Source organism: Actinomadura sp. NPDC000600, assembly GCF_040492135.1.
Classification (GTDB): Bacteria; Actinomycetota; Actinomycetes; order Streptosporangiales; family Streptosporangiaceae; genus Spirillospora.
Genome location: NZ_JBEUPD010000003.1, coordinates 1 through 53,812, shown reverse-complemented (window position 1 = coordinate 53,812; position 53,812 = coordinate 1). Strand labels below are relative to the sequence as shown.

The 53,812-nt window shown below is 70.9% G+C and carries 58 protein-coding genes (1 of these 58 cut by a window edge); 29 read left to right on the top strand and 29 right to left on the bottom strand.

All coding sequences use genetic code 11. From position 1 onward, the window contains the following. Window positions 1-235, top strand: partial view of a methyltransferase gene (locus ABWI07_RS05395; RefSeq protein ID WP_353817797.1) — the 3' end only. 887 nt of this gene lie to the left of the window's left edge; the window shows 235 of its 1,122 coding nt (coding positions 888-1,122); its start codon lies beyond the left edge, outside the window; the stop codon is at window positions 233-235. Between the two features lie 7 nt (window positions 236-242). Here the strand turns inward: ABWI07_RS05395 and ABWI07_RS05390 are convergent, their stop codons facing one another. Beyond that, window positions 243-1,097: a helix-turn-helix transcriptional regulator gene (locus tag ABWI07_RS05390; protein WP_149262841.1), complete on the bottom strand. Its 855-nt coding sequence runs from the start codon at window positions 1,095-1,097 to the stop codon at window positions 243-245. Window positions 1,098-1,245: 148 nt separating this feature from the next. Here ABWI07_RS05390 and ABWI07_RS05385 point away from each other — a divergent pair, with 148 nt between their 5' ends. Both ABWI07_RS05385 and ABWI07_RS05380 read left to right on the top strand, forming a co-directional pair. Continuing rightward, the gene (locus ABWI07_RS05385; protein ID WP_149262840.1) at window positions 1,246-2,022 is read left to right on the top strand and encodes an alpha/beta fold hydrolase; all 777 of its coding nucleotides are present in this window, start codon (window positions 1,246-1,248) and stop codon (window positions 2,020-2,022) included. Between the two features lie 94 nt (window positions 2,023-2,116). After that, entirely contained in the window at window positions 2,117-2,905 is a 789-nt protein-coding gene (locus ABWI07_RS05380) for an SDR family NAD(P)-dependent oxidoreductase (RefSeq protein WP_149262839.1), read from the top strand. Here the strand turns inward: ABWI07_RS05380 and ABWI07_RS05375 are convergent. Beyond that, window positions 2,892-4,016, bottom strand: a complete 1,125-nt coding sequence (locus ABWI07_RS05375; protein ID WP_353817796.1) for an epoxide hydrolase family protein — start codon at window positions 4,014-4,016, stop codon at window positions 2,892-2,894. The two genes, ABWI07_RS05380 and ABWI07_RS05375, sit on opposite strands and share 14 nt — an antisense overlap. Continuing rightward, window positions 4,009-4,392, bottom strand: coding sequence for a nuclear transport factor 2 family protein (locus ABWI07_RS05370; protein WP_149262837.1), 384 nt, complete (start codon window positions 4,390-4,392; stop codon window positions 4,009-4,011). Before ABWI07_RS05370 ends, ABWI07_RS05375 begins: the two co-directional genes overlap by 8 nt. 87 nt (window positions 4,393-4,479) lie before the next feature. Here ABWI07_RS05370 and ABWI07_RS05365 point away from each other — a divergent pair, with 87 nt between their 5' ends. Beyond that, window positions 4,480-4,944 carry a MarR family winged helix-turn-helix transcriptional regulator gene (locus ABWI07_RS05365; RefSeq protein ID WP_353817795.1) on the top strand — a complete coding sequence of 155 codons (465 nt, stop codon included), beginning with the start codon at window positions 4,480-4,482 and terminating at the stop codon, window positions 4,942-4,944. A gap of 62 nt (window positions 4,945-5,006) precedes the next feature. Continuing rightward, the gene (locus ABWI07_RS05360) at window positions 5,007-5,519 is read left to right on the top strand and encodes a GNAT family N-acetyltransferase (protein ID WP_200842243.1); all 513 of its coding nucleotides are present in this window, start codon (window positions 5,007-5,009) and stop codon (window positions 5,517-5,519) included. A 75-nt stretch (window positions 5,520-5,594) separates the two neighbouring features. Here the strand turns inward: ABWI07_RS05360 and ABWI07_RS05355 are convergent, their stop codons facing one another. The 3 genes from ABWI07_RS05355 to ABWI07_RS05345 form a co-directional block, all read right to left on the bottom strand. Next, window positions 5,595-5,843, bottom strand: coding sequence for a hypothetical protein (locus ABWI07_RS05355; protein ID WP_149262835.1), 249 nt, complete (start codon window positions 5,841-5,843; stop codon window positions 5,595-5,597). A gap of 20 nt (window positions 5,844-5,863) precedes the next feature. After that, window positions 5,864-6,220: a DUF6247 family protein gene (locus ABWI07_RS05350; RefSeq protein ID WP_149262834.1), complete on the bottom strand. Its 357-nt coding sequence runs from the start codon at window positions 6,218-6,220 to the stop codon at window positions 5,864-5,866. Between the two features lie 291 nt (window positions 6,221-6,511). Next, window positions 6,512-7,510: a hypothetical protein gene (locus tag ABWI07_RS05345; protein ID WP_353817794.1), complete on the bottom strand. Its 999-nt coding sequence runs from the start codon at window positions 7,508-7,510 to the stop codon at window positions 6,512-6,514. Between the two features lie 904 nt (window positions 7,511-8,414). Between ABWI07_RS05345 and ABWI07_RS05340 the strand changes: the two genes are divergently transcribed. The 5 genes from ABWI07_RS05340 to ABWI07_RS05320 are packed head-to-tail and all read left to right on the top strand — an operon-like array spanning window position 8,415 to window position 12,954. Then, complete coding sequence (locus ABWI07_RS05340; protein ID WP_149262831.1) at window positions 8,415-9,566, top strand: branched-chain amino acid ABC transporter substrate-binding protein; 1,152 nt, start codon at window positions 8,415-8,417, stop codon at window positions 9,564-9,566. Window positions 9,567-9,574: 8 nt separating this feature from the next. Further along, window positions 9,575-10,468: a branched-chain amino acid ABC transporter permease gene (locus tag ABWI07_RS05335; RefSeq protein WP_353817793.1), complete on the top strand. Its 894-nt coding sequence runs from the start codon at window positions 9,575-9,577 to the stop codon at window positions 10,466-10,468. Next, window positions 10,468-11,463: a branched-chain amino acid ABC transporter permease gene (locus ABWI07_RS05330; RefSeq protein ID WP_149262829.1), complete on the top strand. Its 996-nt coding sequence runs from the start codon at window positions 10,468-10,470 to the stop codon at window positions 11,461-11,463. Before ABWI07_RS05335 ends, ABWI07_RS05330 begins: the two co-directional genes overlap by 1 nt. After that, window positions 11,463-12,260 (top strand): ABC transporter ATP-binding protein, encoded by a 798-nt coding sequence (locus tag ABWI07_RS05325; protein WP_149262828.1) that lies wholly within the window; start codon window positions 11,463-11,465, stop codon window positions 12,258-12,260. The genes ABWI07_RS05330 and ABWI07_RS05325 overlap by 1 nt, the downstream gene beginning before the upstream one ends. Then, entirely contained in the window at window positions 12,244-12,954 is a 711-nt protein-coding gene (locus ABWI07_RS05320) for an ABC transporter ATP-binding protein (RefSeq protein ID WP_149262827.1), read from the top strand. The genes ABWI07_RS05325 and ABWI07_RS05320 overlap by 17 nt, the downstream gene beginning before the upstream one ends. A gap of 64 nt (window positions 12,955-13,018) precedes the next feature. On the opposite strand, the gene phoA is transcribed toward ABWI07_RS05320, so the two are convergent. The 4 genes from phoA to ABWI07_RS05300 all read right to left on the bottom strand — a co-directional run bounded on the left by phoA (window position 13,019) and on the right by ABWI07_RS05300 (window position 16,977). Beyond that, on the bottom strand, window positions 13,019-14,398 hold the full coding sequence (phoA, locus tag ABWI07_RS05315) for an alkaline phosphatase (RefSeq protein ID WP_149262826.1): 1,380 nt from the start codon (window positions 14,396-14,398) through the stop codon (window positions 13,019-13,021). Window positions 14,399-14,586: 188 nt separating this feature from the next. Then, window positions 14,587-15,432 carry a hypothetical protein gene (locus tag ABWI07_RS05310; RefSeq protein WP_353817792.1) on the bottom strand — a complete coding sequence of 282 codons (846 nt, stop codon included), beginning with the start codon at window positions 15,430-15,432 and terminating at the stop codon, window positions 14,587-14,589. Beyond that, the gene (locus tag ABWI07_RS05305; RefSeq protein ID WP_160161103.1) at window positions 15,429-15,932 is read right to left on the bottom strand and encodes a SigE family RNA polymerase sigma factor; all 504 of its coding nucleotides are present in this window, start codon (window positions 15,930-15,932) and stop codon (window positions 15,429-15,431) included. The genes ABWI07_RS05310 and ABWI07_RS05305 overlap by 4 nt, the downstream gene beginning before the upstream one ends. 103 nt (window positions 15,933-16,035) lie before the next feature. Continuing rightward, the gene (locus tag ABWI07_RS05300; protein ID WP_502912801.1) at window positions 16,036-16,977 is read right to left on the bottom strand and encodes a helix-turn-helix domain-containing protein; all 942 of its coding nucleotides are present in this window, start codon (window positions 16,975-16,977) and stop codon (window positions 16,036-16,038) included. An 82-nt stretch (window positions 16,978-17,059) separates the two neighbouring features. On the opposite strand from ABWI07_RS05300, the gene ABWI07_RS05295 reads away from it, so the two are divergent. Next, a complete protein-coding gene (locus ABWI07_RS05295; protein WP_353817790.1) occupies window positions 17,060-17,449 on the top strand; it encodes a cupin domain-containing protein in 390 nt (129 codons plus the stop codon). Between the two features lie 13 nt (window positions 17,450-17,462). On the opposite strand, the gene ABWI07_RS05290 is transcribed toward ABWI07_RS05295, so the two are convergent. After that, on the bottom strand, window positions 17,463-18,218 hold the full coding sequence (locus ABWI07_RS05290) for a hypothetical protein (RefSeq protein ID WP_353817789.1): 756 nt from the start codon (window positions 18,216-18,218) through the stop codon (window positions 17,463-17,465). A 118-nt stretch (window positions 18,219-18,336) separates the two neighbouring features. Here ABWI07_RS05290 and ABWI07_RS05285 point away from each other — a divergent pair, with 118 nt between their 5' ends. Further along, window positions 18,337-18,555, top strand: a complete 219-nt coding sequence (locus tag ABWI07_RS05285) for a hypothetical protein (RefSeq protein WP_353817788.1) — start codon at window positions 18,337-18,339, stop codon at window positions 18,553-18,555. A 224-nt stretch (window positions 18,556-18,779) separates the two neighbouring features. Here ABWI07_RS05285 and ABWI07_RS05280 read toward each other — a convergent pair whose 3' ends face one another. Continuing rightward, window positions 18,780-19,700, bottom strand: coding sequence for a LysR family transcriptional regulator (locus tag ABWI07_RS05280; RefSeq protein WP_149262820.1), 921 nt, complete (start codon window positions 19,698-19,700; stop codon window positions 18,780-18,782). A gap of 107 nt (window positions 19,701-19,807) precedes the next feature. Here ABWI07_RS05280 and ABWI07_RS05275 point away from each other — a divergent pair, with 107 nt between their 5' ends. After that, entirely contained in the window at window positions 19,808-20,167 is a 360-nt protein-coding gene (locus tag ABWI07_RS05275) for a putative antibiotic biosynthesis monooxygenase (RefSeq protein ID WP_353817787.1), read from the top strand. A 194-nt stretch (window positions 20,168-20,361) separates the two neighbouring features. Next, a complete protein-coding gene (locus tag ABWI07_RS05270) occupies window positions 20,362-20,796 on the top strand; it encodes a hypothetical protein (RefSeq protein WP_149262818.1) in 435 nt (144 codons plus the stop codon). On the opposite strand, the gene ABWI07_RS05265 is transcribed toward ABWI07_RS05270, so the two are convergent. The 4 genes from ABWI07_RS05265 to ABWI07_RS05250 form a co-directional block, all read right to left on the bottom strand. Next, window positions 20,793-21,221, bottom strand: a complete 429-nt coding sequence (locus ABWI07_RS05265) for an MmcQ/YjbR family DNA-binding protein (protein WP_149262817.1) — start codon at window positions 21,219-21,221, stop codon at window positions 20,793-20,795. The genes ABWI07_RS05270 and ABWI07_RS05265 overlap by 4 nt on opposite strands. Before the next feature lie 91 nt (window positions 21,222-21,312). Then, window positions 21,313-22,326: a CU044_5270 family protein gene (locus ABWI07_RS05260; RefSeq protein ID WP_353817786.1), complete on the bottom strand. Its 1,014-nt coding sequence runs from the start codon at window positions 22,324-22,326 to the stop codon at window positions 21,313-21,315. Then, entirely contained in the window at window positions 22,323-22,877 is a 555-nt protein-coding gene (locus ABWI07_RS05255) for an RNA polymerase sigma factor (protein ID WP_149262815.1), read from the bottom strand. Before ABWI07_RS05255 ends, ABWI07_RS05260 begins: the two co-directional genes overlap by 4 nt. Window positions 22,878-23,109: 232 nt before the next feature. Then, the gene (locus tag ABWI07_RS05250; RefSeq protein WP_149262814.1) at window positions 23,110-23,502 is read right to left on the bottom strand and encodes a nuclear transport factor 2 family protein; all 393 of its coding nucleotides are present in this window, start codon (window positions 23,500-23,502) and stop codon (window positions 23,110-23,112) included. Window positions 23,503-23,619: 117 nt separating this feature from the next. On the opposite strand from ABWI07_RS05250, the gene ABWI07_RS05245 reads away from it, so the two are divergent. From ABWI07_RS05245 to ABWI07_RS05235, 3 genes are all read left to right on the top strand, one after another. Next, window positions 23,620-24,186: a PadR family transcriptional regulator gene (locus ABWI07_RS05245; RefSeq protein WP_149262813.1), complete on the top strand. Its 567-nt coding sequence runs from the start codon at window positions 23,620-23,622 to the stop codon at window positions 24,184-24,186. A gap of 358 nt (window positions 24,187-24,544) precedes the next feature. Beyond that, on the top strand, window positions 24,545-24,880 hold the full coding sequence (locus ABWI07_RS05240; protein WP_149262812.1) for a hypothetical protein: 336 nt from the start codon (window positions 24,545-24,547) through the stop codon (window positions 24,878-24,880). Further along, entirely contained in the window at window positions 24,870-25,451 is a 582-nt protein-coding gene (locus tag ABWI07_RS05235) for a carboxymuconolactone decarboxylase family protein (protein WP_149262811.1), read from the top strand. The genes ABWI07_RS05240 and ABWI07_RS05235 overlap by 11 nt, the downstream gene beginning before the upstream one ends. Window positions 25,452-25,464: 13 nt before the next feature. Here the strand turns inward: ABWI07_RS05235 and ABWI07_RS05230 are convergent, their stop codons facing one another. Then, the gene (locus ABWI07_RS05230) at window positions 25,465-25,866 is read right to left on the bottom strand and encodes a MerR family transcriptional regulator (RefSeq protein WP_149262810.1); all 402 of its coding nucleotides are present in this window, start codon (window positions 25,864-25,866) and stop codon (window positions 25,465-25,467) included. Between the two features lie 49 nt (window positions 25,867-25,915). Between ABWI07_RS05230 and ABWI07_RS05225 the strand changes: the two genes are divergently transcribed. After that, window positions 25,916-26,785, top strand: coding sequence for an NAD(P)-dependent oxidoreductase (locus ABWI07_RS05225; RefSeq protein WP_353817785.1), 870 nt, complete (start codon window positions 25,916-25,918; stop codon window positions 26,783-26,785). Window positions 26,786-27,150: 365 nt separating this feature from the next. On the opposite strand, the gene dnaB is transcribed toward ABWI07_RS05225, so the two are convergent. Beyond that, window positions 27,151-29,772, bottom strand: a complete 2,622-nt coding sequence (gene dnaB, locus ABWI07_RS05220) for a replicative DNA helicase (RefSeq protein ID WP_353817784.1) — start codon at window positions 29,770-29,772, stop codon at window positions 27,151-27,153. 338 nt (window positions 29,773-30,110) lie between these two features. Here dnaB and ABWI07_RS05215 point away from each other — a divergent pair, with 338 nt between their 5' ends. The 3 genes from ABWI07_RS05215 to ABWI07_RS05205 all read left to right on the top strand — a co-directional run bounded on the left by ABWI07_RS05215 (window position 30,111) and on the right by ABWI07_RS05205 (window position 33,373). Further along, on the top strand, window positions 30,111-31,436 hold the full coding sequence (locus ABWI07_RS05215) for an MATE family efflux transporter (protein ID WP_149262807.1): 1,326 nt from the start codon (window positions 30,111-30,113) through the stop codon (window positions 31,434-31,436). A 102-nt stretch (window positions 31,437-31,538) separates the two neighbouring features. Continuing rightward, a complete protein-coding gene (locus tag ABWI07_RS05210) occupies window positions 31,539-33,131 on the top strand; it encodes a hypothetical protein (RefSeq protein ID WP_353817783.1) in 1,593 nt (530 codons plus the stop codon). A gap of 53 nt (window positions 33,132-33,184) precedes the next feature. After that, complete coding sequence (locus ABWI07_RS05205) at window positions 33,185-33,373, top strand: hypothetical protein (protein ID WP_117397984.1); 189 nt, start codon at window positions 33,185-33,187, stop codon at window positions 33,371-33,373. 172 nt (window positions 33,374-33,545) lie between these two features. Here ABWI07_RS05205 and ABWI07_RS05200 read toward each other — a convergent pair whose 3' ends face one another. The 7 genes from ABWI07_RS05200 to ABWI07_RS05170 all read right to left on the bottom strand — a co-directional run bounded on the left by ABWI07_RS05200 (window position 33,546) and on the right by ABWI07_RS05170 (window position 37,254). Then, on the bottom strand, window positions 33,546-34,418 hold the full coding sequence (locus ABWI07_RS05200; RefSeq protein WP_353817782.1) for a peptidoglycan recognition protein family protein: 873 nt from the start codon (window positions 34,416-34,418) through the stop codon (window positions 33,546-33,548). Window positions 34,419-34,596: 178 nt separating this feature from the next. Next, window positions 34,597-34,743, bottom strand: coding sequence for a hypothetical protein (locus ABWI07_RS05195; RefSeq protein WP_353817781.1), 147 nt, complete (start codon window positions 34,741-34,743; stop codon window positions 34,597-34,599). 148 nt (window positions 34,744-34,891) lie between these two features. Then, on the bottom strand, window positions 34,892-35,338 hold the full coding sequence (gene rplI / locus ABWI07_RS05190) for a 50S ribosomal protein L9 (RefSeq protein ID WP_149262805.1): 447 nt from the start codon (window positions 35,336-35,338) through the stop codon (window positions 34,892-34,894). An 18-nt stretch (window positions 35,339-35,356) separates the two neighbouring features. Next, window positions 35,357-35,593, bottom strand: a complete 237-nt coding sequence (rpsR, locus tag ABWI07_RS05185) for a 30S ribosomal protein S18 (RefSeq protein WP_019631633.1) — start codon at window positions 35,591-35,593, stop codon at window positions 35,357-35,359. Between the two features lie 77 nt (window positions 35,594-35,670). After that, window positions 35,671-36,249, bottom strand: coding sequence for a single-stranded DNA-binding protein (locus ABWI07_RS05180; RefSeq protein WP_353817780.1), 579 nt, complete (start codon window positions 36,247-36,249; stop codon window positions 35,671-35,673). A gap of 37 nt (window positions 36,250-36,286) precedes the next feature. After that, window positions 36,287-36,577, bottom strand: a complete 291-nt coding sequence (gene rpsF / locus ABWI07_RS05175; protein ID WP_131877633.1) for a 30S ribosomal protein S6 — start codon at window positions 36,575-36,577, stop codon at window positions 36,287-36,289. Window positions 36,578-37,077: 500 nt separating this feature from the next. After that, complete coding sequence (locus ABWI07_RS05170; protein ID WP_160161101.1) at window positions 37,078-37,254, bottom strand: hypothetical protein; 177 nt, start codon at window positions 37,252-37,254, stop codon at window positions 37,078-37,080. Between the two features lie 208 nt (window positions 37,255-37,462). Here ABWI07_RS05170 and ABWI07_RS05165 point away from each other — a divergent pair, with 208 nt between their 5' ends. The 3 genes from ABWI07_RS05165 (at window position 37,463) to ABWI07_RS05155 (ending at window position 39,172) form a co-directional block, all read left to right on the top strand. After that, a complete protein-coding gene (locus tag ABWI07_RS05165; RefSeq protein WP_149262803.1) occupies window positions 37,463-37,777 on the top strand; it encodes a hypothetical protein in 315 nt (104 codons plus the stop codon). A gap of 55 nt (window positions 37,778-37,832) precedes the next feature. Then, a complete protein-coding gene (locus ABWI07_RS05160; protein ID WP_149262802.1) occupies window positions 37,833-38,600 on the top strand; it encodes a deoxyribonuclease IV in 768 nt (255 codons plus the stop codon). Window positions 38,601-38,785: 185 nt separating this feature from the next. After that, a complete protein-coding gene (locus ABWI07_RS05155; protein ID WP_149262801.1) occupies window positions 38,786-39,172 on the top strand; it encodes a DUF4190 domain-containing protein in 387 nt (128 codons plus the stop codon). Between the two features lie 4 nt (window positions 39,173-39,176). Here ABWI07_RS05155 and ABWI07_RS05150 read toward each other — a convergent pair whose 3' ends face one another. Further along, entirely contained in the window at window positions 39,177-39,644 is a 468-nt protein-coding gene (locus ABWI07_RS05150) for a barstar family protein (protein ID WP_353817779.1), read from the bottom strand. Window positions 39,645-39,994: 350 nt separating this feature from the next. On the opposite strand from ABWI07_RS05150, the gene ABWI07_RS05145 reads away from it, so the two are divergent. Beyond that, complete coding sequence (locus tag ABWI07_RS05145) at window positions 39,995-40,462, top strand: hypothetical protein (RefSeq protein WP_149262799.1); 468 nt, start codon at window positions 39,995-39,997, stop codon at window positions 40,460-40,462. A 152-nt stretch (window positions 40,463-40,614) separates the two neighbouring features. Then, window positions 40,615-41,559, top strand: coding sequence for a MerR family transcriptional regulator (locus ABWI07_RS05140; protein ID WP_353817778.1), 945 nt, complete (start codon window positions 40,615-40,617; stop codon window positions 41,557-41,559). A 34-nt stretch (window positions 41,560-41,593) separates the two neighbouring features. On the opposite strand, the gene ABWI07_RS05135 is transcribed toward ABWI07_RS05140, so the two are convergent. The 3 genes from ABWI07_RS05135 to ABWI07_RS05125 form a co-directional block, all read right to left on the bottom strand. Beyond that, window positions 41,594-43,003 carry a glycosyltransferase family 87 protein gene (locus ABWI07_RS05135; protein ID WP_353817777.1) on the bottom strand — a complete coding sequence of 470 codons (1,410 nt, stop codon included), beginning with the start codon at window positions 43,001-43,003 and terminating at the stop codon, window positions 41,594-41,596. A 124-nt stretch (window positions 43,004-43,127) separates the two neighbouring features. After that, a complete protein-coding gene (locus tag ABWI07_RS05130) occupies window positions 43,128-45,575 on the bottom strand; it encodes a transglycosylase domain-containing protein (RefSeq protein WP_353817776.1) in 2,448 nt (815 codons plus the stop codon). A gap of 436 nt (window positions 45,576-46,011) precedes the next feature. Further along, on the bottom strand, window positions 46,012-48,564 hold the full coding sequence (locus ABWI07_RS05125; protein ID WP_353817775.1) for a transglycosylase domain-containing protein: 2,553 nt from the start codon (window positions 48,562-48,564) through the stop codon (window positions 46,012-46,014). 1,315 nt (window positions 48,565-49,879) lie between these two features. Between ABWI07_RS05125 and ABWI07_RS05120 the strand changes: the two genes are divergently transcribed. The 3 genes from ABWI07_RS05120 to ABWI07_RS05110 all read left to right on the top strand — a co-directional run bounded on the left by ABWI07_RS05120 (window position 49,880) and on the right by ABWI07_RS05110 (window position 53,693). Then, the gene (locus ABWI07_RS05120) at window positions 49,880-50,512 is read left to right on the top strand and encodes a PadR family transcriptional regulator (protein WP_149262795.1); all 633 of its coding nucleotides are present in this window, start codon (window positions 49,880-49,882) and stop codon (window positions 50,510-50,512) included. Between the two features lie 68 nt (window positions 50,513-50,580). Further along, the gene (locus ABWI07_RS05115; RefSeq protein WP_149262794.1) at window positions 50,581-51,660 is read left to right on the top strand and encodes an inositol-3-phosphate synthase; all 1,080 of its coding nucleotides are present in this window, start codon (window positions 50,581-50,583) and stop codon (window positions 51,658-51,660) included. A gap of 260 nt (window positions 51,661-51,920) precedes the next feature. Further along, complete coding sequence (locus tag ABWI07_RS05110) at window positions 51,921-53,693, top strand: ABC transporter substrate-binding protein (protein ID WP_235037200.1); 1,773 nt, start codon at window positions 51,921-51,923, stop codon at window positions 53,691-53,693. Window positions 53,694-53,812: the final 119 nt, after the last annotated feature.

The window sequence follows — 53,812 nt, the reverse complement described above, 5'->3', positions numbered from 1 at the left end:
CGCCGACCATCTGGAACCGGGCGGGGAAGGCTGGCTGATCCTGTCCGATCTGGCCGAGCACCTGGGGCTCCGCACGCGCGACGACCTCCTGGAGATGATCGCCTCGTCCGGCCTGCGGGTCGCGGGCAGGCTCGACACCGCGCCGCGCCATCCGCGCGCCGCCGACCCGGGCGACCCGCTCCACGCGGCCCGCGCCGCCGAGACCACGTCGCTGTGGCGGCTCACCGCGGGGTGAACGCGGGTCAGACGTGGCTGCGGTGCGCGGTCTCGGGGCCGATGACGCGCAGCAGGTCGAGGGCCTCGATGCTGTCGGTGCCGGGCGGCGGCGTGAAGACGAAGAGCCGCTGGTCCTCGGCGGGGGTCAGCAGCGCCTCGGTGTCGAACTCGATGGGGCCGATCTCCGGGTGCACGACCTTCATCCGGCTGGTGCGCGGAACGGCGACCTCGTGCCGCTCCCAGAGCCGGGTGAACTCGGCGCTGGCCGCGTGCAGCCGTCCGACCAGCGCTGACGCGGCGGCGTCGTTGCCCCGGCGCGCGACGGCAGCGCGCAGGTTGGCGACGTGCCGGCGGCCGTGCTGCTCGTGCTCCTCCTCCGGGTACGCCTCCCGGACGAACGGGTCGGTGAACCACCGCAACACGATGTTCCGATCGGGCTCCTCCACCGTGCAGACGCACCCGAAGAGGGCCTCGGACAGGGCGTTCTGCGCCAGCAGGTCGCCGAGGTCGCCGATGATCTGCGCCGGCGTCTCGTGCAGCCGGTCCAGCAGGTAGAGCATGCTCGGCCGGACGTACTCGCCCGCGAACGGCCCGGCGGGCGGGCGGTGCCCGGCGAGGACGTGGAGATGGTCGCGCTCGTCGATCGTCAGCCGCAGCGCGCGGGCCAGCGCGCCGAGCAGCTGGGTGGACGGCTGCGGGCTGCGGGCCTGCTCGAGGCGCATGTAGTAGTCCGCCGACATCCCGGCGAGCTGGGAGACCTCCTCCCGGCGCAGCCCCGGCGTGCGTCGCCTGGGGCCCGCCGTCAGGCCGACCTCCTGCGGGCGGAGCCGCTCGCGGGAGCGGCGGAGGAAGTCGGCGAGCTCCTTGCGGTCCATCTCCATGCACCCATGATTCCGCGCCGTCCCGGATGTCCGTAGAGCTGAGACTGGGACCGGTTGTCCTAGCCAGAGTGGTCCGCTCCTCATCGCGGCCGGGCGCTGGCAGCGTCGATGACGTCCGGAAACGACAGCGACCGAAGGACGGCCGACCATGCCGAAGCTCACCGTTGGAAACACCACCGTCCCCTACCGCGTCGAGGGCTCGGGACCCGCCCTCGTCCTCGTGCACGGCGTCGGGCCCGGCTCCTCCATGTGGGACCTCATGCTCGACCGGTTCACCGATCATCGCACCGTCCTGCTGCCCGACCTCGGCGGCAGCGACCCCGCCGAGGACGACGGCTCCCCGCTGACCATGGAGGCGCTCGCCGGGCAGGTCAACGCCGTGATCGAGGACGCTGGGGCGGGCCCCGCCGACGTGGTCGGGTTCTCGCTCGGCGCGCCGACCGCAGCGGCGGCCGCGGCGCTGCGCCCGGACCTCGTCCGGCGCCTGGTGACCGTTGCGGGGCTTTCCCACTCGGGGGACGAGTACATCCAGCAGCACATGTCCCTCTGGCTCGGGCTGGCCCGCGACCCGGAAAGTTTCGGACGTTTCGCGACCCTCACCGCGCTCAGCGGCACGTTCCTCAACCAGATCGGCCACGACGCGGTGGAGCAGCAGCACGCGTTCATGGGCCGGCCGGACGACCGGCTGCGGCAGATCGAACTCGTCAAGCGGCTCGACATCCGGCCGCTGCTGCCCCGGATCACGGCGCCCACGCTGGTGATCGGGGCGACCCGCGACCAGACCGTCCCCGTAGGGAACCACCGGGAGCTGTTCGCGAGCATCCCCGGCAGCGAGTACACCGAGCTCGACACCGGCCACGTCGTCATGGCGGAGCGGCCCGACGAGTTCGTCAAGCTCGTCCGGGACTTCCTCGACCGCGCCTGACCCCCGCGCGCCGGGGCCGCTCAGCCGGGTGCCCCGGATACCGGGCTGGGCGGTCCCTGGTTACCGTGCGCGCGCCCCGAGCAGTATGGAGAGCATGCGTCCCATCGACCAGCAGACCATCCTCATCACGGGCGCGACCGACGGGCTCGGCCGCGCGCTCGCCGCCGAACTGGCCGCCGAAGGCGCCACGGTCCTCGTCCACGGGCGGGACGACCGCCGCGGCGAGGCGACCCTCAAGGAGATCGGCGGCAGCGCCTCCTGGTATCGCGCCGACCTGTCGTCGCTCGCCGAGACCCGCGCGCTCGCAGCGGCCGTCCGCGCCGACCACCCGCGGCTGGACGTGCTCGTCAACAACGCGGGCATCGGCACCGACGGCCCGCGGGAGGAGAGCGCGGACGGCCACGAGCTGACGTTCCAGGTGAACTACCTGTCCGGCTACCTGCTGACCCGGCTGCTGCTGCCCACCCTGGCCGCCTCGGCGCCGGCGCGGATCGTCAACGTCAGCAGCCTCGGCCAGCAGGCCATCGACTTCGACGACGTGATGATCACCCGCGGGTACAGCGGGACGCGGGCGTACTGCCAGAGCAAGCTCGCCCAGATCCTGTTCACGATCGACCTCGCCGCCGAGCTGGCCGGGACGGGCGTCACCGCGAACGCCCTGCACCCGGCCACCTACATGCCGACCAAGATGGTGTCCTCGCCGATCAGCACCCTCGAGGAAGGCGTCCGGGCGACCCACCGCCTCGTCACCGATCCCGCCCTGGACGACGTGTCCGGCCGCTTCTTCAACGGGCTCCGGGAAGCGCGCGCGGACGCCCAGGCCTACGACCCCGACGCCCGCGCCCGCCTGAAGGCGATCTCCGACGAGCTCACCTCCCCCTGAACCGGCGAAAGAACTCCCGGACATCGGCAGTGAGCAGCTCCGGCGCCTCGACGGCCGGGAAATGCCCGCCGCGCTCGAACTCCGTCCAGTGGACGACGTCGTAGACGCCCTCCAGGCGCCGCCTCACCGGCCGGACGAGATCGTGCGGGAACACCGCGATCCCGATCGGAACGGGGCACGGAACCGGCGGGCCGCCCCGCTGGGCGTTCGCCCTGTGCAGCCTGGCGGAGGACCCGGCCGTGCCGGTGATCCAGTAGAGCATCACCGTCGTCAGCAGGCGGTCGTCGTCGATGCCGCTCGCGGGGTCCGTCCACTCGGTCACCTTGTCGGCGATCCAGGCGAGCTGGCCGACGGGGGAGTCGGTCAACCCGTACGCGACGGTCTGGGGACGGGTCACCTGCATCTGCCAGTAGCCGGCTGGGTTCGCCAGATACTCCCTCTGGCTCGCCAACCGCTCCTTGTCGTCCGGCGACAGATCGTCGTCGTCGCCTGGGGGCGACCCCATGTAGTTGAAGTGGACGCCCACGACCCGGTCAGGCGCCACCGCTCCGAGCGCGTTCGAGATGGGCCAGCCCCAGTCGCCGCCCTGCGCGCCGTAACGCTCGTAGCCGAGCCGTTCCATCAGCGTGGCCCACGCTCGCGCGATGCGGTGCACGTCCCATCCGGCCTCGCGGGTCGGCCCGGAGAGGGTGAACCCCGGAAGGGACGGGATCACGAGGTGGAACGCGTCGGCGGGATCGCCGCCGTGCGCGCGCGGGTCGGTGAGCGGCCCGATCACGTCCAGGAAGTCCGCGACCGTGCTGGGCCAGCCGTGCGTGATGATCAGCGGCAGCGCGTCCGGCTCCGGCGACCGGACGTGCAGGAAGTGGATGTTCGTCCCGTCGATCTCGGTCGTGAACTGCGGGAACGCGTTGAGCCTCGCCTCCTGCGCCCGCCAGTCGAAGGCCGTCCGCCAGCGCTCGGCCAGCTCCTTCACGCGGCCGAGCGGGATGCCGTGGTCCCATCCGATGCCGGGCAGCTCGTCCGGCCACCGCGTCCGGTCCAGCCGCGCGGCGAGGTCGTCGAGGTCGGCCTGCGGAACCGCCACGCGGAACGGCGTGATCTCAGACATTCGCGGCCTCCCAGATCGGACGGGCCTCGACCCGCGTGAGGCGCCAGCCGTCCGCCGTCCGGGCGGCGCGCAGTTCGTAGCGCTCACCGAGCATGCGCAGGCCCTCCTCGCGGGCGAAGACGACCAGGAGGTTCGCGCTGATCGCGGCCTGGTCGCCGTCCACGTCGACGAGCGGGCCGGTGATGAAGTGCTGGGTCGGCACGGTGTGGTTCTTGCGCGCCTGCGCGACGAGGGCGTCGACCCCCTTCGCGACGCCGCCCAGGGTGTGCGCCTCGGCGTCCTCGGCGAAGATGCCCCGCCCGTCGTCGGGGCACTTGTCGTCCAGCCACCGGCCCAGACGGCTGGCGAGCGCGGACAGTTCTGCACGGTCGTCCATGACTCCTCTTTCGTTGGTTGCGCCAACGTTGGCGCAACCAACAGTAGACGATTGTTGGCCCCACCAACAACCCTTAGACTGATCCGCATGACGACGTCCGACGCCCGGACGCCCGCGCGGCTCCGGCGCACCCCGAGCTGGCTGATCAATCTCGTCTCGGCGCACAGCCACCGCCTGGTCGCCGACGGGTTCGCCGCGGCCGGCGCCCGCGGCTACCACTTCCGGCTGCTCACCGCCCTGCACGAGTACGGCCCGTCCAGCCAGGCCGACCTCGGCCGCCGCTCGGGCATCGACCGCAGCGACGTGGTCGCCGCCGTGAACGAGCTGGCCGCGAAGGGCATGGTGGACCGCTCCCCCGACCCGTCCGACCGGCGCCGCAACGTCATCACGCTCACCCCGGAGGGCTCCCGCCACCTGGCGGAACTGGACGAGGTCGTGACCCGCATCCAGGACGACCTGCTCGCCCCGCTCTCGCCGGACGAACGCACCCGGCTCACGGAACTGCTGGCCCGCGTCGCCGACCACCACGCGGACAACCGCCGCTCCGGATAATCGTTGGCGGTCGTTGGGCGAACCAACATAGAGTGGCCGTCCCCCAACCGAGGAGCCGCCCCATGCCGCCCGCGATCCGCCTTGCCGAACTGCCGCCCGCCGCGATGAAGGCCCTACTGGAAGACGACCTGGAGGGCGCCGGCGCGGTGGCCGGGGTGCCGCTCACCGACTACTTCACCACCGACGAGGCGAAGTACCTGTGGCGCTTCCGCCTCGCCCAGCTCGACCGCGACCCGTCCCACGCGCCCTGGACCGCCCGGGCCGCCGTCGCCGAACCGGAGGGCGTGGTCGTCGGCCACGCGGGCTTCCACGGCGCCCCTGACGAGAACGGAACCGTCGAGATCGGCTACTCCGTCGACCCGGCGCACCGCCGCAAGGGCTACGCCCGCGCGATGCTCGCCGCCCTCCTGGACCGCGCCGACGCCGACCCGTCCGTCAAGACCGTCCGCGCCACGATCAGCCCCGACAACAAGGCCTCCCTGGCGACCATCGCAGGCCAGGGCTTCACCCACGTAGGCGAACAATGGGACGAAGAAGACGGCCGCGAACTCATCTACGACCGCCCCGCCCACTGACTCAGCAACGCGTCCGCACGGGAGGAATACGGCGCCATACTCCGCACAGACCAACGCGGGCAAGGTAGAGCTGGGTCAGCCACCCCAGACGAGGTCGACCGCGACCACAACGAGCAGCTCGTCCCAGATCAAGTAATCAACGAGCCCCACACCACCGAAGACGGCCTGCCTGATTCGCGGGTTCGGTGTCGGTTCGCTGGTGGTCGGGTCGTAAGGGTCGACGACGATGACACCAAGGGCCTCAGCAAGCGCGAACTGTACCTGCTCTGGCATGCCGGCGAGCTGCCGTAACACTTGGGGGGAGAGCTCGGCCCGGTAGGTCATGGGCCGTAGTCTGCCGCCCTTCAGCGCCCTTCGGCGGCTTGTTCGACTTTCTGTTGCCACCAGGCGGCGGCCTCAGCGCGGGACATGCCGAGGTGTTGGACAAGCACGTCTTCGATCGGGATCGTGGGGGCGCCGTCGCGGATCTCCTGGATGCGGGCTTCGAGCTCCTCGCTTGAAGGACGTCGCGTCCGTGCGCGGATACTCCACACGTTCAAGAACCGCTGGAGGGCCTTGTAGCCGGTGAGATCGTCGGCTGCGGCGTGGGCGCGCTCCCTGTACTGGGCAAGGAAGAAATCCCGCTCCTGTTCGGGGAGCCGCTCCATGATGACCTGCGGGTCCTGCGGGTCCGGCTCCTGGTGGAGCGGCTGGACGCTCATCGGGCCCACCCCCTAGTCAGGTACTTAGCTACACGTTGACAGTACCCACATCACTTGAGGTTTGTAGACGGATCGTAGGCAGCGGTGTGCAGCACACGGCCTCCCCCTATAGCTGTGCGTCCGCGCCAGGACGGTCACCTGCTCTCCTTCAGCAAGGCCGCGGCTTGGCGTGCCGCCTTCGGGTCAGGCTGTCGACGGCGGGCATGTACGCCGGGTCGCGGACATAGACGTCCACGTGGAGCCAGTGCAGCGGGCGTCACTTCTCGGCGGCAGGTCTGGGTTCGCGGGGTTTTACCGGTGCGCACGGATGGCCGCGTGCACGACCTCCGCGACGTTGTAGCCGAGGAGGCTCGCCACGTCGGTCAGCCCTGGAGTGCTGAGGACCGCGTTGGCCTCGCCGGCCTCGAGGCTATGCCGCCAGCGGGCGTCCTCCCGGGGCTTCTCGTCGTTCCAGTACGCCCGCGCGTGCTTCACGAAGTCCTCCGCCTCCGCACGCCCGGGACCGTCGAGGCGCTGGATGTAGTCCTCCAGCTGCTGCCTCCCCACGTACGGGACGAAGGAGCTCCAGTTGCCGCCGGTGTCGTGGATCCTCGTGTTGTCGGGCTCCGCGTCCAGCGAAAGGTGCAGGAAGTCGGCCAGCCGCTCCAGCGACCGTTCCGGACGCGCCATGTAGTCCTCGTAGCGGACGACCATGTGCGGCAGACCGTACGTGTTGACGGTGCGCAGGGCGTCGACGTAGGTGTCCCGCCAGAGGCCCGCGCCCCGCCACAGCGGCTCCCCCGTCCGGTTCCGGTAGCTGATCGCGAAGGCGATCGGGTTCCGCGCCGTGACGATCACGTTCACCGGTGCCCGGTTCGCCGGGTCGGCGAGCTGCTGCTCGACGGCCTGCCGGAGCCAGGCGACGTACTTGCTCCCGTCGACGATCACCGAGACGCCCAGCGAGCGGGCGAATTGCCGGTGCATGCCGAGGATGTCGTCGTACGACACCCACTCCCGGAGCGCCTCAGTGAAGTGCCGGCACTCCTTGCCGAGCAGCGAGCAGGGCCCGCAGGCCTGGCCTGCGTCCTTGTGGCTGTACTCGGGCATCTGCGTGAAGTTGTTCAGCTCGCCGACGTAGTGGGCGCCCCGGATACGGGCGGTCATGTCGCGCCCGAGCAGGGTCGAGCCCGAGAACAGCGTGCCGACGACGAAGACCGAGGTCGGCGGGCGGTCCTGCCCCTCGCGGAACCTGGACCGGAGGTTCGCGAGCCGGCCAGGCTGAACGGGGGCCCCTTGCTTCTCAGCGTCCATGTGCATGCCCACGGGAAAGTCGAGTACCAGCCGGTCGGAACGAGATGACCGTGCAGAGCATTGTGCCCGGTACCGCCGCCCACTTCGAACGGCCGGCCACCACCGCCCCGAACACCTGGCCGCCCCCGCTGCGGCCAGTCGCGCAGGCGAAGGTTCAGTTCGCAGGCGACGGGCCCCGCAGCAACCCGACGGTTCCGGCCCCTCGGGGTCGGGGGAATGGACCCGACCTGAGCACGAAATGCGGGGCGGAAAGCAGTTAAGGCAGCAGCAGTGGGCTTGTGTCGGGTGACTGATCTGTCGTCAATAGGTCTTTGTGGCAGGGTCGCCCGAGGCTCGTCCAGGTCGGGTGGGTCGCGGCGATCGCGCAGCCGTGCTCGCCATGCGAGTGCGCTTGTCACTGCCATCACTGCGCTCAGGACGAGGACAAAGAACCACCGTCACCAGGTGCTCGATCCCGCCAAGGGATGGACCGCAGCCAATGAGCCGGTGTCGATGGCGGTCGCCGTGGCGCCCTTCGACAGGCCGTCTTTGCCGACGTCCATCAGATAGACCTCAGTGATCCTGAGACGTCGGCGGTGTCGCCGCGGTTTACCCGCGCCGTTCGGACCTGGATGCCGGAGTTATCGATATAGATAAGGCGCGCAATGCCGGGTCCTCCCGTGCGGGTGTGCTCGGCGGCGGATGGAGCGCGCTGGTGAAGCCCTCGCAAGTTGGGGTGCTTCCCGTCCTGAGGTGTGCGCTGAACGCATGACCCGGTGACCGGGTCCCGACCGGCAGGGCTGTGACCTGGGCGTTATGTCTGGCCTGCCTCTTGACGTGGAACGTTCTGGACAGTGCAATGTCACACGTCATGTGTACAAGGTCACATCGGGGCGGCGTTCGCCGCGTCGGGAGGGGAGACCCGATGAGAAGAATCGCGCTGGGCTGCGTGCTCGGAGCGGCGGCCCTGGCGGTGTCCGCCTGCGGTCAGGGGCTGCTCGGTTCGGACGACGCCGAGGACTCCGGTCCGATCACGATCGGCATGGCCATCCCGCTCTCGGGGTCCAGCGCCGACATCGGGCCCTACATGAAGAACGGCGCCCAGATGGCGGTGGACGAGATCAACGCCAGGGGCGGCGTCGGCAAGCGCAAGCTGCGCCTCCGGGTGGAGGACGACGCCTGCGACCCGAAGACCGCGGTGGCGGCGGCCAGCAAGCTGGTGGCCGCGAAGATCGCCGTCTCGGTGGGCGGCTACTGCTCGGGGGCGACGCTGCCGACCCTGCCGGTGTTCGACCGCGCGAAGATCCCGATGATCATTCCGGCGGCCAACTCCACCGAACTGGTCGCGCAGCGGCTCAGGCACGTCTTCCTGATCAACGGGACGGGGGACCAGCAGGCCGTGGCGGCGATGAACTGGATGACCAAGAGCGGGCCGAAGAAGGTCGCGGTCCTGCACGACAACACCTCGTACTCCAAGGACATCGCGACGCGGACGGCGACGGCGCTCGACAAGCCGGGCGGCCCCGACAAGGCGACCCTGGACGCCGTCAACCCAGGCGAGAGCGACTACTCCGCCAACATCGCGAACGTCCTCAAGACCCACCCCGACTTCATCTACTGGACCGGCTACTACCAGGAGGGCGGCCTCCTGCTGCGGCAGTTCCGGCAGGCCGGGTACACGGGCGGGTTCATGGTGGGGGACGGCTCGGTGGACGCCAAGCTCATCAAGATCGCCGGAGACAGGGCGGCGGACGGCGTCTTCGCCACCATGACGCAGACCCCGGACACGATCGAGGGCGCGAGCGGCTGGATCAGCACCTACAAGAAGAAGTTCGGCAGCGATCCCGGTCCGTACTCCACCCAGTCCTATGACGCCGTCCGGGTGGCGGCCGAGGGCATCGCGAAGGCCGGCGGCACCGACGGCGACAAGATCGCGAAGGAGCTGGAGGCGGTCGACGGCTTCCCGATCTTCACCGGGCCGCTGAAGTTCACCCCGCAGCACACGCTCAGCAACGGCGGCTTCGTGATCCTCGTGGTCAAGGGCGGCGCCTTCACGCTGCGCGACGCCCTGAAGTAGGCGCGGCCATGGCACAGCTGATCTGGAACGGGCTGTTCGTCGGCTCGTTCTACACCCTGGTCGCCCTCGGCTACAGCATGGTCTACGGGATCATCAAGCTGCTCAACTTCGCGCACGGCGACCTGTACATGCTCGGGGCCTTCACCGGGTTCGCGATGCTCGGCGCGATGGGCGGGCTGGTGCACTCCTCCTCGCTGGCGGCGCTGCTGATCGTCCTGGTCCTCACCATGGTCACCACGGGGACGGCCGGCCTGGCGGTCGAGCGGGTGGCCTACCGTCCGCTGCGCGGCATGCCCCGGCTGTCCCTGCTGATCACCGCGGTCGGCGCGTCCTTCGCGCTGGAGTACGGCACCCGGATCGCGGCCGGTCCGAACCCGCGGGTCTACCCGGTGCGCCTGGACGGGGCGTCCTTCACTGTCCTCGGTGCGCGCGTGACGATGCAGCAACTGCTGCTGATGGCCGTCTCCGTGGTGCTGATGGCGGGCCTCACGGTGCTCATCGGACGGACCCGGCAGGGCCGGGCGATGCGGGCCATCGCGCTCGACCCGAAGGCGTGCCTGCTCATGGGCGTCAACGTGGACGCCGTCATCGCCCGCACCTTCTTCATCGGCTCCGCGATGGCCGGCGCCGCGGGCGTGATGGCCGGGGGCTACTACGGAAAGATCGACTTTCTGATGGGTTTCATCATCGGGCTCAAGGCGTTCACCGCGGCCGTCATCGGCGGGATCGGGAACGTTCCCGGCACGATGCTCGGGGCGCTCGTGCTGGGACTGCTCGAATCCTTCGGCACCCACTGGGTGGGCGGCGAGTGGCGGGACGTGTTCGCGTTCGGCTTCCTCATCCTCTTCCTCACCGTGCGGCCGACCGGGCTGCTCGGCGAGCGCGTCACGGAGCGGGTGTGATGGCGGCCGTTCCCGAACGCGCGGCGAAACGCCGCGCGGCGACGCTCTCGCGTCTGCTGGAGAGCCGCCACCTCGGCTGGGCCGGCCTCGCCGTGGGGCTGGCCGCCCCGTTCGCGATCGCGACGCCGTACGCGATGAACATCATGACCAGCGCGGTGATCTTCGTGATGCTCGCGGTCGGCCTGAACATCGTGGTCGGCTACTGCGGGCTGCTCGACCTCGGATTCGCCGCGTTCTTCGCGGTCGGCGCCTACACCAGCGGCCTGCTGGCCACCCGGCTGGACTGGCCGCTGGTGGCGACCGTCCCCTTCGTCATCGCCGCCACCGTGATCGCCGGCATCGTCATCGGCGGTCCCACGCTCCGGCTGCGCAGCGACTACCTCGCGATCGTGACGCTCGGCTTCGGGGAGATCGTCCGGATCGTCGCCAACAACCTGGACGTCACCGGCGGCCCCTCCGGCATCTACGGCATCCCCGGCCTCTTCGGCGACCATGTCGCGAACCCGGTGGTGTTCTACTACGCCGCGCTGCTGATCGTCGCGGTGGCGGTGCTGCTCGCCGCCCGGCTGGGACGGTCCCGGCTCGGGCGTGCGTGGCGGTTCGTCCGGGAGGACGAGGACGCCGCCGAGGCCATGGGCGTCCACACGTACCGGGTCAAGCTGGCCGCCTACATCGCCGGCGCGGTCTGGGGCGGGCTCGCGGGCGTGCTGTTCGCCGCGCAGCTGTCGGCGATCTCCCCGGCCAGCTTCACCTTCCTCCAGTCGGCCCTGGTGCTGATGGCGGTCGTGCTCGGCGGCATGGGCTCCACCCCCGGCGTCGTCCTCGGCGCCGTCGTGATCAGCCTGCTGCCCGAGATGCTCCGCGGGCTGGCCGACTACCGGTTCTTCGTGTTCGGCGTCCTGCTGATCGCGATGATGATCGGCCGTCCGCAGGGGCTCTGGCCGCACCGGTCGCGCGAGACCGCCCGCATGGCGGCCCGGTCGGGAGGTGCCTGATGCTGGACGTGCGAGATCTCCGGCTGGCGTTCGGCGGCGTCCAGGCGGTCGGCGGGCTCAGCTTCCGCGTCGACGCGGGCGAGATCGTCTCGATCATCGGTCCGAACGGGGCGGGCAAGACCTCCGCCTTCAACTGCGTCACCGGCTTCTACAAGCCGACCGGTGGCCGGATCGTCCTGGACGGCACCGACATCACCGGGCGGCGCCCGTCCGCGATCGCCGCGCGCGGCCTGTCGCGGACCTTCCAGAACCTCCGCGTCTTCGGCGAGCTGTCGGTGCTGGACAACGTGCGGGCCGGGACCCACCTGTGGCTGCGGCAGCGGATGTTCGACGTGCTGCTGCACACGCCCCGCTACCGGCGCAGCGAGCAGGAGGCCACCGACGAGGCGCACAAGTGGCTCGACTTCGCCGGGCTCCGCGGCGACCGGACGGGCCTCGTGCGGCACCTTCCGTACGGGGAGCAGCGCCGGGTGGAGATCGCGCGGGCCCTGGCCCGCCGTCCCGCCCTCCTGCTGCTGGACGAGCCCGCCGCCGGGCTCAACCACGGGGAGAAGGCGGAGCTGCTCGACCTGATCCGGAGGATCAGGGAACTCGGCATCGCGGTCGCGCTCATCGAGCACGACATGGGCCTGGTCATGGAGATCTCCGACCGCGTGGTGGTGCTCGACCACGGCAAGGAGATCGCCGACGGCACGCCCGCCGAGGTCCGCGCCGACCCGGCGGTGATCGAGGCGTATCTCGGGCGCGACGCCGCCCCGGAGGAGACCGAGGAGGTGCGCGGTGCTCGAAGTGACTGACCTGACGGTGAAGTACGGCGGCGTGACCGCGCTGGACGGCCTGTCGCTCACAGTCGGGGAAGGCGAGACGGTCGCGCTCCTGGGCAGCAACGGGGCCGGTAAGACGACGACGCTGTCGGCGATCTCCGGCCTGGTCCGCCCGTCCGGCGGCGACATCAGGTACGAGGGCGCGTCGGTGGCGGGGGCGGCGCCGTCCGCGATCGTGGCGCGCGGCGTGGTGCACGTGCCCGAGGGGCGGCGGATCTTCAGCACCCTGACGGTCCACGAGAACCTGCTGCTCGGCGGGTACCTGGTGCGGGACGGCCGCGAGCTGGCCAGGCGCATCGACCGGGTCTACGGGCTGCTCCCCCTCCTGGCCGAACGGCGCGGGCAGGAGGGCGGGACGCTGTCGGGCGGCGAGCAGCAGATGCTGGCCATCGGCCGCGCCCTGGTCGCCGGACCCCGGCTGCTGATGCTGGACGAGCCGTCGATGGGCCTCGCCCCGCTCGTCGTGGCGGCCGTCATGGAGGTCATCCGCGACGTCGCCGCGGACGGGACGGCGGTCCTGCTGGTCGAGCAGAACGCGAGGGCGGCGCTCGGGATCGCCCGGCGCGGCTACGTGATCGAGAACGGCCGCTGCGCCCTGGAGAGGCCGGCGGCCGAACTCGCCGTCGACCCGCGCGTGGTCGAGGCCTACCTGGGCGGCGCGGCCTGAAGACGGCATCAAGGCCGGTCACACGAGTGTGACCGGCCTTGAACGCGGCGCGCCCGGGGATGGGTTACCGGATGGCGAGGGCGCGGGTGAGGGTGCGGAACAGGTCGGTCTGGTCGGTCACGCCGAGGACGCTCGCGGCCTGCGGGCCCTTGGCGGCGATCCGGACCTGGGTGCCGGTGTGCTCCTGGGACTGGCCCGGCGTGTTGGTCGCGTAGTTGAGCTTCATGGGGGCGCCGTCGGCGGTGATCAGAGTGGCGGTCTGGCCCGGGCTCTGCGCCTCCAGCGGGATGATCTGGCTGGTGTGGCCGTGGTCGGCGGTCACGACCACCAGGGTGTCGGGGTGCCGGCGGGCGTAGTCGAGCGAGGCCCGCACCGCCTTGTCGAACTCGGCCGTCTCACCGATCTGGCCGCAGGGGTCGGCGGCGTGGTCGCGCTTGTCGATCGAGGCGCCCTCGATCTGCAGGAAGAAGCCCTTGCGGCTGTGCTTGGTCTGCGCGTCCAGCAGGCCGATGGCCTTGGACGCCATGGTCGACAGGTGCGGGCCGCCGAAGGAGCCGTTCGGCGTGCACCTGGACGGGTCGGTGCCGCCGACCTTGGCCGCCGGACCGGTCCACTCCTGCGGCATGTTGCCGTCGGCGAACAGACCCAGCAGCTTGCCGCCGGGCTTGGCCGCGTTCAGCCCGCCCTCGTCGGTGACGACGGTGTATCCGGCGGCCTTGGCCTGGTCGATCACGGTCTTGCCGGCGAAGGGCCCCGCCTTCACCGTCTGCGCGAAGCGGGCCTTCCCGCCGCCCAGGTAGAGGTCGGCGCCCGTCTGCACCTGCTGCTCGGCGATCGAGCCGGGCCCCCCGTTGACCTTGTCCTGCGCGGGGCACTTGGCCATGTCGGCCGGGCCCTGGCAGCCGCGGTCCGCGACGTGCGCGGCCAGCACCGCCGGGGTGGCGTCGCCCAGTTCGGCCGTGGACACGTCGCCGGTGCGCAGCCCGGCCCGCTTGGCCAGTTCCAGGACGGTCGGTACCGGCTTGCCGTCCGGCGTGACCGAGATGGCCCCGTTGTAGGTCTTGTGACCCGTCGCCCAGCCCGTACCGCTGGCCGCCGAGTCGGTCACGTAGTCGATCTGGCGCGGGTCGGCCTTGTTGACCGAGTACGTGGTGTACGCACCGGTCAGCGGCAGCGTGTCCATGGCGAGCCGCCCGGCGGCGCCCTTGACGTAGTTGCGGGCGGCGGTGATCTCCGAGTCGCCCATGCCGTCACCGATCAACAAGATGACGTTGCGCGCCTTGCCGCCCTGCACGGCCTGCCGGACCTCCTGGGTCCGGTCCCCGCCGGACGCATCCGCGAGCCCCGAGCCGAGCGCGGCGGCCACCGCCCCCGTGGTGAGGACGACCGCGGCCGTCCGCCGTATCTTCGCAGCCGGAATCATAAGGCTGGCCTCCTGGCTCATGAGTGACGAACAGGCACAGATCACCAGGTCAAGATGAGGCCGACGCCCGTCGATCACGACGAACACGTGAACGGTCGGCGAACGGTGGCGCGACGCGGTCGACAGCACCTCTCGCCGGGTGGACGCCCGAAGGCGGACCCGGGCCTTCGCGCCGGGGCCGCCTTCGTCCGGAGACGCCCGCTTCGCCGCTACAGGGGCGGACGCGTCACGTGCACCGGCGTCCCGTAGTCGGAGAACTCGGTGACCGAGGTGAATCGGACGGGGTCCCGGTCGGCGATCTCGGGGTGCGGGCTGGTGATGACGGTCGTCTGCACGATCTTCTGGATCTTGCGGGTGGCGAGCCCGACCGTGACCGTCCCGGTGACCCGCCGCCCGGCGGGCGACCCCTCGGAGGGACGGGCCACGTGGGCGAAGGCGTAGGTCTGCACCTCCGCCGCCCCGCTGCCCGTCCGGCCCTGGGACACCACCTTTCCGAACGTGGCCAGCATCCGCAGCGTCCGGCCGACGTCGGCGGTCAGCTCCTGCGGGCCGGTGGTGCCGCGCGTCAGCCCGTTCAGCCCGTGGTCGAGCTTGCGCCATGTCCTGCCGCGCTGCACGTAGGTGTCGTCGCCGATGAAGCGCTGCTCCATCGGCACCGATCCGGGGCCGCGCAGGTAGCCGCGCCGGTTGGGGGCGTCGAAGGCGCCCCGGTAGGTCTCCACGGTCTCGCGCCGGCCGCGCGAGCTGAGCGTCCAGGTCAGTTTCACGTGGAACGTCGTGCCCGCCGTGGCTTCGGTCGCCGCGGCGAGGGTGACGTCGCCGCCGGGTTCGGTGGTGATCGTACGGCCGGCGTCGTCGCCGGGGACGAGGTTCCCGCCGACGGTGGCGGCGGCCACGACCAGCGCGACCGCGCCGGTGCCGAGCGCTCCGGCGGCCGTGCGGCGCCTGCGCCTGGCGCGTCGGCCGCGGTGCATCACGGTCTCGATCGGCGCCTCGGGGATCGGGTGCCCGTCGGTCGCCGACCGCAGCATCTGGGTCAGCCGGTCCTCGCTCATCGTGTGATCTCCTCGGTCTGTGAGAGGGCGAGCGTCGAACGGAGCCGTTTCATCGCCCGGGAGTGCTGGCTCTTGACGGTGCCGACGGAGCATCCGAGAAGGTCGGCCGTCGCCGCCTCCGTCAGGTCGGCGTAGTGCCGCAGCACGACGATCGCGCGCTGCTGGCGGGGCAGGACGAGCAGCGCCCGGCGCAGCTCGTCGTCCGGCTCCCGCTGGGAACTGGAACGCGCGTCGAGCCGTTCGGGGGCGTCGGTCAGCAGCTCCCGCCGCCTGCGCCGCCACCAGCTGACGTTGCCGTTGACCAGCATCCGCTTCAGGTAGGCGTCCGGGTCGCCGTCGGCGACCCGGCGCCAGCGCACGTACAGCTTCACCAGGCAGTCCTGGAGGAGCTCCTCGGCGCGGTGGGCGTCGCCGGTCAGCAGCGTGGCCAGGCCGTAATGGCGTTTCCACGCGGCGGCCGCGAACGTGGCGTACGCGGTTTCCTGCGTCGGTTCACTCACGAGCATTGAACGCCGCAGAGCGCGCGGATGGTTGGCAGGATCGTCCGGCGAATCCGCTGGCATGATCTCGTTCCCGGCATCGGGGACGGCGGGGCGCCGCGGCTCAACGCTCGGCGTTCGACGCGGCGAAGCGGGCCCGGTAGGCCGACGGGCTGAGGCCGGTCTGGCGGCGCACCTGGACGCGCAGGTTGGCGGGGGTGCCCAGGCCGCTGGCGCGCGCGACGGCCTCCAGCCGGAGCTCGCCGTTCTCGATGAGCCTGCACGCCAGCGCGGCCCGCTCGGCGTTCAACCAGGCCAGCGGGGTCGTGCCGAGCTCGGCCTGGAAGCGGCGGTGCAGCGTGGCGGCGCTGGTAGCGGCGCGGGCGGCCAGGTCGGCGACGGTCAGGGGCAGATCGAGCCGTTCCCGCGCCCAGGCCAGAACGGGCGCGAGCGAGGTGTCCGGGATCGCGGGGACGGGGCGTTCGACGAACTGCCGCTGGCCGCCGTCGCGGTGCCCGGCGAAGACCAGGCGGCGGCCGACCGCGTTGGCGATCTCCGCGCCGTGGTCGCGGCGCACGAGGTGCAGGCCCAGGTCGAGCGCCGCGGCGCTGCCCGCTGCGGTCAGCACGTCGCCGTCGTCCACGAACAGCACGTCGGGTTCGAGCCGCACCGCCGGGAAGCGGGACCGGAAGAGATCGGCCCAGCGCCAGTGGGTGGTCGCCGGGCGGCCGTCGAGCACCCCGGCGGCCGCCAGCGTGAACGCGCCGGTGCAGAAGCTCACAAGCCGGGCGCCACGGCCGGAGGCCCCGCGGATCGAGGCGAGGACCCTCTCGTCGGGAGTGTTCTCGGGGTCTGGGCGATTGGGGACGATCACGGTGTCCGCGGTCTCGACCGCCTCCAGCCCCGAGATCCCCGACATCGTGAACATGCCCGCATGCATCACCACCGGGCCGGGCGCGCAGAGCGTGAAGTCGTACCACGGGACGCCCAACTCGGGCCGGCGCAGGCCGAACAACTCGGTCGCGACGCCCATCTCGAACGGGTTCGAACCCCGGTCGACCATCATGACCACGCGATGCGAGGATCCTTGCGGCATATGCGATTCCTAGCACTCACGCCGGACCGCGGCCAGCCGTGACAGTGGACGGATGAACGAACCGATCGATCTGCACTCCGCGCTGGCCTCCTTCTCCGATCTCTGGAGCCCGCGCATCGTCTCGCAGGTGAACGACTACGACGTCCGCGTCGCAAAGGTCGCCGGGGACCACGTCTGGCACGCCCACGACGACACAGACGAGTTCTTCCTGGTACTCGACGGCGAATTCGCCATCGCGCTCCGCGACGAGAGCGGCGAACGCGCCGTGACCCTTCCCAAGGGCTCGGTGTTCGTCGTGCCTCGCGGCGTGGAGCACAAGCCGTCCGCCCCGGGCGGCGCGTCGATCCTCATGTTCGAACCGGCCGGGACGCTGAGCGTCGGCGACCGGCACGACGACGTCCCGGACCACGTCGACGCGACCATCGGGCGGGCCCTCGGCTAGCACCCGGACCGGGTCACGGACCGGTTTGTGGGCTCCAGCGCGGTCCCGCGTGTCGGACCAGGGCGGCGATGAAGGCGTCGTGCTGATGCTCGTACATGGGGCCCAGGACGCAGACGGGTCTGCGCTTACCCTGGCCCTTCTCCAGGTCGGGGATCGACACGTCGAGGCCGATCCACCCGGCGGGGCGGAGCCGGGTGTGCGGGCTCCCCCTGCGAAACCGGACGCGGAGGGTGTCGCAGCGGTGGTACCGCCCGGCCGCCGTGCGTTCGAGCGAGACCGTCTCGATCTCGTTCCAGAGGAATGTGCGCCGCCCGGCGGGGCCCGTGGACGGGGTGGCACACCGAGAATCCGTGGTGGTGATGCCGCGCGAGTCGATGCGGAGGGACCATGGGCGGCGGTGCGCCAGTCCGCGGGAATGCCGGTACCAGGCCGGAGTACGGAAGGCGAGATAGATCCCGTACAGCACGGCGCCGACCCCGCAGAAGAATGCCGGGTATGCGGCAATGAAGGCCGCGAACCCCCACGGATCGCTCGTCGAATCGTCTCCCCACTTCACTGCCAGCCAAATGATCAGCAGCGCGAGGACGACGAGCGTCCCGACAAGGATCCAGCGGGGGCCCGGAGCCTTTTTGAGTGCTTCCGTATAGGAGGAAGGGGGCTCCTCTCCGGTCCAGCCGATCTCGAACCCATCTCCGGCCTCCGGTGGAGCCTCGCGCGGTGACCTTTGCAGACGGCTCACCGGCGAGGAGCGCGAACAGGACGCCGCCAAGGGCGTAGAGGTCGGAGCGTTCGTCGCCGCGCTGGTCGAGGAACTGCTCCGGCGCGCCGTAAGAGGCGGTGCCCGCCGGCGCGATCATGGTGGTCGGGGCGACGGTGAAGGTGTGCGCGTGGGAGTCCCGCTCGAAGCGGTGCGGCAGGTCGGGAGAGGTGTCGGCGTCGTCGGGGAGGAACTTGACGGCCACGTCCCGGTGCAGGTCGCGGTCGCGTCCCGCCCACACCTCGCCCATTCCGCCGCGACCGAGCCGCTCGACCAGCTCGTACCTGCCCGCGATCAGCGTGCCGCGATCCACCCGCCGCCCCTCACGTGCGCACCCCTGCCGTCGTGATCATTGTCACGCACCCTTCCGCTTCATGCAGACGGTTCTGTTCCTTTGTCCGTCGAGCGCACGCCTCCAGGGTCTGCCGTGGGCGGCCGCTCCATCGGCCGGAGCTGGACGCTCGCCTCGGCCTCGCCGCCGCCGGAAGGCCTGCCGCCTCTGTTGTGAGACCGCCACCAGGTCGGGGCGCTCAGCATCACGTGATCTCGATCAGGGCACGTACCCGCGTTCCCTCAGGTCGCCGGGCCGTTGTTCGCGTCGGGCTGGCCGGGCAGGAGGCGGCGGTGGGCCATGGCGAGGAAGGCGCGGCCTGCCGGACTGGCGTGGTGGGGACGGGCGGCGAGGATGATCCGGCGTTCCAGCGAGGGGCGGGCGAGCGGCACCTGGGCCAGTGCGGGCGGTCCTTGGAGCGCGGACTGCGGGAGGACGGCCAGGCCGATCCGCTGGAGGACGAGCTGCCGGACGAGGGTGAGGTCGCGGGTCTCGGCGACCACGTTCGGGACGAACCCGAGGCGCTGGCAGGCGGCCTCGATGTTGGTCCGGAGCTTGCCGCTGCGGGGCGCGGTCACGAGAGGCTCGTCCCGCAGGTCGTGGAGGGTGAGCGAGTCCCGGGCGGCGAAGGGGTGCTCGGGGTGCAGGGCGACCACGACGTCCTCCCGGGCGATCACGTGCGGGGCCATCTCGGCGGCGAGCGGGGTGTCGGCGGGGCCCTGGCCGACGACCGCCACGTCGAGCTCACCGGTGGACAGGGCCGCGACCAGGCCGTCCGTCTCGTCCTCGCGGAGGGTGAGGCGGATCCGCGGATGACGCCGGTGGAAGGCGCCCAGCAGCGCGAGCACGCGCTGGTCGGGCAGCGGTTGCACCAGACCGACCGCGAGACTGCCGGTGAGCAGGCCCGACAACGCGGCGATCGACTCCTTCGCGTTGGCGGCCTCGGCGAGCATGGCGCGGGCGTGCGGCAGCAGCGCCTCCCCAGCGGCGGTGAGGGCGACGGAGCGGCGGTCGCGCCGGAACAGGGGCTCGCCCACCTCGGCCTCCAGCCGGCGGATCTGCTGGCTGATCGCGGGCTGCGCCACCTGGACGCGCTCGGCCGCGCGGGTGAAGTGGCGTTCCTCGGCGACGGCGACGAAGTACCCGAGCTGCCGAAGTTCCATAAACAAACGCTATTACAGCAAGCGCAAGCCTGTCTTGGACTTATCACTGCCGGTCGCCTTAGCGTCGGTGTCATCGGACGAACCGACCGGAAGCGAGGTGCATGATCATGGGCAAGCTGGTGATGTCGGAGATCCAGGGCCCCCAAGGGCCTGGCCGCGTACGCCGTCCGGCAGGGCGGGCAGCGGTGAGTCCCCCGGTCCGGGTCCGGCTCGCGATGACCCTCGCCGCGTGGCTGGTGGCGTTCGCCGTGGTCATGCTGCTGCTCGCGCTGTTCGGGGACCTGCTCGCCGCGCTGCCGATGGCCGGCCGCGCCGCGGTCATCAGCGGGGTTCTCGTCACCGTCATGGTCAACCTGGTCATGCCGAGGCTGGCCGGCCTGGTCAACCGGTGGGCCGCCTCCGGACCGGTGACGGCCCCGGCGGGCAGCGCGACCGAACCCTCCGACCGCGAGCCCGTCCACACGTGACAGGCCGGAGGACCTGGAGGTCGACCGGCCCGGGGCGGCGGTGGCCCCGGCCCACGGGCCGGGGCCACCGCCGCCCCGACACGTCCACCGCTTCCTCGATCATCCGGAGGCGGGAAGAATGTGAGCGAAGCCGGAGGCAACCGGTTCGAGTCCGGTTCGCGCTCCGGGAGTTCGCGAGAACCGGAGGAGACGCGATGGCGACGATGCCGCCGAACCCGGCGTTGGAAGCGCTGGACGTGCTGGTCGGCGAGTGGACGGCCGAGGTTCCGCAGTTCGGTGACGCGCAGGGCAGGGTGACCATCGACCGGTCGGAAGGCGGCGCCTTCCTGCGGATCCGGTCGGAGCCGCCGGCTCCCGCACCGACCGCCGTCCAGCTGGTCGGTCCCGACGACTCGTCTGACCTCTACACCGTCCTGTACTACGACGCGCGCGGCGTGTCCCGCGTCTACCGGATGACCTTCGACGGCGGCGTCTGGAAGATGTGGCGGGACGCCCCAGGGTTCGATCAGCGCTTCACCGGGACGGTCGGCGCCGACGGCCGCACGATCCAGGCGGCCTGGGAGAAGTCCTTCGACAACCAGACCTGGGAGCACGACTTCGACATCACCTACACGAAGGTCGCCGACTAGGGCTCCAGGCCGGGACGGTCGCGCAGCCAGGCCTCCGCGCGCCTGCGCGACGCCTGCGACAGCCACGCGTCCTGGACGACCTCCGCGAGCTCCCGCCGCGTCAGCTCACCGAGGCGGCTCGCCCGGACGAGCACCGAGCGGTGGCCGTTGAAATGCGGGGTCGTGAAGAACGGCGACGCCTCGTCCTGCACGAGCGCCTCCTTGTCGGACTCGGAGGGCACCCAGAAGACGATCACGTCCGGGTAGCGCTCGCCCGTGACGGGGTCGACCGCGTCGGGGCGAGGGGTGCGGAAGAACACGAACGACTTGCGTCCCACCTGGTAGACGGGATTCCCGCTCTTGCCGTGCTCGACCGTGACATGAGGCATCGCCTGTGCCAGCTCGTGCACGTCCTCCACCCGGGCAGGACGATCGTCTGCCTGCATGCCGGGCAGCGTACTCCGGTTCACTGCCCCAGCCCTGGATTGCCCAAGCCCCGCCGCGGCGCATGCCGGTCGGCGGGGCCCACGTTGGCGGTCAGGGCTTCTGGCCGGGCTTGTCGACGATTCCGATGGCGACGCGGACCATGATGCGCTGCACGGTCCCCGCCCTCAGCGTCCTCCTGGGCTCGCCCTCGGACTCGAACGTCCGGTCCTTGATCGTCACTGCCCGTTCCCCAAGGTAGGCGTAGGTGCTCGGGTCGAGCAGCACCTCCTGGTGCAGCCAGCCGTCCACCAGCAGGCCCAGCGCGATCGCCGGACGGCCGTCGGCGTCAACCTCGCCCTCGACCAGCGTCACGCCCGGGATCCGCTTGATGGCCCGGAAGATCGCCGCCTCCTGCGCAGGGGAATGGACGCTTTCACGCAGGATGGTGGCCAGGATCTCGTAGGTCAGCTCATCGCCGCCGCCGCCCGCGCTGATCTTCCGCAGGAGCGCATCGGGATCGCTGGGCAGCGGGTCGTACCTGGCCGCGGCGGCCGAGTCCACCGTTTCGTGCCCGAGCCGCACCCTGCCGTCCTTGAGCGCCGCGTTCTGCCTGCCGTCGACCCGCCGCCAGGAATCCCAGGTATCCGTCTTGTACGGACCGCCCCAGGCGGCCCCGCCCGCATTGGCCGACGTCGTCAGCCGCATCCTCGTGTAGATCCACTGGTGGGGGCGGGGTGTGCGGAAGTGCCCCTTCTCGGCGGCCGCGGCGGCCCGGTCGAGCACGTGCGCCGCCTCGGCGACCGAGCTCAGCGAGACGGCAGGGGATGGCGGACCGGGAGGTTCCTCCTCGCCGCCTCCGAGGACGCCCGCACCGGCGACGGCGGCCACCGCCAGTGCGCCTACGGCGGCGAGCCGGACACCCGGCCCCGGCAGTGAGAACCGGCGGCGCTGCCGCTCCGGGTCCCTCCGGGCCGACGGCCCGGCGTCCACGACATCGGACGGGTCCAGTGCCGTGACGGCCTCCGCCAGGCGGCGCGCGCCCGGTCGGTCGGCGAACCCGGCCAGCGTCTCGTCGTGCACGCGGGCCATCGACCGCACGAGGCCATCGGTGGAGTGGTGCTTCATGCCAGGGACCTCCGTTCGCCGGTGGGACGCTTGGTGACCGCGGGCGCCACCTCGGCCTGGGCCGAGCGCAGCGCGCGGGAGAAGCGCTTGCGCGCCCGGTGCAACCGGACGCGCGCGGCCCCGACCGAGCAGCCGAGGACCGCGGCGACGGCGGAGTGGTCGAGTCCCTCCCAGGCGACCAGGCCGAGCACCTCGCGGTCGTCGTCCGACAGGTGGCCGAACGCCTCGGCGATGGCCGACGCCTCGGCCGGATCCGAACCGACCGCGGCGATCTCGTCGCGGAGGTCGTGGCGCAGGCTCGTGGTGCGCCGCCGGCGCTGCGCCTCCCCGCGCCAGTGGTTGGCCAGCACCCGGCGCGCGACGCCGTACATCCACAGGCGCGCCCGGCCGCCGGGCGGGATGTCGTCCAGCCGCCTCCACGCGATCGTGAAGGTCTCCGCGACGACGTCGGCGGCGTCGTCCGGGGACGGGCACCGGCGCAGCACGTACCCCAGGATCGGTTCGTACGTGGCGGCGTAGACGGCCTCGAACCTGGCCTTGCGGTCATCCATCGAAGCCCCGGTGGCGTGGTCTCTCCAGTCGCACGTGGCCCTCCTTGACTGCGGGAACACCCCGTACGTGTCGAGAAGGACGCCGGTGTTACCGCCCAGGGGGCCGCGGCTCAGGCACCGGCCCTGCCGCCGGTTCGCGCGGGCCCGCGGACGTCTTCGACCGAGCAGGACGAGCTTCTGCCCGGATGCCCGCAGCGTAACGCCGGGATCATCGGCCGCGCCCGCGAGACGTTCAGGAGCTGAGGGCCTCGCGCTCGATCCGCTCGAACTGCGCGGCCATCGCCTCGGCCAGCGCGGTGGCCCCCGACAGCGGGCGCACCATCACGGTCAGGTCGTCGATCAGCCCGTCCTCGTCCATGTGGAGGAAGTCGCACCCGTGCACCTGGCGCCCGTTCACGGTCGCCTCGAACATGAGCGCGTGGTCGCGGCCATCGGCGCTGGCGATCTCCCGCACGTAGCGGAGGTCCTGGAACACCCGCGCCGCGCCCCGCACGATCGCCGCCGTGATCGCCTTCCCGTGGTACGGCTTGAACGCGACCGGGCTGGTGAACACGGCGTCGTCGGCCAGCAGCCCCTCGATCGCCGCCGTGTCCCCGGCCTCCACCGCTCGCCGGAACGGATGCATCCGACACCCCCGAATATCCAACTTGTTGATTAGGTGCAAATTACACTAGCCATGTCGTGGGAGGTCGTCCACCAGTCGGGGACGTGGCGGCGATCACGGGCCGATACGCTCGGGACCATGTCGTTGCGGAACGCGGTGCTGGCCACGCTTCTGGAAGGCGAAGCGTCCGGGTACGACCTGTCCAAGAGCTTCGACGCCGGCGTGGCCAACTTCTGGATGGCCACCCCGCAGCAGCTCTACCGGGAGCTCGACAAGATGGCCGCCGAGGGCCTGATCCAGGCGCGGGTCGTCCAGCAGGAACGCCGTCCCAACAAGCGCCTGTTCTCCCTCACCGACGCCGGCCGCCGCGCCCTGCACGACTTCACCGCGAGGCCCCCGCGTCCCGGCGCGATGCGCGAGGAGCTGATGGTCCAGGTCCAGGCGGTGGACGCCGGGGACGTCGAGGCCGTCATGTCCGCCCTCCGCGAGCGCCGCACCTGGGCCGAATCCAAGATCGCCCGCTTCGAGCGGCTCCAGGCGCGCTTCCTGAACGGCCGCTCCGAAGAGGAGTACCTGGCCACCGCCGACCGGATCGGCCCCTACCTCACCCTGATGCGCGGCCTGGCCTTCGAGCGCGAGAACCTCCGCTGGTGCGAGGAGACCCTGACCGTCCTCGACCGCCGCACCAGCTCCCTCAAGCCCTGATCTCAGCACCCCGGAGACCGCACCCAGCGCCGGCGGCCGCCTTGCGGCACGCGGAGCGGAATGCCTCGGGCCGGGCCGGCAGTCATCAGGCTGGTCGGCAGTGGAGCAGGACGTACGGGGAAAGTGGTGAAGGAATCCTTGCGGGCGTGGACGGGGTGCAGCGCGGCGCCGACGGGAATGCCTGTGTGGGCGTCCAGAGGCAGGGACGCCAGGCCGCGCTCGGCCTCGGCTCGGCGACCGCCCGGACGTCGGATCGGGACACATCTCGATGCTCAGTTCTTCGGCCGCATGTCTTGTTCGGCGGGGCGCCGATCGTCTTGTAGATGAGGGCGGACGAACCGGCTGCGAAGGAGGAGCCATGCCGGACGAGGACGTGAAGCGGGCAGCGCACCGAGCCCTGGTGGATCGCGTGCTGAAAGGGGAGGGCCGGGCGCCTGCGGACCAGCGGGCACGCGCCTTCGGCAACGATGGGCTCGCCCCGCCGCTGGACACATTGATCGGCAAGGTCGTCGACACCCCGGCCCAGGTCACCGAGGCGGACCTTGCCGCGGCGAAGGCGTCGGGCTGCACGGAGGACCAGGTGTTCGAGCTGGTGGTCTGCGCCGCGGTCGGCCAGTCCGACCGGCTGTACGAAGCCGGGCTGGCCGCCCTGGCCGAAGCTACCGGCGAAGGGAGGCCGGGCCATGCGTCTTGACATCCTCGACCACGGCTACGACCGGCGAACCAAGCTGCTGTTCGCGCTCATCCGGCTGCTCTCCAGGCATCCGGTGCCGGACGCCGCCAAGCTGGTCTTCTACCGGCCCGACTTCTACGGCACCCGGGCGAAGGAGTTCACCCACGAGGCGATGCGCGGGCCGTCCGACTGGTCGGTGGGCGACCGGGAGTTGATGGCGGCCTACGTGTCCAAGGTGAACGAGTCGGCCTTCTGCGTCGCCGCGCACACGGCGACAGCGAGCCGGGCATACCAGGACGAGTCCCGGGTCGCGGCGGTGCTGGCCGACCTGGACTCGGCCCCCGTCGAGGAGCCGCTGCGGGCGACGCTGCGAATGCTCGGCAAGCTGACCCGGGAGGGCGAGGTCGGCGCCGACGACATGCGGGACGTGCTGGCCGCCGGTGTCTCACCCCGGCAGGTCGAGGACGCGCTCGCGGTCTGCGCCGCGTTCACCGTCACCGCCCGCCTCGCCAACGCCTTCGGATTCGAGTTGCTCACCCCGGAGGACTTCGAAGCCGGAGCCGGCTACCTGCTCAAGCGCGGCTACCGGTAACCCGGCGGGCGCCTCAGGCGGGAAGCGGCTCCACGCAGGCAAAGAGGGGAGGGCTCTCGCCGTCCGTCCGCTCGGCCGCATCGATGTAGTCGGCGAGAGCGCCGCGGGACCGAGCCAGCCTCTCCATCTGATCGTCGATGCGCCGCAACCGCGTCCGCATCGCGGCCAGCAACTCGGGACACCCGAGCAGTTCCGGGGCCTCCCCGACCGCGCAAGGCAGCAGGTATGCGATGTCCTCAGAGGACAGACCCGCGTCGAGCAGGTGCCGGATCTGCTTCACCCGGACCACGGCGCCCTCGTCGTACTCGCGGTAGCCGTTCGCGCCGCGGTCCGCCTCCAGCAGGCCCTGCGCCTCGTAGTAGCGCAGCTGATGGGCCTTGACGCCCGTCCTGCGGCTCAGCTCTCCGATCCGCATCGCATCCTCACTTGACCTTCAGACCGGTATCAACGTTGACGATGCTGCCATGAGCGACAACACCGACATCCCTGTGACGGTCCTCGGGCTCGGCCTGATGGGCCGGGCTCTCGCCGGCGCGTTCCTGAAGGCCGGGCTTCCCACGACCGTGTGGAACCGCACGGCCTCCAAGGCCGACCGGTTGGCGGCCGAAGGCGCACGACCGGCGCCGACGGTCGGCGACGCACTCAAGGCGGGCCCGCTGACGATCATCTGCCTCACCGACTACCAGGCCGTGCACGAGGTGCTCGACGCGAACGAGCTGGACGGCACGACCCTGGTCAACCTCACCTCCGGCAGCTCGGCCCAGGCTCGCGAAACCGCCCGATGGGCCGAGCAGCGCGGCGCCCGCTACCTGGACGGCGCGATCATGGCCGTCCCGCCGGCCATCGGGACCGCCGAAGCGCTGATCCTCTACAGCGGGCCGCGAGCGGACTTCGAGGCGCACGAGCCGGCACTCGGCGCGCTCGGCACCGCCACCCACCTCGGCGCGGACCACGGGTTGGCGTCCCTGTACGACGTGGCGGGCCTGGCGATGATGTGGAGCGTGCTGAACGCCTGGCTCCAGGGCACCGCCCTGCTCAGGACGGCTCGTGTCGACGCCGTGACGTACGCGCCGTTCGCACAGCAGATCGCCACCGTCGTGGCCGGGTGGCTCCCCGGGTATGCCGCGCAGGTCGACCAGGGCTCCTTCCCCGCCGAGGTGTCGGCCCTGGAGACCGACGCGCGGGCGATGGCGCACCTCGTCGAGGAGTGCGAGGCGGCAGGCGTCAACGCCGAACTCCCCAAGCTGTTCAAGGCAATGGCCGACCGCTCCATCGCCGCCGGACACGGCCACGAGCAGTACCCTGTCCTGATCAAGGAGTTCACCACCCCCTGACCGACCTACACCACCGTTCGCGGCCCGCCGGCCCGCTCAAGGCCGGCCCGCCCCCGCCTCACCGCCGAACAATCCCCGCGCCTGAAGCAACTGGAGCGCTTGGACAACGAAAGGCGGAACCCGCAGCCGCACCAGACAAGGCCGCGGACAGAACTCCAACCGCAGATCGCCGATGCCCACCAGCCCCACCCCCGTCAACGGATCGGAAGTCTCATCCCAGGAGAGCACGCCACCGCTGTGAGCGACATCGCCACCAGGGAGAGGTCGCCGGGCTACGCGACGGTGAGCCAGGCCTCGCTACGGCAGGCGTCGGGATTCGGCTTCCCGGGCGTTCGCGTGGAGCGCGCCTGTGCTGCTGGGTCGTGTTACTGGGCCATGTCCACGAAGCGGCTGTAGTGGCCCTGGAAGGCGACCGTGACGGTGGCGGTGGGGCCGTTGCGGTGCTTGGCGACGATCAGGTCGGCCTCGCCGGCGCGCGGCGACTCCTTCTCGTAGGCGTCCTCGCGGTGCAGCAGGATCACCATGTCCGCATCTTGCTCGATACTGCCCGATTCGCGAAGGTCGGACACCATGGGCTTTTTGTCGGTTCGCTGTTCGGGGCCTCGGTTGAGCTGGGAGAGCGCGATGACCGGGACGCCCAGTTCCTTGGCGAGGAGCTTCAGCGAGCGGGAGAACTCCGACACCTCGACCTGGCGGCTCTCGACGCGCTTGCCCGAGGTCATCAGCTGCAGGTAGTCGATGATCACCAGGCGAAGGTCGTGCTGCTGCTTCAGGCGCCGGCACTTCGCGCGGATCTCCATCATCGACATGTTCGGCGAGTCGTCGATGAACAGCGGCGCCTCGGCGACCTCGCTCATGCGCCGGGCGAGGCGCGTCCAGTCCTCGTCCTGCATGGTGCCGGACCGCATCGCGTGCAGCGCCACCCGCGCCTCCGCGGACAGCAGGCGCATCGTGATCTCGTTGCGGCCCATCTCCAGGCTGAAGAACGCCGAGGTCAGCCCGTGCTTGATGGACGCGGCACGGGCGAAGTCGAGGGCGAGCGTCGAGTTGTGCGTGGGGATGCAGGAGCGCCCCGCCAGGTACATGTGGTCGGCGTTGTCGACCTGGACGCACCGGACGGGCACGCTCTCTACGGGCCGCACGTCCACGATGTACCGCACCTGCGCCTTCGGATGGACGGACTCCCGCTGCCGAGTCGCCTTGCGCGGCAACCGGAACACCGTCTCCGCAGGTGTGAAGTTGATCCGGTAGAACGTCGATGTCTCCTCGGACCGCCCCTTCACACGCTTGGTCCGCATCGTCGCGCGGTAGCCGAGGCTGAGGATCAGCTCGTGCGCGTCATCGGCGAGCCGCTTGTTCACGAAGGCGAGTTGGACCTGCCCGTTCTCCGAGACATAGCCGTCCGTGTCGAGCATCCCCGCGAGCAGCGCCCGCCGTTGCGCCTCCGAAGCCCGCAGGTAAGGCGCAGGAATGTGCTTGTTCCGCCAGAGACCGAGTGCCTTGATCTTTGTGGTGACGCCGGGCAGACCGAACCGCCCAGACGTCTTGCGTCCCACGACCGGCTGCCCTGCCGCTTCGATCTCCTTGAGGATCTCCTCGTCGAAACAGGTGAGAGAGCCGCTCCAGCTGTCTCCGTCACCGAGCCACGCGCCCAGGACATACGGGGCGATGGGCAGGTCCACATTCGGGAGTTGGAACGGTGCGGCGACCTCGACCGTGTGGTTGGGGCGGCTGTCACCGTCGCAGCGCAGCGTCGCGGCGATCTCTTCGGTGGTCTTGATGGGACGGTGCTGCGCCGTTGTCGTGGCATTCTTCGGGCGCACCGCGCGCCCGAGCAGCCCTCGGTAGAGACTCGTGCACTCGTAGCGGGGCCGGCGCTTGGAGAGGCTCACGTCGGCCTCGCCGCGATGCCCCAGCTCACGCGTTACCGCATAGAGCGCATGCTTGAACTCGGCGCCGACCTTGGCCACCGCTTCACCATGGGTGATGAGTTGACGAGGCCCTTCGTTGGCCTCCGCCGTCGCCCAGCGGACGCGGTTGACGGCCTCCCGCGGCCAGTAGTAGGCCGTGCTGTTCTCGCTATTCTGGCGGCGGGCGGCTCGGGTCGTCGTCCGCCACTGATGCTGGGCGTCCGCGACGATCACTTCGCCGTCGGAGAACTCGATCTCGTAGCACGGACGGCCGTGCATGACGTCGGTTGCGGCCACGACACGAGTCGGCTTCCCATCGGCTCCGATCAGATAGTCACCAACGGACACTTCGCCCATCGTGGTCCAGCCAAATGGGGTCGGAAGAGGCGTAGTCAGACAAGTCGCCTTGCCCATGGCGGGGCGGGCAGCGACCACTATCATCTGGCCGGGGTGCAGGCCGTTGGTCAGGGCGTCGAGGTCGGCGAAGCCGGTGGGGCAGCCGACCATCTGGCCGCCGCGGCTGCCGATCGCCTCGATCTCGTCCAGGGCGCCGGGCATGATCTCGCTGAGCGCGACGTAGTCCTCGCCGGCGCGCTTCTCGGCGATGGCGAAGACCTCGGCCTGGGCGCGGTCGAGGACCTCGTCGGCGTCGGCGCCGTCGGCGGCGTAGCCCATCTGGACGATGCGGGTGCCGGCCTCGACCAGGCGGCGCAGGACCGCGCGCTCGTGGACGATCTTGGCGTAGTACCCGGCGTTGGCCGCGGTGGGCACCAGGGAGATCAGGGTGTGCAGGTAGGGCGCGCCGCCGATGCGGCCGATCTCGCCGTTCTTGGTGAGCTCGCCGGCGACGGTGACCGCGTCGGCGGGGTCGCCGCGGCCGTAGAGATCGAGGATGACGTCGTAGATGATCTGGTGGGCGGGGCGGTAGAAGTCGGGGGTGCGCAGCATCTCCACGACCTCGGCGATGGCGTCCTGGGAGAGCAGCATGCCGCCGAGGACGCCCTGCTCGGCCGAGATGTCGTGCGGGGGGGTGCGCTCGAACTCATGCCCCTGCGGCCCGATATCCGCCACGCTCACCGCCGACACCCCCTTCATCTGGCCCGCCGGCGGCCCCGTCCGCCCATCGCCGACCGTTCACCTCACGTCTATCTGACGCGTCGGACATTCTCCCGAGCCCGCGCCGCCGCGGGCAAAGCGAGCTGTGGACAAGCCTGTGGACGGCCTGTGCAGACACGCGGGTCAGGTTGTGCACGACCTGTGGACAACTCTGTGGATTCGTCGTGGACGAGGCCCGATCAACCCCGCTGAACTGCGGTAACGTCGTCCACCGGGTGTGCGGGAAAGAAAGTCGGCCGAGTGGGGCGATGTAAGGCTCTTATTTTATTTGTGAGTTACACGCTGGTACCCTCGGCGCGGTGACGACTCCCCGGCGGCTCGCGTCCGCGCACGACCGCGAGATCCTGCGCCTCGCCGTGCCGGCCTTCGGCGCGCTCGTCGCGGAACCCCTCTTCCTGCTCTCGGACTCGGCCATCGTCGGGCATCTCGGCACCGCCCAGCTGGGCGGGCTCGGTGTCGCCGGGCAGGCCCTGAACACGCTCGTCTACCTCTGCGTCTTCCTCGCCTACGGGACGACCGCGGGCGTGGCGCGCCAGGTCGGGGCGGGCGACCTGCGGGCGGCGATCAGGCAGGGCATCGACGGCATGTGGCTCGCGATCGCCATCGGCGCCGCGCTGATCGCGGTGGGCTGGCCGCTGATCCCCTGGATCGTGGACGCCTTCGGCGCGTCCCCGGGCGTGGCGCCCTACGCCGCGACGTACCTGCGGGTCAGCCTGTTCGGGATCCCGTCGATGCTGGTCGTCCTGGCCGGGACGGGCGTGCTGCGCGGCCTCCAGGACACACGCACCCCGCTGCTCGTGTCGATCGGCGGCTTCTCGCTGAACCTGCTGCTCAACATGGTGTTCGTGATCGTGCTCGGGTGGGGCATCGCCGGATCCGCGTGGGGCACCGTCGTCGCGCAGACCGGCAGCGCCGCCGTGTACGTGGCCGTGGTGCTGCGCGCGGCCCGCCGGCACGGCGCCCAGGTCCGTCCTGACCTGGACGGGTTGCGCACCTCCGCCACGGCGGGTCTCGGGCTGCTCGTCCGGACGGCGGCGCTGCGCGTCGTCCTCATCGTCGGGACGTCGATCGCGGCGCGCATGGGGGACCCGGAGATCGCCGCCTATCAGGTCGGGTTCCAGGTGTGGACGCTGCTGGCGTTCGCGCTCGACGCCATCGCGATCGCCGGCCAGGCCATCACCGGGCGGTATCTGGGCGCGTCCGACATCACCGCCACGCGGGCCGTCACGCGCCGGATGGTGTGGTGGGGCGTCGGCTGCGGCGTCGTGTTCGGCCTGGCCATCCTGGTGGTCCGGCCGTGGCTGCCCGCCCTGTTCACCGCCGACGGCGACGTCCGGGACCTCCTGCTCGCCTCACTGCTCGTCGTGGCGGTGCTGCAACCGGTCGCCGGTGTGGTGTTCGTCCTGGACGGCATCCTGATCGGGGCCGGCGACGGCGCCTACCTCGCCGTGACGACGCTGGTCGCGACCGCGGTCTTCCTGCCCGCCGCCATCGCCGTCTTCCGGACGGACACGGGCCTGGTCGGCCTCTGGTTCGCGATCGGGCTGTGGATGCTCACCCGGATGGTCACGCTGGGCCTGCGGGCACGCGGCGACCGCTGGATGGTCACCGGCGCCGTCCGCTGACACCGGAAAGATCATCCGATGCCGAAATGCTCGCCGTCCTGCGGACATGCGGAGGTAGACGCCCGAGCAGGAGGTATCCCCTTGTCCCTGAAGAAGACGGCCGTGGGAATCGGTCTCGCGCTCACGCTGGCCGGCACGGCGGCCGCCGCCATGGCCCCGGCCCACGCCGATCCCGGCCCTGCGCGGCCGCGGGATGCCCGCGCCACCCCGCATGACGGTTATCGCGCCACGCAGATCCACGGCGAGCGGCCCCGTCCCGTCCGTCCGCTCGCTTCGGCGCGGTTGGCCAAGGGGGAGCAGGTCTCCATCACGGTCCTGGACCGCGACGGGAAGGCCCCCGAGGAAGTGTTCGTCACGCTGGCCCCGCTGGACGGCGGCGACTGGCTGGGCGGCACGGTGGTGAACGGACGCCTGGAGAGCGAGGTGCCCGCCGGCCGTTACGCGGTGATGGCCTGGGTTCCGACCGGCACGTCCAACACCCTCGTCTACCTGCCGGACGTCCAGCCCGGCGACCTCGTCCTGGACGCCCGCGAAGGCCGCCCCATCCTGCCCCGGATCGACCGCGCGGACGCCGGGCTGGCCTCCGCGGGCATCACGGTGACGCAGCGGATCGGCGGCGAGCAGTCCCTCATGACCTTCAATGACGGCCTGGACCTCTACGTGACGCCCACCGGCTCCGCGCCCGGACTCGCCCTACGCGCGCAGGCCATCATGACCAAGCAGGGTTCCACCGAATCCAGCCCCTACGTCTACAGTCTCGCGAGCCTCACCGAAGGACGCCTGGACGAGCCGTTCGCCCAGCCGATCCGTACGGGCGACCTCGCGGCGGTCCGCACCAGGTACGGCGCCGAAGGACGTCCCGCATGCGGCGGCGGGCACGTCGGCGTCGACTGGGGCGACGTCGGCATCGGCGCCTGGGTCGGCGTCGGCTCGCTGCCCACGACCCGCACCGAGTACTTCACCCCGGGCTTCACCTGGTCGCTCGACTCGGGCGTCACCACGCCGGACTGCTCGTACGACAGCATCGACGAGCGCTCCCGGTCGCTGACGCCGCCGCGTGCCGGGGAGTACACCCAGGAGTGGAACATCGGGCCGTTCACGTCCGGCCAAGGCACGGCCATCTGGTCGACCGCAGGCCAAGAGCCCTCGATCGCGGTCCCGATGCTCTCGACCTGGGACAGCCGGAGCGCGCTCGGGCCCTACGCCGGGACGACCGGCCGCTCGGTGCTGCGGGACGCCCAGGACCGCGTCGTCTACCAGAGCGACGAGCCCGGCGCCGCCTACGACTGGCCGGCACCGCCTCCCGGCGACTACTCGCTCACCTTGGACGCGACCCGGCAGGCTCCCTGGTCGGACCACAGCTCGACCGAGCACACCGTCCTGCGCTTCACGGTCCGTGACGACAAGCCGGTGTCGCTGCCGGGGATCCGCCTCCGCACCCCGCTGGACGACCAGAACCACGCGCGGCCGGGAGCCCGGCAGCCGATCACGCTGAACGTCCCCGGCTCGACCGCGGCTCCCTCCCTCCAGTTCTCGGTCGACGAGGGTCGCGCGTGGCGGAAGGTCGCCGTCCGCAAGTCCGGTGCGAACTGGACGGCGACGATCCGCAACCCTTCGGCCGGGCAGGTCTCCCTCCGCATGACCGTCCCAGGCCTGGTCGACCAGACCGTGATCGGTGCGTACACGATCGGTTAGCGCGTTTCCCGGATCGCCCCCGCCTCGCCGGCCACTCCCGCTACTATTCGAACATGTGTTCCACACACGGCGAGCGGATGGCCCGGCTGACTCAGGCGATCGACGACCTGGCGGCGGAGGGCCTCACCGGTCTGCCCCCGGAGACCCTGGTCGAACGGGTGGCGGGCATCTGGTCGCTCGTCGAGGGCATCGACCCCGAGATCGCCCGCCGACGCACCCGTTATACGACCCCCGAGACCTAGCGCCTGTCTCGAAGTGTTCTCGGCCACGCGCGAACGCGTGACCTGCCCGGTGCAGTGAAGCCGAAGGCGAGTGAAACCGGGCAGGTCACGAAGCGGTGCCGCGTTCGCCCAGGCCCGGTCACGCAGAGCCGCCAGGCGAGCGAAGTGGGCCGGGACTTTGAAACCCAGACGCTCAGTCCAGGTCGTCGAGGGACGGCAGCAGGGGCGGCAGGATCAATCCGCCGTCGGAGTCGTTCGGGCCCGTGGAGTCCTCGCCCGTCGTGTCGGGGCTCGTCGAGTGATGGCTCGACGAGCCCTCCAGGCGGTAGGCCACCGAGCGCCGCAACGCGGGCAGTCGCGCGTAGAGGGCATCGCCGGGGCACAGGGTCTTGTTGTAGTCGCGGTGCCCGACGATGGCCTTGGCCGGGTCGAGATCGTACTTCCGGCACAGCCAGACGCAGACCTCGACCAGCGACTTCCACAGGGCGCCCGGCACCCGGCCGGACATGTAGGTGCCCTCGTTCTCGATGCCGATCGTGTGCTGGTTGTGGTGCAGGACCTGGGCGCCGATGGCGAGGTCGCCCGACCGGATGGCCCGCAGGCTCCGGTTCCGGCCCTCCATCACGATGCCGCCCCGGCTGATCGTGAGCTGCTGGCCCGCGTCGTCCCAGCGGTTCCGGTTCATGTGGATGTTCTGGATGGTCCGCGACAGGGCGAACGCATGGGCGAGCGAGCGGCCCCGCGAGTTCGTCGTCGCCGTGTGGTGCACGACGATGTGGTCCGGTGCCCTGTCGACGACCTTGGCCGGGCGCCTGGGCGGCCTCGCATGCCACTGCGCCCGCGTGTACACGTGCGGAGCGTCGGCCGTGAAAAGAACGCGCTGGTCGACCCCGCCGTACGGCCCGGCTGCAAGCTCCTCCGCCATGGCTTCATTCTGGCGGGACGTCCCGAGGGGCAGCATCTCCACCAGGCCGGCCCCCATGACGCCGCCGATCAGCGCCCGGCGCGTCAGGGCCCCGGCCCCGCGATGCGGCTCGTCCGCGCCCTCCCCCGAATGCGTGCTCACCACCGCCCCCTTCGTCCCGCGACATCGTGGTTACGGAACGTAATCGCCGCAAAGGCGATCACTCAAACGCACGCCGGTTCACGGACGTTTCACGGGAAACCCAAACATCAGCGGCCACGCGAAACGTGGACAGACTCCGCATCCAGGGACCCGCCACGGCACCAACGTCCCGCGCGGATCACCCACCGCCGCATCGGCGGTCCCGCCACGTGCGCCACAGCGGCAGGATGATCGACGAGAGCACCAGCCCGGCGGTGCCGAGCGGCACGTCGCCCAACGCGATCACGGCGGCGCACGCCGTGGCGGTCAGCCCCGCGACCAGCACCAGCCCGCGGCCCCCGGAGGGCGCGACTCGGCCGCGGGAGCGGCTCGGGGCCCGTCGGCGGCGGGGGCGCGCACGAGGGTGGGACCTTCCGGGGGTACGACGACGACCCCCGGCCCTGGCGGGCTCGGGGGTCGTCGGGTGGTGCGTGTCAGGCCTCGAGGACGTTGACGTCGATCGTGGCGTTGACGTCGCTGTGCAGGCGCACGCTGACCCGGTGGGTGCCGACGGTCTTGATCGGGTTGCCGATCTCGATGCGGCGGCGGTCCAGGTCGGGGCCGTCGGCGGCGCGGACCGCCTCGGCGATGTCGGCGGCGGTGACGGCGCCGAACAGGCGGCCGTTGCTGCCGGTGCGGGTGCGCAGCGTGACGCGCAGGCCGCCGAGGCGGTCGGCGACCTCACGGGCGTGCTCGACGGTCGCGATCTCGCGGGCCGAGCGCGCCTTCTTGATCGACTCGACCTCCTTCTCGGCACCCCGGGTCCACTTGATCGCGAACCCGCGGGGGACGAGGTAGTTGCGGCCGTAGCCGTCGCGGACGTCGATGACGTCACCGGGCTCGCCGAGCCCGGAGACCTGCTGGGTCAGGATGAGCTTCATGATTCTTTACCCCCTGCCTCAGCGCGCGGTGCTGGTGTACGGCAGCAGCGCCATCTCACGGGCGTTCTTGATCGCCGTGGCGACGTCCCGCTGGTGCTGGGTGCAGTTGCCGGTCACCCGCCGGGCACGGATCTTGCCGCGGTCGGAGATGAACTTCCGCAGCAGGCCCGTGTCCTTGTAGTCGACGTAGGAGATCTTCTCCTGGCAGAAAACGCAAACCTTCTTCTTCGGCTTGCGGGGAGGTGGCTTCGCCATCGTGGTGCTCCTTTGGGAGAGCCCCGCTCACGCGGGAATGGACGTGTACTCGTTGTTGCGTGGTCGTGCCGGAGGCCTTAGAAGGGCGGGTCGTCGGAGAATCCGCCGCCGCCACCGCCACCGCCGGTGGCCCAGGGGTCGTCGGCCGGAGCGCCGCCCTGCTGGCCGCCGCCGAAGCCGCCGCCCTGCTGGCCGCCCCCGAAACCGCCGCCGCCCTGGCCGCCGCCGCCGAAGCCGCCGCCGCCCTGGCCGCCACCGCCGCCGAAGCCGCCGCCACCGCCGCCGCCCTGCCGCTGGGTCTTGTTGACCTTGGCGGTGGCGTTGCGCAGCGACGGGCCGACCTCGTCGACCTCGACCTCGAAGACGGTGCGCTTCTCACCCTCGCGGGTCTCGTAGGAGCGCTGCTTGAGGCGTCCCTGCACGATCACCCGCATGCCGCGCTGCAGGGTCTCGGCCACGTTCTCGGCGGCCTGCCGCCAGACGTTGCAGGTCAGGAACAGCGCCTCCCCGTCCTTCCAGTCGCCCGACTGGCGGTCGAAGAACCGCGGGGTCGAGGCGAGGCGGAACGACGCGACCGCCTGGCCGCTCGGGGTGAAGCGCAGATTCGGGTCCTCGACGAGGTTCCCGACGATCGTGATTACGGTGTCGCCTGCCATGGGGCTCGCTCCGGCTGGTGTGAGGGCTGAGCCGGGCTCAGTGGACCTCGGGGCGGATGACCTTGGTGCGGAGGATGGACTCGCTCAGGTTGAGCTGCCGGTCGAGCTCCTTGACCGTGGCAGGCTCAGCCGACAGGTCGACCACCGCGTAGATGCCTTCGGACTTCTTCTGGATGTCGTACGCCAGGCGCCGACGGCCCCAGACGTCGACCTTCTCCACGCTGCCGCCGCCGTCCTTGACGACCTTCAGGAACGGGTCGAGCGCCGCACCCGCGGTGCGCTCGTCGATGGCGGGGTCGAGAATGGTCATGAGTTCGTAACGACGCATGCTGTGTCCCTACCTCCTCTGGACTGATGCGGTCACGGTCTCTCCGTGACAGGAGGGCTCTTGCGTCCGCCGCGGCGGCACCGGCCCGGATCGCCGGGCGGACCTGCCGCGAGACCGATACAGGCTACCAACACTGAGACGTGCGCAAGCCGGTTCCTGCAGCGGAGCGCAGGGAATCGGCTCGTACCCCGCCCTTCCCGGGGTGTGGGGATCGACCCACAGGCAGCCCGTGCCGGTTCCCGGAGCAGAACGCACGCCGCCGGTGTGCGCCATGGGCTTCCAGTGCCTGTCTCGAAGTGGCCTCGGCCACGCGCGCGAACGCGTGACCTGCCCGGTGGAGCGAAGCCGGAGGCGAGCGGAACCGGGCAGATCGCGAAGCGATGCCGCGTTCGCCCAGGCCCGGTCACGTAGCGAGCCGCCAGGCGAGCTACGTGGGCCGGGACTGTGGCAAACACAGCCGCCAGGCGAGCGAAGTGGGCCGGGACTGTGGAAAACACAGCTCAGTGCCTCGCCTTGGGTTGGGCGGCCCGGGCGGTACAGCGGCGGCGTTCCAGTTCGGCCATGATGTCCGCCATGCGGGCTCGCATGCGGGCGGCCTGGGTCGTCAGCATCGACAGCTCCTCGACGAGCTCCGCGTCACCGATGAGCCCCAACTCCGCTTCCCTCACGGTCTGCACCTCCTGCTCCTCCCCGCTTCCCCTCGGGGGCGGACCCGAGCCGGTGTTCTCGAATCCGTGTTCGACCGTACCGGGTGCCGCCGACATTCCGTGCCCGGCCCCGATTGATCTTCGTCTCGGCTGGGCATTCCTTTACCCGCATGGTCCGTCCGGTCCCGCGCGCACCGTCTGGCCCGAGGCGCGGGAGCTGAGCTGGAGGAGGATCCCGATGTCCCAGCAGGCGACCGGCAGCGGCGCGCAGCGCGAGCGCGCCTCCCGCGCACAGAGCGAGGCCGGCCCGCACCGGCGGCAGGACGTGCTGGCGGTGGCCGCGCTCACGCTCGGCATCGCGGCGCTGATCCTCGGCTGGATCCCCGCGACCCACTTCGCCGGGGCGCTCCTCGGCGTGATCGGCCTGCCGGTCGCCCTGTACTCCCAGATGATCTCCGCGACGACGAACGAGCGGTGGCTGAACGTGATCGGCATGGTCGCCGCGTTCGTCGGCGCCGGCTTCGCGCTGAGCCACGGGGGCTTCTCGCTCTGACCGCCGGCCCGGGATCCCGCCCGCCCTGTCCGAGGGCGCGGCTAGTCTCGTGAGCATGCGCATCGGAGCCCACGTCGACCAGACCAACCCGCTCGACAACGCCCGCGCGGTCGGCGCCGACGTCGTCCAGTTCTTCCTCGGCGACCCGCAGGGGTGGAAGAAGCCGGTCCTGCCCGAGGGCGTGGAGGCGCTGGAGGGCTCCGGCGTGGACGTGTACGTGCACGCCCCGTACACGATCAACGTGGCGACGTCCAACAACCGGATCCGGATCCCGAGCCGCAAGAACCTCACCCAGCAGCTGGAGGCGGCCGCGTCGATCGGCGCCAAGGCGCTGATCGTGCACGGCGGGCACGTGCTGAAGGACGACGACCCGGAGACCGGCTTCGAGAACTGGCGCAAGGTGTTCGAGCGGGTCGAGTGTCCGATTCCGGTCTACATCGAGAACACCGCGGGCGGCGGGAACGCGATGGCGCGCAAGTTCGACCGGATCGCGCGGCTGTGGGAGGTGCTGTCGGGCGTCCCGGGGCTGGAGTCCAAGCTCGGTTTCTGCCTCGACACCTGCCACGCGCACGCGGCGGGGGAGGAACTCGTCGACGCCGTCGACCGGATCAAGGCCATAACCGGCCGCATCGACCTGGTGCACTGCAACGACAGCCGCGATTCGTTCGGGTCGGGGGCCGACCGGCACGCCAACCTGGGCAGTGGCAGCATCGACCCCGAGCTGATCCTCGGCGTGGTCCGGGCGGCGGGCGCCCCGGTCGTGGTGGAGACGCCCTCTGAAGGCCAGGCCGACGACATTTCCTGGTTGCGTTCCAAGCTCTGACGAAGCAGAGTCGGGATCGTCGCCGGAGTCCGGGAACCGCGGTGGCGGGCGCGGCATCTAAACGCGCGTAGGCCCAGCCTGACGACAAAGTCCGAAGATCACGTCACACTGTCATAATCCGGAACCAGCCCTCAGCGCACGCGTGCTCTCTCCGGCGGCGGGCGCGCGAACCGATCGGGAAGCACATGGCACAGCCCCCTTACGACCCCTACGGCTACGGAGCGCAGGACCCCTACGCCCAGTCCTACTCCCAGCAGCCCGCGGTCCAGCACCACTACTACGGGTCGTCGACCCCGGTCACCGCGCCGACCAACGGGATGGCGACCGCGTCGCTGGTGTGCGGGCTCATCGGCTTCTTCGCCTGCGGGCTGACGTCGATCCTGGCGATCATCTTCGGGCACGTCTCGCTGAACCAGATCAAGCGGACGCGCGAGGGCGGCCACGGCATGGCCGTCGCCGGTCTCGTCCTCGGCTACATCGTGTCCGCCGGGTGGCTGATCTTCTGGATCTTCTACATCGGCCTGTGGGCGATGATCGTGGGCAGCGGCGCCACGTCCGGCAGCACGTACTGACCGTTCAGACGAGCCGGGGCACGCCCGCCACCTCCACGCCGACGCTCGACATCAGCACCGTCATGGGGGTGGGGGTGTCCCGCCACGTCTTCACCGCCGCGGCGAAGACGTCCAGGACGGCGCGCAGCGACGCCGGGTCCGTCTCGGCCAGTTCGGCCCACGACTCGTACAGCACCATGTAGCCGTGTTTCGCCGGCGCCCACGACAGGTCCCTGAGGTACCTGCCGAGATCGTCCCAGCCGGCGCCCGCTCCCTCCGGCGGATCGAAGACGCCGGCGCACAGCCGCAGGAACGCCTCCTCCGTCCGCGCGCGGCGCCCATCGAGGTAGAAGCCCCGCCAGCCGGCCTCCTCGGCCCGCTCCATCCAGTTCGTGTCACCGACCGCGCCCGGCACCGGCGGCATCCGCCACTGGTAGACGCCCGGTTCCAGCCGTCCGGCCAGCAGCTCGGTCAGCGCTTGGTCCGCGTTCACGTCATCTCCCGGGAGTTCCGGCGTCCCCGCAGGTCCGCGGGGAGCGGGCGGCCAGCCCCACCCGCCGCCTTCCGTTCCCCGGCATAAGCCGCAGAACCTCCGATATCGGCAGATTTACGGCCATGGTCACACCTCCTTCAACGGAGGAGTGCGGCGGCGGCGTTCAACGTCCAGGGCGTCCATCGCGCGTCCGCGCATGCCGCCGAGGCCGCGGCCAAGGCGTTCCCTACCGCTCCGAGCGTCCCTTGACACGCCTCTCGCCATTCCCTATTCTCTCGAATAGAGAGATGCTCAGTAAGCGAGCAGCTCTTAGAGCGAGGTAGTTGCCCGATTCCGAGAGGAACACAGAGATGAACACCGCGCCCACCACCGCCGGCACCGCGACCCGCGTCCAGGCCCACTACGAGACCGTCAAGAAGCTCGGCCACTGGACGACCGGCCGCCGCTTCGAGGTCCGCGCCCGCCGCGGCATGGTCGTGCTGGACCTGCGCTCGCCGCGGATCCCGGACGGCGACATCGAGATCGCGGTCGACCTCGACCACTCGATGGTGAAGCTGCTGGTCCCGCAGGACGCCCGGATCGACCACTGGGACCTGCGCTACACCGGCCGCGGCCGCGTCAAGGACTGGACGGGCGAGAACGGCGGCGGCCGCGCGATCCGCGTCACCGGGGAGATCCGGCACGGGGAGATCCGCGTCCACCGCGGCGGCGTCGCCACCCTGTCCGCGATGTTCTCCCGCGAGTTCGTCGAGGACGTCCGCCGCGCCCGCCGCGAAGGCACCACCCCCACCGTCGCCGATCCCGCTCACGAGGACTGAGCCCGACCCCAGAAGGACCCCGAAGGCCCGTCCCGGCGAACCCGCCCGGATGGGCCTTTCCCTACCCGCGCCCTTGGCGGCGCACGGAATTGTGAGAGCGTGCGAAGTCCGGGGTTGAGTCTCCACCGGCTGGAGGCCTCAGGGTGAGGGGCATGGACGGCGACACCATGTACACGATCGGCGAACTGGCACGCCGCACCGGGCTCTCGGTGCGGACGATCCGGTTCTACTCCGACGCCGGTGTCGTCCCGCCCACCCGCCGTACCGAGGCCGGCTACCGGCTCTACGACGCGGACGCCGCCGCGCGCCTCGACCTGGTGCGCACGCTGCGCGACCTCGGCGTCGACCTCGCCACCGTCCAGCGGCTGCTGGACCGGGAGGTCGGCGTCGGGCAGGTCGCGGCGGCGCACGCGGACGCGCTGGACGTGCAGATCCGCACGCTCAGGCTGCGCCGGGCCGTGCTGCGGGCGGTGGCGAAACGCGGATCGACCCCGGAGGAGATAGAACTCATGCACAGGCTCGCCCGGCTTTCCGACGAGGAGCGGCGCCGGATCATCACCGACTTCATCGACGAGTCCTTCGCGGGGCTCGACGTCCACCCCGGCTTCGCGGAGAAGATGCGCGCCGCGCTGCCGGAGCTGCCCGACGACCCCGAGCCCGAGCAGGTCGACGCCTGGGTCGAGCTGGCGGAACTGGTCGGCGACTCCGGCTTCCGGGCCTCGGTGCGGCGGATGGCCGAGTTCCAGGCGGCCGAGCTCGCGGACGGCGGCCTCCCGGACGGCGCCGCCGCCCTCGCCGACCTGACCCGCCAGAAGGTCGAGCAGGCCGTCGCGGACGGCGTCGACCCGCGCTCGGACGACGCCCGTCCCGTGGTGGACGAGCTGGTCCGCGCCTTCGCCGAGACGTGGGACGCCGCCGACGGCGCCGCGTTCCGGCGCGACCTGCTGCACCGGCTGGATATCGGCACCGACCGCCGCGCCGAGCGGTACTGGCAGCTGCTCGCCGTCATCAACGGCTGGCCCGTCCCGCCGACGCTGACGCCGCTGTTCGAATGGTTCATCGACGCGCTGCGGCCGCGGGTCGGGGAAGGCGGCTGACCCCGGGAGGGCCGAGGTTCGGAAAGGCTGATCCTCAGGAGGGCTGGGGGACGCTGACGTGGTGGTCGCCGCGCCGGCGTCCCAGGGCCACCACATCGGGCGCGCCGTCGAGGACGCCGCCCGCCGGGTCGTCGTCCCCGTCCGACCGGACGACGTCGGCGGACGGGACCAGGACGTCCCGCACCACCAGCACTGCCAGTGCGAGGACGGTCACGAAGCGGGCGAGCAGCGCCAGCGAGTAGACGTCCTTGCCGATCCCGCCGTCCGGAGCGTCGAGGCTCAGGACCGCCGACAGCGTCCCGGACAGGTCGGCGCCCTGGGTCTGGGCGGACACCGACAGCAGGTACCACCAGATGCCGAAGAAGTAGGCGATCTCGCCGAGCTGCCAGGCGACGAACGCCGGCAGCTTCGGGCGGGCCAGCACCGCGAGCGGCAGCAGCCACAGGACGTACTGCGGCGACCAGACCTTGTTCGGCAGCATGAACGCGACCAGCACGAGGAACATCAGCTGCGGCAGCCGCGGGCGGCGCGGGGCGGCCAAGGCCAGCACGGCGATTCCGGCGGCGAGGAAGAGGAACGTTCCCGTGCCGATCAGGTTGAGCAGGTCGGTGTCGGAGGCGGGCTTCTCGAGCCCGTGGTCCTGCAGGACGAAGAAGATCGAGCCCCAGTCGATGCCGCGCTTCTGGCTGAAGGTGTAGAACTCCTTCCACCCGTCCCACGCGAAGAGCATCACGGGCAGGTTCACGGCCAGCCACCCGGCGGCCGTGCCGGCGAGCATCCGGCCCATGGCGCGCCACTGCCCGGCCCGGACGCACAGCAGGACGAGCGGCCCGAGGAACAGCAGCGGATAGAACTTCGCCGCGATCGCCAGACCGAGGAGCGCCCCTGCCAGGGCGGGCCGGCGCGCCGACCAGGCGGCCAGCGCCAGCGCCGACAGCGCCACCGCCAGCAGGTCCCAGTTGATGTAGGCGGTGAGCAGCAGCGCGGGGGACAGCGCCACCATCAGGCCGGTGCGCAGGGAGCGGCGTCCGGCCGCGTACGCGGTGGCGAGGACGGCGACGACCGCGAGGACGGCGAGGAGCAGGACGGTGACGTTGTAGAACGCGAGCCCGCGCCCGTCCACTCCGAACGGCTCGACCAGCCACGCGACGAGCTGCATGAAGCCGCCGCTCAGCACCGGGTACTCGACGTGGCGGATGTCGGAGCCGGCGAACGTGTCGAAGTACGGGATCTTCCCGTCGTTGAGCCCGCGCACGTAGTAGAGCGGGTAGACGTCGGTGTAGCAGGCGTTCGCCGTCGTCTTGAGGAAGTCGAACCGCACCGACGCGCACGGCTGCTTCTGCAGCCAGCCGAGTGCGCACACCAGGGCGGTGAGCCCTGTCAGCACCGGCGCGAGGCGCCTCAGCCGTCCGGGAGCGTCCGTCCCGTCACTGTCGGCGGGCATCCCGAGCCTCTCCGTAGACGACGACATGGACAGCAAGCCTATTCGCGCCCGGAGGCGCGCGCGGCCGGAAACGGAACGGCCCGGAGCCGCCGGGGCTCCGGGCCGTTCCGTCACGGACGTACCGCTAGTTGCCCGCGTTGGGGTCGGTCTGGCGGCAGGCCGGGTCGTTCCTGTGCTGCGGTTTCGCGCACCACCAGGACTTGTCGCCTTCCGGAGGAAGGTTCGGGTTGCAGCCGAGCGGCATGTTGTACTGGTCGCACGGCACGTCTCCCGAACCCGGCGGGGTGATGGTCGGCGTGTTCGTCGGCTTGGTCGTCTGCGGCTGGCAGCCGGGCTGCGGGTTCTGCTGCCCCGGCTGGCACGTCGGCGTGTTGGACGGCGTCGGGGTCGCGGACGTGGTGGGCGTCGGCTTCGCCTTGGCCCACGGGGCGACCTGGCCGCCGTTCACCGGCGGCGGGAACTGCGAGATGTCCTTGCCCTCCAAGGCCTTCAGCATGAAGATCTTGAACAGCTCGGCCGGGACCGTACCACCGTAGACCTGGCTGTAGTTGCCGACGCCGATCAGCGACTTGCGGTTGCCGTTCTTGTCCTGCCGCCACATCGCCGCCGACGTCGCGAGCTCCGGCGTGTAGCCGACGAACCAGGCCGACTTGTTCTCGTCGGTGGTACCGGTCTTGCCGGCGACCGGACGGGCGCCGAGGCTCGCGCGGGTACCGGTACCGTCGGTGACGACCGCCCGCATCGCGGACGTGGCGTCCGCCGCGACGCCCTCGTCGAAGGCCGTCGTGGGCTTCTCCCAGGGCAGCTTCTTCAGCAGCTTGTGCTCGTTGTTCATGATGGGGCGGCCGCGGTTGTCGGTGATCTTGGCGATCACGTGCGCCTGCCGGTGCTTGCCGCCCGCCGCGAACGTCGAGTACACCGACGCCATCGTGACCGGGCTCGCGTCGATGACGCCCAGCGGCAGCGACGTGAAGGTGTCCTTGAGCCCCGGGGACTTCTCCGGGATGCCCATCTTCTTGGCCATATCCACGACGTTGGACAGCTGGACCTTCTGCCCCAGGTCGACGTACGCCGTGTTGATCGACATCGCCGTCATCTGCTTGAGGTTGTAGACGCCGTTCTCCGAGCGGCTGTCGTTGGTGAAGGGCGTGCCGGCGATGACCCGCTTGTAGCTGCCGTCCATCGTCGTCCGCAGGCTGATGCCCTGGTCGAGCGCCGTGGCGAGCACGATCGGCTTGAACGACGAACCCGGCTGCACCATGCCCTGGAAGGAGTTGTCGAACTGCTGCTTGGCGTAGCTCGGACCGCCGTAGGCGGCCACCACCCCGCCGGTCTTCGGGTCGACCGCCGCGAGCCCGAACTGGATGTCGCTCCTCAGGCCCTTCTCCTTGCGGATCTGCGCGACGGCCTTGTTGGTGTAGTCCTGCAGGTCCTTGCGGAACGTGGTGGTGATCTTCAGGCCGCCGGTCTCCAGCATCTGCTCGTCGATGCCGAGCGTCTTCAGCTCGTTGAGGACGCGGTCCTGGAGGTAGCCGGCGTTGGGGTCGTTCGGGGCGTCACTCCAGTTCTTCTGCGTCTGGGGGAACTTCGCCTGGGCGCGCTTGCCGGAGTCGAGCCAGCCCTCCTTGACCATGCCGTCGAGGACGTAGTTCCAGCGGCTGATCAGCGCCTGCTTCGCCGGATTGGACGCCGGCCCGTAGGTGACGAAGTAGCCCGGCCGCTGGATCATCGCCGCGAGCATCGCCGCCTGCGACTCGTCGATCTCGGTGACGGGCTTGTGGAAGTAGGCGCGGGACGCCGCCTGGATGCCGTAGGAGTGCCGCCCGAACGGGACGGTGTTCAGGTACAGCTCGAGCACCCGCGACTTGTCCATCTCCTTGCCCATCCGGATGGAGATGAGGATTTCCTTCAGCTTGCGGCTGGCCGTGCGGTCCCGGCTGAGGTTGGCCCAGTAGTTGCGGGCGAGCTGCTGCGTGATCGTCGAGGCGCCGGCGACGTCGCCGCCCGTCCCGGCCCGGTACAGCGCGCCCACGATGCCGGTCGGGGAGATGCCGGGCTCGTGCCAGAAGCCGCGGTCCTCCGCGGCGAGGACGGCGTTCTGGACGTGCTTCGGCACCTTGCTCAGCGGGATGTCCTCGCGGTGGGTGCCGATCCGGGCCAGCGTCGTCCCGTTCGCATAGGTGATCACCGACTCCTGGCGGAGCGCGTCCTGCTGCTTCTCCGTCGGGATGGGGGTGTTGGCGTACGCCACGATGACGAGCGTCGCCAGGCCGAGGATCGTCACGCTGACGACCGCGACGACGATCTTCCAGTTGGGGATGTAGCGCTTCCAACCGGTCTTCTGGTTCGCGTCGTCGGTGCGCTTGCGCTCGCGACGGCCCCCGCCGCGACCGGCGCCCCGGCCCTCGTCGCCCCAGAAGCCGTCGTCCCCGCCGCCTCCGGAACCACCGCGTCCGCCCGGGCCGCCGGGGCCACCCGGCCCACCCGGGCCACCGGGACCGCCAGGGCCGCCGGGACCACCTGGGCCGCCGGGGCCGCGCCGCATCGGGCGGCCGCCGCCGCCCGACGGCATGGCCGCGGGCGCGCCTCGGCGACGGGTGCCTCCAGGGGCGCCCGAGCGCGGGGGACCGCCCGCCCGTCCGCCCGGCCTGCCTCCGGGGCGCGGTGCCCGGCCCGGCGTCGGCGAGCCGCCCGGCCCGCCGCGCTGCGCGCCCGAGGGCATGCCGGAAGAGCCGGGGCGGGGGGAGCCCCTCCGGCCAGAGCCCTCTCCGAATTCCGGTCCGTATCGGCTTGGGTTACTCACGCGGCCTCATCAACTGGGGGACGGCTGTGCGTCGTCCGAGCGTACTGTGCCCCCGGCGCGGAAGGGGCCGCCAAGGAAGGGCTCACCTTCGTCGGGACGGATCGACGCACGCGGACAAGGACGCCGGCGTGCGGCAATTCGCAAGGATGCTTCATGTCACACCCCTATCTCCAGTGGACGGTTCGGTTCGGAAGGGCCGGCCGGTTCATTCGGGCGGCCTCGTCAGCAACTGCAGAGGGTTCAGGGTCTCGGTCTGCGGCTGGGCGCCCCGGCCGCCCCTCTTGTTGCGGCAGGCGGGGTCGCCCTGGTGGATCTGGCACCACCACCGCGGCGGCGGGTTGCTCGGCGGCTTGTTCGGGTCGCAGTTGGCATTCTGGAACGGGGACTGGCACGGCGGCAGGTTGCCCTGGCCACCGTCGCCGCCGTCCTGGCAGCGCGGGTCGAACTTGCCGACCGGGGTGTTGCACCACGGCGGCTTGCCGTCGTCTTCCTTCTTCTTCTCCGGCGGCTTCGCCCACTTCTGCACGATCCCGCCCCACGCGGGCGGCGGGAACGCCTGCGGGTCCATGCCCTGCACCGCGTTCGACATGTAGGACCGCCAGATGCGGGCGGGGATCGTGCCGCCCTCCACCTCGCCGATCCCCGGCAGGATGACCGACTTCTTCTTGCCGTCCGGTCCGAGCGCGTCGTTGTAGATCGTCACCGCGGTCGACATCTGCGGGACGTACCCGACGAACCACGACGAGACGTTGCGGTCGGTCGTACCGGTCTTGCCCGCGGCCTGCCGCCCGTCCGGCAGCGCCGCCGCCGTCGCGGTCCCGCTCCTGATGACCTGCTGCATCGCGTACGTCGCGTCCGCGGCGACCTTCGGGCTGAAGACCCGCCGCTTCTCGTACGTGGGCCGCAGCCGCACCGTCTTGCCGTCCGACTTCTTGACCACGCGGATCACGTGCGGCTGGTGGTACATCCCGCCGTTGGCGAACACCGCGTACCCCGCCGCCTGCTCGATCGGCCGGATGTTGTTGACGCCGAGCGCCAGGTTCAGGCAGCACTTGTGCGGTTCCAGCAGGTCGGACGCGATGCCGGCGTCGGTCTCGGTCTTGATCGCCTCCTCGATGCCGACCTTGCCCATCAGCTGGATGAACGCGGTGTTGACCGAGTCCTTCGTCGCGGTGATCAGGTTGATCGCCGGGCCGACGTCGTGGCTGTTCCGGATGATCACGGCGCCGTCGGTGTCCTTGGACACCACGCTGCCGTCCGGGCCGATCGGCGTGTTCGAGCGTCCCTCGACCAGGCTCTTCAGGCTGTAGTTCTGCTTCAGCGCCGTGGCGAGCACGTAGGGCTTCATCGCCGACCCGGCCTGCGCCGAGCCCTGCCACACGTTGTCGAAGGACTGGTCCAGGTAGTCGGGACCGCCGTAGAACGCGACGACCTCGCCGTTCGCGGAGTTCACCGACACCAGGCCCACGCGGATCTTCTTCTTCGCGAGCTTCTTCGGGTTCACCTGCGGGACGGTGTGCTCGGCCGCGCGCTTGGCCATCGCCATCTTCTTGCGGTCGAACGTCGTGTAGACCCGCAGGCCCTGGGTCGTCAGCTCCTTGGTGTCGATCTTCATCCGGCCCAGCTCCAGCTTGGCGCGCATCAGCATGTAACCGCGCTGGCCGCCGTAGAGCTGGTCGCTGGTGCCCGCCTTCCGCATCTTGGGCACGCCCTGCTTGATGTACTTGTCGGCCTCGGCCCGGCTGAGCTTGCCCATCGAGACCATGCCGTTGAGCGTGTACTGGTACCTGCCGGTCACCCACGCCTGGTTGGCCTTGTCCCCCGGGTCCCGGTTCGGGTTCTGGATGATGCCGCCGAGGAGGGCCGCCTGGTCGGGCGTCAGCTTCCACACGTCCGTCCCGAAGTACTCGCGGGACGCGGCCTGGATGCCGTAGGTGTCGCGGCCGAAGTAGATCGTGTTCAGGTAGAGCTTGAGGATCTCGTCCTTGGAGTGCTCGTCCTCCAGCTTCAGCGAGATGAACAGCTCCTGGAACTTCCGGCTGACCGTCCGGTTGTTCGGGTCGGAGTAGTAGTTCTTCGCGAGCTGCTGGGTGATCGTGGAACCGCCGCCGGACCCACCGGTCAGGTTGTCCCACACCGCCCGCGTCGTGCCCTTGATCGAGAAGCCCGGGTCGGTGCGGAAGCTGCGGTTCTCCGCCGCCAGCACCGCGTTCTGGACGTTCGGCGGGATCTTGGCCAGCTCGACGCTCTGCCGCTTCTTGCCGATCCGGCCGATCTCCGTGCCGTCGGTGTAGTAGAAGATCGACGCCTGGTCCTCGACGCCCGCGACCGTCGGCTCCTTCGGGGTCGGGGTGTTGGCGTAGGCGACCCAGATCAGCGTGACGAACGCCGCGAGGCCGAGGCCGCAGACCCCTCCCACGACCTTCCAGGACGGGATGAACCGCCGCCAGCCCGTCTCGCGGGACCGCAGGTGGCCGATGAACCCCTTCTTCCCGGGCGGTCCCTGCCGTCCTGGGCCACCGGGGCCTCCCGGCCCGCCGGGGCCTCCGGGACCCCCAGGCCCGCCCGGGCCGCCGGGTCCGCCCGTGCGGTTGGGTCCGCCCGTGCGGTTGGGTACGCCGGGTCCGCCCGTGCGGTTGGCGGCGCGCGTGCCGGTACTGCGGAACCTCGCGGTCACCTTCGCGCCGAGTTCCTGCCCGGCCTTGCCGAGCTCGCCGAGCTTCTCGCGCACGCCCGGCTTCGGGGCCGCGCCGGGCATCCCCGGCGTCCCGAATCCGGCGGGCGGCCCCATTCCGCCCGCACCGGGCGCACCCGGAACCCCTCGCCCGGGCATGCCGGACGGGTTCGGGAACCCGGGACCTCCGGGACCGGTCCCCGGAGCCGCGGGAAGGCCGGGAGGACCGCCCATCGCATGGCGACCGCCGCCCATGCCCGGCCCGGCCGGCATGCCTTGGCCGACCGGAGGCGAAGCGCCGGGCGCGTTGCCCATACCGGGACCGCCGCCCGACGGCGGGAGTCCCCCGGATCCGCTGCTCCCACCGGGTCCACCGGGTCCGCTGGGTCCGCCGAATCCACCCTGGCCGGACACCCCGCCAGGACCAGCGTTGCCGCCAGGGCCGCTGAAACCGCCAGGGCCGGGCGTCCCGCCGGGGCCGCCGCTGCCGCCGAACCCGCCTTGACCAGACGTCCCGGCGAGCCCGCCGTTGCCGCCAGGGCCGAGGCCGCCTTGGCCGGGCGTCCCGCCTGGACCGCCGTTGCCGCCGGGGCCGCCGAACGTGCCCTGACCGGGCATCCCGCCCGGGCCGCCCTGACCGCTCGGGGCGGCATGGCGTCCAGCGGACGGCGGGACCGGGTTCGACGGGACCGCGGGCATGGAGGCGGTCGGCGCCGCGCCGCCCAACGGCCCGGGGCTCGCGCCCGGGCCGCCCATGAAACCGGGTCCTTCCGCCGTTCCCGGCGGGGCGGGGTTCTGAGGCGTGCCGGGTGCGCCCGCGGGGTTCGTTCCGGCGGGCTCGCGGGGGACGCTCGGGAAGCCGGGGTCGCCGGAGTCACCGGGGCGGGGGTTCTGGTGCCCGCCCGGCCTCTGCGACCCGGGTTCCGGTCGGGGCTGGCTTGGATTACTCACGCGACCTCATCAACAGGGGACAACGGTTGTTGCCGAGGGCCGGGTGGCTCCCGGCCCTTGTTGCGGCTCGTGCGCCGTCCGAAGATTACTGTGCGGGCTGGTGAGCGGGGGGAGCGTGTGCTCGGCGAGGGACATCCCGGCCGCTCAGCGCCCCCCCGAGGGGTCGGCGGATCCTCCTCACTCGGTTGCCGTCCCGGGGCCGTCCCGGGATCGGGGTCGTGCGACACGGCCAGGTGGTTCCAGGACGCAACTTTGACACATTTCCACCACATACACCCTGAAATCTCCGCATTCGCGCTACGGGCCTGCGGGGACGCCCCGCAGCGGCCCAGGTAGATCGCCACTTGCCAGCGGGCCCCCCGGGTACGTATCTTGTCGATGTATCGAGCCGATACATTCGCTCGATACATCGGATCGAGACATCGGCTTCTGCGGAAGAGGGTTCGGGATGGCGGCCAAGAAGGGCGCGGGCGTGCTGGAGCTCGCCGTGCTCGGCCTGCTGCACGAGTCCCCGATGCACGGTTACGAACTGCGCAAGCGGCTCAACACCCTGCTGGGCATGTTCCGCGCGTTCTCGTACGGCTCGCTCTACCCGTGCCTCAAGCAGCTCCTGGCCAACGGGCTGATCATGGAGGACCGGCCGGAGGAGCCGAACACGCCGCTGGCGCTGCAGAGCCGCCGGTCGAAGATCGTTTACAAGCTCACCGCCGACGGCAAGGAGCGCCTTCAGCAGCTCCTCACCGAGGCCGGCCCGGCTTCGTGGGAGGACGAGGGGTTCGGCGTGCACTTCGCCTTCTTCTCGCACACCCGCGCCGACGTCCGGCTGCGGATCCTCGAAGGCCGGCGCAGCCGGCTGGAGGAGCGCCTGGAGAGCGTCCGCGCCGCCCTGGCGCGCACCCGCGAGCGTGTCGACTCCTACACCCTGGAGCTGCAGAACCACGGGCTGGAGTCGGTCGAGCGCGAGGTCCGGTGGCTCAACGAGCTCATCGGGCGCGAGCGGGCCGAGCAGGAACAGCAAGCACAGCAAGCACAGTCAGCTAAGCGAATTGACCAGGACATGCCTCGGGACGAGGGCCGCTGACCAGTGGCCCGGCGCCTTCGGGGGCGGGTGAAACACCACATGTTCCGCAAAAGAGAAGGAGCAACCGGATGGGTTCGGTGCGCGTAGCCATCGTGGGTGTGGGCAACTGCGCCTCTTCGCTCGTCCAGGGCGTCGAGTTCTACAAGGACGCGGCCCCCGACACGCGAGTTCCCGGCCTGATGCACGTCCAGTTCGGCGACTACCACGTGGGCGACGTCGAGTTCGTGGCGGCGTTCGACGTGGACGCCAAGAAGGTCGGGATGGACCTGTCCGAGGCCATCCACGCCAGCGAGAACAACACCATCAAGTTCGCCGACGTGCCTCCGACCGGGGTGACCGTCCAGCGCGGGCACACTTTCGACGGCCTTGGCGAGTACTACCTGGACATGGTCGAGGAGTCGGACGCCGAGCCGGTCGACGTCGTGCAGGCCCTGAAGGACGCCGAGGTCGACGTCCTGGTGTCGTACCTGCCGGTGGGCTCCGAGGAGGCCGACCGCTTCTACGCCCAGTGCGCGATCGACGCCAAGGTCGCGTTCGTGAACGCGCTGCCGGTGTTCATCGCCAGCGACCCCGAGTGGGCGCAGAAGTTCACCGACGCGGGCGTCCCGATCGTCGGCGACGACATCAAGTCGCAGGTCGGCGCCACCATCACGCACCGCGTCATGGCCCGCCTGTTCGAGGACCGCGGGGTCGAGCTGCTGCGCACGTACCAGCTCAACTTCGGCGGCAACATGGACTTCATGAACATGCTGGAGCGCAAGCGGCTCCAGTCCAAGAAGATCTCCAAGACGCAGTCGGTCACCTCGCAGATCCCGCACGAGATGGCGAAGGCGGACGTGCACATCGGCCCGTCCGACCACGTGCCGTGGCTGGACGACCGCAAGTGGGCCTACGTCCGGCTCGAGGGCCGCTCGTTCGGCGACACCCCCCTCAACCTGGAGTACAAGCTCGAGGTCTGGGACTCCCCGAACTCCGCCGGCGTCATCATCGACGCCGTCCGCGCCGCGAAGATCGCCAAGGACCGCGGCATCGGCGGCCCGATCCTGTCGGCCAGCTCCTACTTCATGAAGTCGCCCCCGGAGCAGTACAACGACGACCAGGCGCACGACGCGGTGGAGAAGTTCATCCGCGGCGAGGTCGAGCGCTAGAGCACGGCGGGACAACGCGCCGGTCAGCGCCTCCCCATCAGCGGTTCAAGGGCCCGTCTCCCAGGTGGGACGCGGTTTCCGGAACGTTGAGAGCCTGATCACAAAGTCGCCAAAGGACGCCCTGGCAGTGGACACCCCACTGTCAGGGCGTCCTTACTTCTGTAGAGAAACGGTGATGTACCGGCCCTTTGTCACGCTCTGGCCCTACTGTGACACCGCCGGTTACTGCGCGCCAGGTTCCGAGTCAGTGAGGTGACACCGTGACGGCACGCGAGATGATCAAGGTGACGGCGGGGCTGACGGGCCTTGTGATGGGGCTCGCCGGATGCGCCGGAGGGGGTGACGGTGCGACGGCGGAGGGCGCCTCCCGCGAGGGCGGCACGCTGCGGATCGTCGGCTCGTCCGACGTCGAGCACCTCGACCCCGCGTCCGTGGCCAGCGTCGGCGCGTACGGGCTCGCCCGCACGTTCGCCCGCACGCTGTTCGGGAACCGGGCGTCCAACGACTTCCAGGAGACGGTCCCCGTACGGCCCGACGTCGCCGAGCGGATCCCGACGCGCGAGAACGGCGACATCGGCAAGGACCGCCGCACGTACACGGTCCGGCTGCGCGAGGGCGTCCGGTGGAACACCAACCCGCCCCGCCCGGTGACCGCACAGGACTTCGTCCGCGGCTTCGAGCGCCTCTGCAACCCCGCGTCGCCGTCCTCCGCCAAGGGCTACTTCATCTCCACGCTCAAGGGCATGGACGCGTTCTGCCGCGGCTACGGCTCCGTCGACGCGAAGAACGCCCGGGCGATCGCGGCCTACCAGCGCGAGCACGGGTTCGAGGGCGTCCGCGCCAAGGACGAGCGGACGCTGGTGTTCAAGCTGAAGCGCCCCGCCAGCGACTTCCTCAACCTGCTGTCGCTGCCCGTCGCCGCGGCCGCACCGCAGGAGTACGACCGGTACGTCCCGGACAGCGCCGAGTTCCGGCAGCACACGGTCTCCGACGGCCCGTACCAGATCACCGACTACAAGCCGGGCATCTCCTACGTCCTCACCCACAACCCGGCATGGCAGGCGGGCTCGGACCCGCTCCGCGAGCGGCATGTCGCGAAGATCCAGATCACGCTGGGCCAGGACTCGCCGGAGACCGTCCAGCAGCAGATCGAGCAGGGCACCGCCGACCTCGCGTGGGACCAGCCCGTCCCGACGTCGGCGCTCCCGCGGCTGCGGGACGACCCGCGCTTCGCGATCAGGGAGACCCCGAACAACAGCCCGTACCTGGTGTTCAACACGCGCAGCCCCCGCAACGGCGGCGCGCTCGGCGACCGCGCGGTCCGGCAGGCGCTGGAGTACGCCGTCGACCGCAGCGCCCTCATCAAGATCGTCGGCGGGCCGTCGGTGGCGAAGCCGCTGCACACGGTGATCCCGCCCGGGAACTCCGGATACGCGCCCCTCGACATCTACCCCACGCCCAACGAGTCCGGCGACCCCGCCAAGTGCCGCGAGCTGCTCGGCAAGGCCGACCGCGTCGGGATCACGCTGAAGTTCCCGTACCGGACGAACAGCGTCCACAAGCTCATCGCCCAGTCCATCGCCGAGAACCTCGACGCCTGCGGGGTCAAGACGGAACTGACCCCCGACTCGGGCGGCTCCTTCTACTCCAGCACCCTCACCACGCCCGCCCGCGCCCGCGAGGGCAAGTGGGACATCGCCGCCCCCGGCTGGGTCCCCGACTGGTACGGCAACAACGGCCGCTCGATCATCCAACCGCTCTTCGACGGGCGCGCCTACGGCCCCGGCTCCACCAACTACGGCGGCTACGACAACCCGCAGGTCAACGCGCTCATCGACGCCGCCCTCACGGCCCCCGACGCGCAGCGCGCGGCCGGCTACTGGCAGCAGGCCGACCGGAAGATCATGGAAGACGCCGCGATCGTCCCCCTCCTCGACCGCGCCCAGACCATCTTCCGCTCCTCCCGCGTCCACGGCGCCTACTTCCTCCCCACCACCGCCGGCTACGACCTCACGCGGGTTTTCCTTGCGTAGTTGTGGGGGGCGGAGCGCTAGAGCGCTCCGCCCCGGGGGCCATCAAGGAGTAGGGAAAGAACAGGAGAGTTCATGCGAAGACTCGCCCTACCCGCAGTCCTGTCCGCCGCACTCGCGGC

What these genes read in the sequence shown, in the direction of transcription:
- ABWI07_RS05390 (WP_149262841.1), bottom strand. Translation starts at nt 1,097, where the DNA reads ATGGAGATGGACCGCAAGGAGCTCGCCGACTTCCTCCGCCGCTCCCGC.
- ABWI07_RS05385 (WP_149262840.1), top strand. Translation starts at nt 1,246, where the DNA reads ATGCCGAAGCTCACCGTTGGAAACACCACCGTCCCCTACCGCGTCGAG.
- ABWI07_RS05380 (WP_149262839.1), top strand. Translation starts at nt 2,117, where the DNA reads ATGCGTCCCATCGACCAGCAGACCATCCTCATCACGGGCGCGACCGAC.
- ABWI07_RS05375 (WP_353817796.1), bottom strand. Translation starts at nt 4,016, where the DNA reads ATGTCTGAGATCACGCCGTTCCGCGTGGCGGTTCCGCAGGCCGACCTC.
- ABWI07_RS05370 (WP_149262837.1), bottom strand. Translation starts at nt 4,392, where the DNA reads ATGGACGACCGTGCAGAACTGTCCGCGCTCGCCAGCCGTCTGGGCCGG.
- ABWI07_RS05365 (WP_353817795.1), top strand. Translation starts at nt 4,480, where the DNA reads ATGACGACGTCCGACGCCCGGACGCCCGCGCGGCTCCGGCGCACCCCG.
- ABWI07_RS05360 (WP_200842243.1), top strand. Translation starts at nt 5,007, where the DNA reads ATGCCGCCCGCGATCCGCCTTGCCGAACTGCCGCCCGCCGCGATGAAG.
- ABWI07_RS05355 (WP_149262835.1), bottom strand. Translation starts at nt 5,843, where the DNA reads ATGACCTACCGGGCCGAGCTCTCCCCCCAAGTGTTACGGCAGCTCGCC.
- ABWI07_RS05350 (WP_149262834.1), bottom strand. Translation starts at nt 6,220, where the DNA reads ATGAGCGTCCAGCCGCTCCACCAGGAGCCGGACCCGCAGGACCCGCAG.
- ABWI07_RS05345 (WP_353817794.1), bottom strand. Translation starts at nt 7,510, where the DNA reads ATGGACGCTGAGAAGCAAGGGGCCCCCGTTCAGCCTGGCCGGCTCGCG.
- ABWI07_RS05340 (WP_149262831.1), top strand. Translation starts at nt 8,415, where the DNA reads ATGAGAAGAATCGCGCTGGGCTGCGTGCTCGGAGCGGCGGCCCTGGCG.
- ABWI07_RS05335 (WP_353817793.1), top strand. Translation starts at nt 9,575, where the DNA reads ATGGCACAGCTGATCTGGAACGGGCTGTTCGTCGGCTCGTTCTACACC.
- ABWI07_RS05330 (WP_149262829.1), top strand. Translation starts at nt 10,468, where the DNA reads ATGGCGGCCGTTCCCGAACGCGCGGCGAAACGCCGCGCGGCGACGCTC.
- ABWI07_RS05325 (WP_149262828.1), top strand. Translation starts at nt 11,463, where the DNA reads ATGCTGGACGTGCGAGATCTCCGGCTGGCGTTCGGCGGCGTCCAGGCG.
- phoA (WP_149262826.1), bottom strand. Translation starts at nt 14,398, where the DNA reads ATGAGCCAGGAGGCCAGCCTTATGATTCCGGCTGCGAAGATACGGCGG.
- ABWI07_RS05310 (WP_353817792.1), bottom strand. Translation starts at nt 15,432, where the DNA reads ATGAGCGAGGACCGGCTGACCCAGATGCTGCGGTCGGCGACCGACGGG.
- ABWI07_RS05300 (WP_502912801.1), bottom strand. Translation starts at nt 16,977, where the DNA reads ATGATGGTCGACCGGGGTTCGAACCCGTTCGAGATGGGCGTCGCGACC.
- ABWI07_RS05295 (WP_353817790.1), top strand. Translation starts at nt 17,060, where the DNA reads ATGAACGAACCGATCGATCTGCACTCCGCGCTGGCCTCCTTCTCCGAT.
- ABWI07_RS05280 (WP_149262820.1), bottom strand. Translation starts at nt 19,700, where the DNA reads ATGGAACTTCGGCAGCTCGGGTACTTCGTCGCCGTCGCCGAGGAACGC.
- ABWI07_RS05275 (WP_353817787.1), top strand. Translation starts at nt 19,808, where the DNA reads ATGGGCAAGCTGGTGATGTCGGAGATCCAGGGCCCCCAAGGGCCTGGC.
- ABWI07_RS05270 (WP_149262818.1), top strand. Translation starts at nt 20,362, where the DNA reads ATGGCGACGATGCCGCCGAACCCGGCGTTGGAAGCGCTGGACGTGCTG.
- ABWI07_RS05265 (WP_149262817.1), bottom strand. Translation starts at nt 21,221, where the DNA reads ATGCAGGCAGACGATCGTCCTGCCCGGGTGGAGGACGTGCACGAGCTG.
- ABWI07_RS05260 (WP_353817786.1), bottom strand. Translation starts at nt 22,326, where the DNA reads ATGAAGCACCACTCCACCGATGGCCTCGTGCGGTCGATGGCCCGCGTG.
- ABWI07_RS05255 (WP_149262815.1), bottom strand. Translation starts at nt 22,877, where the DNA reads ATGGATGACCGCAAGGCCAGGTTCGAGGCCGTCTACGCCGCCACGTAC.
- ABWI07_RS05250 (WP_149262814.1), bottom strand. Translation starts at nt 23,502, where the DNA reads ATGCATCCGTTCCGGCGAGCGGTGGAGGCCGGGGACACGGCGGCGATC.
- ABWI07_RS05245 (WP_149262813.1), top strand. Translation starts at nt 23,620, where the DNA reads ATGTCGTTGCGGAACGCGGTGCTGGCCACGCTTCTGGAAGGCGAAGCG.
- ABWI07_RS05240 (WP_149262812.1), top strand. Translation starts at nt 24,545, where the DNA reads ATGCCGGACGAGGACGTGAAGCGGGCAGCGCACCGAGCCCTGGTGGAT.
- ABWI07_RS05235 (WP_149262811.1), top strand. Translation starts at nt 24,870, where the DNA reads ATGCGTCTTGACATCCTCGACCACGGCTACGACCGGCGAACCAAGCTG.
- ABWI07_RS05230 (WP_149262810.1), bottom strand. Translation starts at nt 25,866, where the DNA reads ATGCGGATCGGAGAGCTGAGCCGCAGGACGGGCGTCAAGGCCCATCAG.
- ABWI07_RS05225 (WP_353817785.1), top strand. Translation starts at nt 25,916, where the DNA reads ATGAGCGACAACACCGACATCCCTGTGACGGTCCTCGGGCTCGGCCTG.
- ABWI07_RS05205 (WP_117397984.1), top strand. Translation starts at nt 33,185, where the DNA reads ATGTGTTCCACACACGGCGAGCGGATGGCCCGGCTGACTCAGGCGATC.
- rplI (WP_149262805.1), bottom strand. Translation starts at nt 35,338, where the DNA reads ATGAAGCTCATCCTGACCCAGCAGGTCTCCGGGCTCGGCGAGCCCGGT.
- rpsR (WP_019631633.1), bottom strand. Translation starts at nt 35,593, where the DNA reads ATGGCGAAGCCACCTCCCCGCAAGCCGAAGAAGAAGGTTTGCGTTTTC.
- ABWI07_RS05180 (WP_353817780.1), bottom strand. Translation starts at nt 36,249, where the DNA reads ATGGCAGGCGACACCGTAATCACGATCGTCGGGAACCTCGTCGAGGAC.
- rpsF (WP_131877633.1), bottom strand. Translation starts at nt 36,577, where the DNA reads ATGCGTCGTTACGAACTCATGACCATTCTCGACCCCGCCATCGACGAG.
- ABWI07_RS05165 (WP_149262803.1), top strand. Translation starts at nt 37,463, where the DNA reads ATGTCCCAGCAGGCGACCGGCAGCGGCGCGCAGCGCGAGCGCGCCTCC.
- ABWI07_RS05160 (WP_149262802.1), top strand. Translation starts at nt 37,833, where the DNA reads ATGCGCATCGGAGCCCACGTCGACCAGACCAACCCGCTCGACAACGCC.
- ABWI07_RS05155 (WP_149262801.1), top strand. Translation starts at nt 38,786, where the DNA reads ATGGCACAGCCCCCTTACGACCCCTACGGCTACGGAGCGCAGGACCCC.
- ABWI07_RS05145 (WP_149262799.1), top strand. Translation starts at nt 39,995, where the DNA reads ATGAACACCGCGCCCACCACCGCCGGCACCGCGACCCGCGTCCAGGCC.
- ABWI07_RS05140 (WP_353817778.1), top strand. Translation starts at nt 40,615, where the DNA reads ATGGACGGCGACACCATGTACACGATCGGCGAACTGGCACGCCGCACC.
- ABWI07_RS05135 (WP_353817777.1), bottom strand. Translation starts at nt 43,003, where the DNA reads ATGCCCGCCGACAGTGACGGGACGGACGCTCCCGGACGGCTGAGGCGC.
- ABWI07_RS05130 (WP_353817776.1), bottom strand. Translation starts at nt 45,575, where the DNA reads ATGCCGTCGGGCGGCGGCGGCCGCCCGATGCGGCGCGGCCCCGGCGGC.
- ABWI07_RS05125 (WP_353817775.1), bottom strand. Translation starts at nt 48,564, where the DNA reads ATGCCCGGCGCGGCCCCGAAGCCGGGCGTGCGCGAGAAGCTCGGCGAG.
- ABWI07_RS05120 (WP_149262795.1), top strand. Translation starts at nt 49,880, where the DNA reads ATGGCGGCCAAGAAGGGCGCGGGCGTGCTGGAGCTCGCCGTGCTCGGC.
- ABWI07_RS05115 (WP_149262794.1), top strand. Translation starts at nt 50,581, where the DNA reads ATGGGTTCGGTGCGCGTAGCCATCGTGGGTGTGGGCAACTGCGCCTCT.